This is a genomic window from Actinomadura sp. NPDC047616, from assembly GCF_040642915.1.
GTDB lineage: Bacteria > Actinomycetota > Actinomycetes > Streptosporangiales > Streptosporangiaceae > Spirillospora > Spirillospora miaoliensis.
Genome location: NZ_JBEYTB010000011.1, coordinates 170103 through 227514, shown reverse-complemented (window position 1 = coordinate 227514; position 57412 = coordinate 170103). Strand labels below are relative to the sequence as shown.

The 57412-nt window shown below is 72.7% G+C and carries 53 protein-coding genes (2 of these 53 only partly in view); 26 read left to right on the top strand and 27 right to left on the bottom strand.

Annotation, left to right across the window (positions count from 1 at the left end):
* On the bottom strand, positions 1 to 478 hold the 5' portion of the coding sequence (locus tag ABZ801_RS25980) for an SAM-dependent methyltransferase (protein WP_360702355.1). It extends 773 nt beyond the left edge of the window; the window shows 478 of its 1251 coding nt (coding positions 1-478); its start codon is at positions 476 to 478; the stop codon falls past the left edge of the window.
* 229 nt (positions 479 to 707) lie between these two features.
* On the opposite strand from ABZ801_RS25980, the gene groES reads away from it, so the two are divergent.
* The 4 genes from groES (at position 708) to ABZ801_RS25960 (ending at position 4672) form a co-directional block, all read left to right on the top strand.
* The gene (groES, locus tag ABZ801_RS25975; RefSeq protein WP_217998510.1) at positions 708 to 1019 is read left to right on the top strand and encodes a co-chaperone GroES; all 312 of its coding nucleotides are present in this window, start codon (positions 708 to 710) and stop codon (positions 1017 to 1019) included.
* A gap of 87 nt (positions 1020 to 1106) precedes the next feature.
* Positions 1107 to 2732 (top strand): chaperonin GroEL, encoded by a 1626-nt coding sequence (gene groL / locus ABZ801_RS25970; protein WP_360702352.1) that lies wholly within the window; start codon positions 1107 to 1109, stop codon positions 2730 to 2732.
* A 291-nt stretch (positions 2733 to 3023) separates the two neighbouring features.
* A complete protein-coding gene (locus ABZ801_RS25965) occupies positions 3024 to 3617 on the top strand; it encodes a sigma-70 family RNA polymerase sigma factor (protein WP_344948035.1) in 594 nt (197 codons plus the stop codon).
* Complete coding sequence (locus ABZ801_RS25960; protein WP_360702349.1) at positions 3614 to 4672, top strand: hypothetical protein; 1059 nt, start codon at positions 3614 to 3616, stop codon at positions 4670 to 4672. The genes ABZ801_RS25965 and ABZ801_RS25960 overlap by 4 nt, the downstream gene beginning before the upstream one ends.
* An 80-nt stretch (positions 4673 to 4752) precedes the next feature.
* On the opposite strand, the gene ABZ801_RS25955 is transcribed toward ABZ801_RS25960, so the two are convergent.
* Complete coding sequence (locus tag ABZ801_RS25955) at positions 4753 to 5142, bottom strand: DUF5319 domain-containing protein (protein WP_344947714.1); 390 nt, start codon at positions 5140 to 5142, stop codon at positions 4753 to 4755.
* Between the two features lie 372 nt (positions 5143 to 5514).
* On the opposite strand from ABZ801_RS25955, the gene guaB reads away from it, so the two are divergent.
* The 4 genes from guaB (at position 5515) to ABZ801_RS25935 (ending at position 11643) form a co-directional block, all read left to right on the top strand.
* Positions 5515 to 7032: an IMP dehydrogenase gene (guaB, locus tag ABZ801_RS25950; RefSeq protein WP_360702345.1), complete on the top strand. Its 1518-nt coding sequence runs from the start codon at positions 5515 to 5517 to the stop codon at positions 7030 to 7032.
* A 70-nt stretch (positions 7033 to 7102) separates the two neighbouring features.
* Positions 7103 to 8215 carry a GuaB3 family IMP dehydrogenase-related protein gene (locus tag ABZ801_RS25945; RefSeq protein WP_344948038.1) on the top strand — a complete coding sequence of 371 codons (1113 nt, stop codon included), beginning with the start codon at positions 7103 to 7105 and terminating at the stop codon, positions 8213 to 8215.
* Positions 8216 to 8308: 93 nt separating this feature from the next.
* Positions 8309 to 10048: a glycerol-3-phosphate dehydrogenase/oxidase gene (locus tag ABZ801_RS25940; protein WP_360702343.1), complete on the top strand. Its 1740-nt coding sequence runs from the start codon at positions 8309 to 8311 to the stop codon at positions 10046 to 10048.
* Between the two features lie 197 nt (positions 10049 to 10245).
* Positions 10246 to 11643 (top strand): phospholipase D-like domain-containing protein, encoded by a 1398-nt coding sequence (locus tag ABZ801_RS25935; RefSeq protein WP_360702340.1) that lies wholly within the window; start codon positions 10246 to 10248, stop codon positions 11641 to 11643.
* Positions 11644 to 11671: 28 nt separating this feature from the next.
* On the opposite strand, the gene ABZ801_RS25930 is transcribed toward ABZ801_RS25935, so the two are convergent.
* Positions 11672 to 12328, bottom strand: coding sequence for a TetR family transcriptional regulator (locus ABZ801_RS25930; protein ID WP_360702337.1), 657 nt, complete (start codon positions 12326 to 12328; stop codon positions 11672 to 11674).
* A gap of 290 nt (positions 12329 to 12618) precedes the next feature.
* Between ABZ801_RS25930 and ABZ801_RS25925 the strand changes: the two genes are divergently transcribed.
* Together ABZ801_RS25925 and ABZ801_RS25920 are read left to right on the top strand one after the other, a co-directional pair.
* Positions 12619 to 14202: a succinic semialdehyde dehydrogenase gene (locus ABZ801_RS25925; RefSeq protein ID WP_360702334.1), complete on the top strand. Its 1584-nt coding sequence runs from the start codon at positions 12619 to 12621 to the stop codon at positions 14200 to 14202.
* Positions 14203 to 14216: 14 nt separating this feature from the next.
* Entirely contained in the window at positions 14217 to 15974 is a 1758-nt protein-coding gene (locus ABZ801_RS25920; RefSeq protein WP_360702332.1) for a GMC family oxidoreductase, read from the top strand.
* Here ABZ801_RS25920 and ABZ801_RS25915 read toward each other — a convergent pair.
* The gene (locus ABZ801_RS25915; RefSeq protein WP_360702329.1) at positions 15967 to 16905 is read right to left on the bottom strand and encodes a zinc metalloprotease; all 939 of its coding nucleotides are present in this window, start codon (positions 16903 to 16905) and stop codon (positions 15967 to 15969) included. The genes ABZ801_RS25920 and ABZ801_RS25915 overlap by 8 nt on opposite strands.
* A 216-nt stretch (positions 16906 to 17121) precedes the next feature.
* Between ABZ801_RS25915 and guaA the strand changes: the two genes are divergently transcribed.
* A complete protein-coding gene (gene guaA / locus ABZ801_RS25910) occupies positions 17122 to 18693 on the top strand; it encodes a glutamine-hydrolyzing GMP synthase (RefSeq protein ID WP_360702327.1) in 1572 nt (523 codons plus the stop codon).
* An 85-nt stretch (positions 18694 to 18778) separates the two neighbouring features.
* On the opposite strand, the gene ABZ801_RS25905 is transcribed toward guaA, so the two are convergent.
* The 6 genes from ABZ801_RS25905 to ABZ801_RS25880 form a co-directional block, all read right to left on the bottom strand.
* Positions 18779 to 19321 carry a carboxymuconolactone decarboxylase family protein gene (locus tag ABZ801_RS25905; RefSeq protein ID WP_344947744.1) on the bottom strand — a complete coding sequence of 181 codons (543 nt, stop codon included), beginning with the start codon at positions 19319 to 19321 and terminating at the stop codon, positions 18779 to 18781.
* A 113-nt stretch (positions 19322 to 19434) separates the two neighbouring features.
* Positions 19435 to 19989, bottom strand: coding sequence for a peroxiredoxin (locus tag ABZ801_RS25900; RefSeq protein WP_360702324.1), 555 nt, complete (start codon positions 19987 to 19989; stop codon positions 19435 to 19437).
* 540 nt (positions 19990 to 20529) lie between these two features.
* A complete protein-coding gene (locus ABZ801_RS25895; protein WP_360702321.1) occupies positions 20530 to 21744 on the bottom strand; it encodes a methyltransferase domain-containing protein in 1215 nt (404 codons plus the stop codon).
* 12 nt (positions 21745 to 21756) lie between these two features.
* On the bottom strand, positions 21757 to 21885 hold the full coding sequence (locus ABZ801_RS25890; RefSeq protein WP_360702319.1) for a hypothetical protein: 129 nt from the start codon (positions 21883 to 21885) through the stop codon (positions 21757 to 21759).
* Positions 21886 to 22005: 120 nt separating this feature from the next.
* Positions 22006 to 22137 (bottom strand): hypothetical protein, encoded by a 132-nt coding sequence (locus ABZ801_RS25885; RefSeq protein WP_360702316.1) that lies wholly within the window; start codon positions 22135 to 22137, stop codon positions 22006 to 22008.
* A gap of 86 nt (positions 22138 to 22223) precedes the next feature.
* Entirely contained in the window at positions 22224 to 22472 is a 249-nt protein-coding gene (locus tag ABZ801_RS25880; RefSeq protein WP_360702314.1) for a hypothetical protein, read from the bottom strand.
* 107 nt (positions 22473 to 22579) lie between these two features.
* Between ABZ801_RS25880 and ABZ801_RS25875 the strand changes: the two genes are divergently transcribed.
* From ABZ801_RS25875 to ABZ801_RS25855, 5 genes are all read left to right on the top strand, one after another.
* Complete coding sequence (locus tag ABZ801_RS25875) at positions 22580 to 23380, top strand: helix-turn-helix transcriptional regulator (RefSeq protein ID WP_360702312.1); 801 nt, start codon at positions 22580 to 22582, stop codon at positions 23378 to 23380.
* Complete coding sequence (locus ABZ801_RS25870; protein WP_360702309.1) at positions 23377 to 23568, top strand: DUF397 domain-containing protein; 192 nt, start codon at positions 23377 to 23379, stop codon at positions 23566 to 23568. Before ABZ801_RS25875 ends, ABZ801_RS25870 begins: the two co-directional genes overlap by 4 nt.
* A 244-nt stretch (positions 23569 to 23812) precedes the next feature.
* A complete protein-coding gene (locus ABZ801_RS25865; RefSeq protein ID WP_360702306.1) occupies positions 23813 to 24004 on the top strand; it encodes a DUF397 domain-containing protein in 192 nt (63 codons plus the stop codon).
* A 174-nt stretch (positions 24005 to 24178) separates the two neighbouring features.
* A complete protein-coding gene (locus tag ABZ801_RS25860; protein WP_360702303.1) occupies positions 24179 to 25180 on the top strand; it encodes a LysR substrate-binding domain-containing protein in 1002 nt (333 codons plus the stop codon).
* 236 nt (positions 25181 to 25416) lie between these two features.
* Positions 25417 to 28905 (top strand): bifunctional glycosyltransferase family 2 protein/CDP-glycerol:glycerophosphate glycerophosphotransferase, encoded by a 3489-nt coding sequence (locus tag ABZ801_RS25855; protein WP_360702300.1) that lies wholly within the window; start codon positions 25417 to 25419, stop codon positions 28903 to 28905.
* A gap of 74 nt (positions 28906 to 28979) precedes the next feature.
* Here ABZ801_RS25855 and ABZ801_RS25850 read toward each other — a convergent pair whose 3' ends face one another.
* Positions 28980 to 29681 (bottom strand): class I SAM-dependent methyltransferase, encoded by a 702-nt coding sequence (locus ABZ801_RS25850; protein ID WP_344947774.1) that lies wholly within the window; start codon positions 29679 to 29681, stop codon positions 28980 to 28982.
* Between the two features lie 141 nt (positions 29682 to 29822).
* Between ABZ801_RS25850 and ABZ801_RS25845 the strand changes: the two genes are divergently transcribed.
* Entirely contained in the window at positions 29823 to 31238 is a 1416-nt protein-coding gene (locus ABZ801_RS25845) for a hypothetical protein (RefSeq protein ID WP_360702297.1), read from the top strand.
* Between the two features lie 10 nt (positions 31239 to 31248).
* On the opposite strand, the gene ABZ801_RS25840 is transcribed toward ABZ801_RS25845, so the two are convergent.
* The 8 genes from ABZ801_RS25840 to ABZ801_RS25805 all read right to left on the bottom strand — a co-directional run bounded on the left by ABZ801_RS25840 (position 31249) and on the right by ABZ801_RS25805 (position 39046).
* A complete protein-coding gene (locus ABZ801_RS25840) occupies positions 31249 to 32115 on the bottom strand; it encodes an SRPBCC family protein (RefSeq protein ID WP_360702294.1) in 867 nt (288 codons plus the stop codon).
* A gap of 120 nt (positions 32116 to 32235) precedes the next feature.
* Positions 32236 to 33096, bottom strand: coding sequence for a xanthine dehydrogenase family protein subunit M (locus ABZ801_RS25835; protein ID WP_344947784.1), 861 nt, complete (start codon positions 33094 to 33096; stop codon positions 32236 to 32238).
* The gene (locus ABZ801_RS25830; protein ID WP_360702291.1) at positions 33096 to 35501 is read right to left on the bottom strand and encodes a xanthine dehydrogenase family protein molybdopterin-binding subunit; all 2406 of its coding nucleotides are present in this window, start codon (positions 35499 to 35501) and stop codon (positions 33096 to 33098) included. Before ABZ801_RS25830 ends, ABZ801_RS25835 begins: the two co-directional genes overlap by 1 nt.
* On the bottom strand, positions 35498 to 35992 hold the full coding sequence (locus ABZ801_RS25825; protein ID WP_344947790.1) for a (2Fe-2S)-binding protein: 495 nt from the start codon (positions 35990 to 35992) through the stop codon (positions 35498 to 35500). Before ABZ801_RS25825 ends, ABZ801_RS25830 begins: the two co-directional genes overlap by 4 nt.
* Positions 35993 to 36235: 243 nt before the next feature.
* Positions 36236 to 36442 (bottom strand): hypothetical protein, encoded by a 207-nt coding sequence (locus ABZ801_RS25820; RefSeq protein WP_360702289.1) that lies wholly within the window; start codon positions 36440 to 36442, stop codon positions 36236 to 36238.
* Between the two features lie 110 nt (positions 36443 to 36552).
* Entirely contained in the window at positions 36553 to 37146 is a 594-nt protein-coding gene (locus ABZ801_RS25815) for a class F sortase (protein ID WP_360702286.1), read from the bottom strand.
* 14 nt (positions 37147 to 37160) lie between these two features.
* Positions 37161 to 37772, bottom strand: coding sequence for a DUF4142 domain-containing protein (locus ABZ801_RS25810; RefSeq protein ID WP_360702545.1), 612 nt, complete (start codon positions 37770 to 37772; stop codon positions 37161 to 37163).
* Positions 37773 to 38215: 443 nt separating this feature from the next.
* Entirely contained in the window at positions 38216 to 39046 is an 831-nt protein-coding gene (locus tag ABZ801_RS25805; RefSeq protein ID WP_360702283.1) for a hypothetical protein, read from the bottom strand.
* Between the two features lie 285 nt (positions 39047 to 39331).
* On the opposite strand from ABZ801_RS25805, the gene ABZ801_RS25800 reads away from it, so the two are divergent.
* Entirely contained in the window at positions 39332 to 40549 is a 1218-nt protein-coding gene (locus tag ABZ801_RS25800) for an MFS transporter (RefSeq protein WP_360702280.1), read from the top strand.
* Here the strand turns inward: ABZ801_RS25800 and ABZ801_RS25795 are convergent.
* Positions 40527 to 42080: an alkaline phosphatase D family protein gene (locus ABZ801_RS25795; RefSeq protein ID WP_360702277.1), complete on the bottom strand. Its 1554-nt coding sequence runs from the start codon at positions 42078 to 42080 to the stop codon at positions 40527 to 40529. The genes ABZ801_RS25800 and ABZ801_RS25795 overlap by 23 nt on opposite strands.
* A gap of 287 nt (positions 42081 to 42367) precedes the next feature.
* Between ABZ801_RS25795 and ABZ801_RS25790 the strand changes: the two genes are divergently transcribed.
* From ABZ801_RS25790 to ABZ801_RS25765, 6 genes are all read left to right on the top strand, one after another.
* Positions 42368 to 42814: a cysteine dioxygenase gene (locus ABZ801_RS25790; protein ID WP_360702274.1), complete on the top strand. Its 447-nt coding sequence runs from the start codon at positions 42368 to 42370 to the stop codon at positions 42812 to 42814.
* A 66-nt stretch (positions 42815 to 42880) separates the two neighbouring features.
* Positions 42881 to 43720 (top strand): SAM-dependent methyltransferase, encoded by an 840-nt coding sequence (locus ABZ801_RS25785; RefSeq protein ID WP_360702271.1) that lies wholly within the window; start codon positions 42881 to 42883, stop codon positions 43718 to 43720.
* 295 nt (positions 43721 to 44015) lie between these two features.
* On the top strand, positions 44016 to 46574 hold the full coding sequence (gene lanKC, locus ABZ801_RS25780; protein ID WP_360702268.1) for a class III lanthionine synthetase LanKC: 2559 nt from the start codon (positions 44016 to 44018) through the stop codon (positions 46572 to 46574).
* A gap of 4 nt (positions 46575 to 46578) precedes the next feature.
* The gene (locus ABZ801_RS25775; RefSeq protein WP_360702265.1) at positions 46579 to 46689 is read left to right on the top strand and encodes a SapB/AmfS family lanthipeptide; all 111 of its coding nucleotides are present in this window, start codon (positions 46579 to 46581) and stop codon (positions 46687 to 46689) included.
* Between the two features lie 85 nt (positions 46690 to 46774).
* A complete protein-coding gene (locus ABZ801_RS25770) occupies positions 46775 to 48475 on the top strand; it encodes an ABC transporter ATP-binding protein (protein WP_360702262.1) in 1701 nt (566 codons plus the stop codon).
* Between the two features lie 5 nt (positions 48476 to 48480).
* On the top strand, positions 48481 to 50313 hold the full coding sequence (locus tag ABZ801_RS25765; protein ID WP_360702259.1) for an ABC transporter ATP-binding protein: 1833 nt from the start codon (positions 48481 to 48483) through the stop codon (positions 50311 to 50313).
* On the opposite strand, the gene ABZ801_RS25760 is transcribed toward ABZ801_RS25765, so the two are convergent.
* The 5 genes from ABZ801_RS25760 to ABZ801_RS25740 form a co-directional block, all read right to left on the bottom strand.
* The gene (locus tag ABZ801_RS25760; protein ID WP_344947837.1) at positions 50236 to 50910 is read right to left on the bottom strand and encodes a response regulator transcription factor; all 675 of its coding nucleotides are present in this window, start codon (positions 50908 to 50910) and stop codon (positions 50236 to 50238) included. The two genes, ABZ801_RS25765 and ABZ801_RS25760, sit on opposite strands and share 78 nt — an antisense overlap.
* Before the next feature lie 334 nt (positions 50911 to 51244).
* Positions 51245 to 52564, bottom strand: a complete 1320-nt coding sequence (locus tag ABZ801_RS25755) for a dicarboxylate/amino acid:cation symporter (protein WP_360702256.1) — start codon at positions 52562 to 52564, stop codon at positions 51245 to 51247.
* A 195-nt stretch (positions 52565 to 52759) separates the two neighbouring features.
* Positions 52760 to 52846, bottom strand: a complete 87-nt coding sequence (locus ABZ801_RS25750) for a putative leader peptide (protein ID WP_360702542.1) — start codon at positions 52844 to 52846, stop codon at positions 52760 to 52762.
* Positions 52847 to 52904: 58 nt separating this feature from the next.
* A complete protein-coding gene (locus tag ABZ801_RS25745) occupies positions 52905 to 53126 on the bottom strand; it encodes a hypothetical protein (RefSeq protein WP_360702253.1) in 222 nt (73 codons plus the stop codon).
* Positions 53119 to 54411: a PspC domain-containing protein gene (locus ABZ801_RS25740; RefSeq protein ID WP_360702250.1), complete on the bottom strand. Its 1293-nt coding sequence runs from the start codon at positions 54409 to 54411 to the stop codon at positions 53119 to 53121. The genes ABZ801_RS25745 and ABZ801_RS25740 overlap by 8 nt, the downstream gene beginning before the upstream one ends.
* Before the next feature lie 133 nt (positions 54412 to 54544).
* On the opposite strand from ABZ801_RS25740, the gene ABZ801_RS25735 reads away from it, so the two are divergent.
* Positions 54545 to 55768: a PspC domain-containing protein gene (locus ABZ801_RS25735; RefSeq protein ID WP_360702247.1), complete on the top strand. Its 1224-nt coding sequence runs from the start codon at positions 54545 to 54547 to the stop codon at positions 55766 to 55768.
* On the top strand, positions 55765 to 56394 hold the full coding sequence (locus tag ABZ801_RS25730; RefSeq protein ID WP_344947850.1) for a response regulator transcription factor: 630 nt from the start codon (positions 55765 to 55767) through the stop codon (positions 56392 to 56394). The genes ABZ801_RS25735 and ABZ801_RS25730 overlap by 4 nt, the downstream gene beginning before the upstream one ends.
* A gap of 20 nt (positions 56395 to 56414) precedes the next feature.
* Here the strand turns inward: ABZ801_RS25730 and ABZ801_RS25725 are convergent, their stop codons facing one another.
* Positions 56415 to 57338 (bottom strand): TIGR03564 family F420-dependent LLM class oxidoreductase, encoded by a 924-nt coding sequence (locus tag ABZ801_RS25725; protein ID WP_360702243.1) that lies wholly within the window; start codon positions 57336 to 57338, stop codon positions 56415 to 56417.
* A gap of 52 nt (positions 57339 to 57390) precedes the next feature.
* On the bottom strand, positions 57391 to 57412 hold the final stretch of the coding sequence (locus ABZ801_RS25720) for an FAD-dependent monooxygenase (RefSeq protein WP_360702240.1). 1157 nt of this gene lie beyond the right edge of the window; only the last 22 of its 1179 coding nucleotides appear in the window; its start codon lies off the right edge, out of view; the stop codon is at positions 57391 to 57393.

The following is a 57412-nucleotide window of genomic DNA, read 5'->3' as shown; positions in this document are numbered from 1 at the left end:
CGTCGCCCTCGCGGACGGACGCGAGGTCCGCCAGCCCCAGCGCCTCGACGTTCGCCCGCGCCACCGCCGCCGTCAGCGCGTCCCGCTCCACGCCCTCACCGCGGCACCCCTGCCGCGCCCGGGCGATGAGGTCCGCCCCGATCCCGCACCCCATCTCCAGCACCACCCCGCCCCGGCGGCCGTCCAGGTACGCGGCGAAGCGGCGGGCGCGGTGGGCGGCCACCCGGGCGCGGGTGGCCTGCTCCAGGCCGTCGGGGGTGAAGTACATGCGGTCGGCGTCCGGACCGAACTTGGCTCGGGCGCGCACGCGCAGCCGGGCCTGGGTCAAGGCGGCGGCGACGAGGTCGGCGGGGTAGCGTTCACGTAGGCGCGCGGCCGTGCTGAGCAGGGCGTTCTCGCTCAGGTCCGCCTCGGCGGCCGCCGCGAGCACGGCGCGGCCCGCGGGGCCCGGAAGGGCCCGGAACGCCTCGATGTCCATACCCCGGACGGTAGCGGTGCCAGGGCCGGGGGGTGCGCACGTGTTCGTGTTGACGCCTTCCCGGCCACGGCATAGTCTCCATGACTGGCACTCTCAATGTGAGAGTGCCAATAAGCGACAAGGTCGGTCTGGCACCCGCGACGGCAGGCCGGTCCGGGGTCGCCTCTTCTGCCACATGTGCGGCCGGCCTTTCCAAGCCGGCCGAGGACACCACCGAAGGGGAGGTCAGATCGTGACGACCGCCACCAAGGTTGCTCTCAAGCCGCTTGAGGACCGCATCGTCGTCCAGCCGCTTGAGGCCGAGACCACCACCGCGTCGGGCCTGGTCATTCCCGACACCGCCAAGGAGAAGCCCCAGGAGGGCACCGTCCTGGCCGTGGGCCCGGGTCGCGTCGACGACAAGGGCGAGCGGGTGCCGCTCGACGTGAAGGTCGGCGACGTCGTGCTCTACAGCAAGTACGGCGGCACCGAGGTCAAGTACAACAACGAGGAGTACCTCGTGCTCTCGGCGCGTGACGTCCTCGCGATCGTCGAGAAGTAAGGCGTCCGAGCAGTGACGCACCGCCCCGGTCCGGCCCGTTAGCAGGGGCGGGCCGGGGCGGTTCGCGCGAAGGGAGATTGTTTTCGCATGGCGAAGATCCTGGAGTTCGAGGAGGACGCGCGCCGGGCTCTTGAGCGCGGCGTCGACCGCCTCGCCAACGCCGTCAAGGTGACCATCGGCCCGCGCGGCCGCAACGTGGTCATCGACAAGAAGTTCGGCGCGCCGACCATCACCAACGACGGTGTGACCATCGCCCGCGAGGTCGAGCTGGAGGACCCCTACGAGAACCTGGGGGCCCAGCTGGCCAAGGAGGTGGCCACCAAGACCAACGACATCGCCGGTGACGGCACCACCACCGCCACGGTGCTGGCCCAGGCGCTGGTCCGCGAGGGCCTGCGCAACGTGGCCGCGGGCGCCTCGCCGCTGAGCCTCAAGCGGGGCATCGACGCGGCCGCCCGGCACGTGTCCGACCAGCTGCTCAAGGTCGCCCGCGAGGTCGAGGAGAAGAGCGAGATCGCGCACGTCGCGACCATCTCCGCCCAGGACGCCGGCATCGGCGAGCTGATCGCCGAGGCGTTCGAGAAGGTCGGCAAGGACGGCGTGATCACCGTCGAGGAGGCCCACACCATGGGCCTGGAGCTGGAGTTCACCGAGGGGCTCCAGTTCGACAAGGGCTACCTGTCGCCGCACATGGTGACCGACCCCGAGCGCATGGAGGCCGTCCTGGAGGACGCCTACGTGCTGATCGTGGACGGCAAGATCTCCAACGTGACGGAGTTCCTGCCGCTGGCCGAGAAGGTCGCCCAGACCAAGAAGCCGCTGCTGGTGGTGGCCGAGGACGTCGAGGGCGAGGCGCTGGCCCTGCTGGTCGCCAACAAGATCCGCGGCACCTTCTCCTCGGTCGCGGTCAAGGCCCCCGGCTTCGGCGACCGCCGCAAGGCGATGCTCGCCGACATGGCCATCCTCACCGGCGGCCAGGTGGTCAGCGAGGCCCTCGGCCTCAAGCTGGAGAACCTGGGCGTGGAGGACCTCGGCCGGGCCCGCCGGATCACGGTCACCAAGGACGCCACCACGATCGTGGACGGCGCCGGCGACGCCGCCGACATCGAGGACCGCGTCCGCCAGATCAAGGTCGAGATCGAGCGCAGCGACTCCGACTGGGACCGCGAGAAGCTGCAGGAGCGCCTCGCCAAGCTGTCGGGCGGCGTGTGCGTGCTGCGCGTCGGCGCGGCCACCGAGGTGGAGCTCAAGGAGAAGAAGCACCGCCTCGAGGACGCCATCTCGGCGACCCGCGCCGCCATCGAGGAGGGCATCGTCTCCGGCGGCGGCTCGGCGCTGGTGCACGTGGCCAAGGAGGGCTTCGAGGCCCTCGGCCTGTCCGGCGACGAGGCCACCGGCGCCGAGGCGGTGCGCCGCGCGCTGGTCGAGCCGCTGCGCTGGATCGCCGAGAACGCCGGCAAGGAGGGCTACGTCGTCGTCTCCAAGGTGCAGGAGCTGCAGGCCGGCCACGGCTACAACGCCGCCACCGACGAGTACGGCGACCTGATCGCCCAGGGCGTCATCGACCCGGTCAAGGTGACCCGGTCGGCGGTCAGCAACGCCGCGTCCATCGCGGGCATGCTGCTGACCACCGAGGCGCTCGTGGTCGACAAGCCCGAGGAGGCCGAGGAGGCCGCCGGCGGTCACGGCCACGGTCACGGCCACGGCCACTGACCGCTCCGGTCGCGTCACAGAGCCCCCGCCGGACGACCGGCGGGGGCTCTTTTCGTCCGTCTCGTGGTCACTTTGCGCGTCGACGCGGACGCACAGTGTGGTGAAAGAGCGCCGCACGGCCGCACTGTGACCATTCCGTTGTCTTGCACAGTGGAGACAGGTCGGAGCGCGCTGGGCATCATGCTCTACGTGACCGAGGGATGCTTCGCCGGGACCACGACCGCGCGCGCTACCGAACCCTCGGGAGGCCCGGCCCCGCCGGTGCCCCCCGACACCGGCCGCCGACGGCAGTTGCGCGCGGTGTCGCCGGAAGGCGGACGGGCCGAGGAAGGGGACCTCAAAGAGCTGACGACCCTGGCCGTGCAGGGCGACCCGGGCGCGATCGAGGTGCTGATCGGCCAGGTGCGTCCCATGGTGGTCCGGTACTGCCGGGCCCGGCTGGGCCGCGTGTCCGGGCAGTACCACATCGCCGACGACGTGGCCCAGGAGGTCTGCATCGCGGTGCTGTCGGCGCTGCCGCGCTACCGCGACATGGGGCGGCCGTTCGCGTCGTTCGTCTTCGGCATCGCCGCGCACAAGATCGCCGACGCGATGCGCAGCGCGGTCCGGGCGGCCGTGCCGACCGAGGACCTGCCGGACGGTCCCGACGACCGGCCCGGCCCCGAGGAGACGGTGGTGCGCTACATCGAGGCCCAGCGCGCCCGCGACCTGCTCACCCGTCTCCCCGACCATCAGCGTGAGCTGGTGCTTCTGCGAGTGGTGGCAGGTCTGTCGGCGGAGGAGACCGGTAATGTACTGGGCATGTCCGCGGGGGCGGTACGGGTCGCGCAGCACCGGGCTCTGGCCCGGCTTCGGGCGATGGCCAGAGAGGAGTCGATCGCTTGACGGAGCGCAGCACGGGCGCCCCGGATCCGGTCGAACCTTCCAGCCGCGGCGATGCCCCCGCGTCCGAGGCCCCGACCGGCGATCTGGGTGCGGTGCGCCGCAGCGACGCCGTCTTCGAGGCGCTGGCACGGCACGCTGCGTCCTTTGCGCCCGCCACTGAGCCCGCCGCCTCCGCCGAGCCCCAGCCCGCCGACGGGCCCGAGCCCGCCGGTGCGCTACCGGACCCGGACGAGGCCGGGGGCCCCGGCGACGCCGAGGCCGAGCTGGACGAGCGGCTGCGGGCCGTGGGCGCGGAGTCCGATCCGGCGGTGCACCTGCTGCGGGCGCTGGTCGCCGACGTCGCAGAGCCCGGGCCCGACCGGCGCCCCGGCCCCGAGCCGCCGCCCGGCCCGCGCCGGCGCGGGCGCCGCACGATCGTGGCGCTCGGGGTGGCGGGCGCGGTGCTGGCGTCGGGCGGGGTGGCCGCCGCGGGCGGCGATCTGACCAGGCGGTCCGCGCACGACGCTCCCCCCGGCAAGCAGATCACGCGGCCGGCGGACGACCCGTCCGCCGACGCCCAGCGGCAGACGCTGCGCGCGGTGGCGCCGCCTCCCGCGACCGGGCCCGTCACGGACGCTGGACGGGCGCGGGGCGTGCCGCGCAAGCCCACGTCACCGGCGCCGTCCCGGAAACCCGCCGAGCGCGGTGAGCGCGAGGCCGGCCGGGACACCGGCCGGGACGAGCAGTCGCCGGCCCCGTCGAGATCGCCGTCGCCCTCGCCGTCGCCGGGCGCCCCGGACGGCACGCTCGTCCAGCCGGCCCGGCCGGGCGTCACGCCCCCCGCCGGGCTGCCGTGGCCGGCCCGCCCGGCCGAGGACGAGTTCCGGCGCCGCATCGACGAGTTCCGCCGCTGGATCCCCAGGCCCGTCGAGCGCTCCCGCTCCGGTTTCGAGCCGCGCGTCTTCACCGGCGAGCGGGATGAGAAGGGCAGGCCAGGCGAGAAGGGCAAGCCGGTCGGCGAGCACGAGAAGGGCGCCAGAGGCGACCGGGACGATCCGCGCCGCGAACGACCCTGACCCGCAGGACGCCAGAGCCGGACGGACACGCAGAGCCGGATGGACACGCCGGGCACGCCGCCCGCCCCTGCCGCCGGGTGCTAGTCGGTGTCGCGGCCTTCTTCGCTGTCGATGACGCCGTCGACGTAGCCGCGGGCGTACTCCCAGGAGACGTAGTCGACCGGGTCGGGCGCCAGGGCGGGCTCGTGCACCCGCGGGGTGCCCTCGTCGAGCAGGTGGCGCAGGTTGCCGTGCAGCAGGTCCCAGTCGATGTAGTGCAGCTTGCCGCAGTCGCCGCAGTCGACGGTCAGGCCGCGCACCCCCAGCGGCTCCAGGAGCGCCCGGAAGACCTCCAGGTCGGCGAGATCGGCCAGCACGTCCTCCCGCTCCGCCACACTGAGCGGAGCGGCGTCCTCCCCGGGGTCGCCGAGCGAGGCGGCCGGGTCCTCCGGGTCGCCGGCGAACGGGTCGAGCGGGGCATCGTCGTGCACCCCTCCACGCTACTGCGACGAGGCGGGCGAACGGGAGCCCCGATCTCGTCCGGGCGCGAAGAATGATCGAGCTTTCACGTTCCGTGATCGGGAATTGCGGGGACGCGACCGCCGTTCAATGTCACCAAGGCCACGTGACCTGCGGCGCGAAGCGCCGTCCCCGCTCCGGGTGCACGCCCTACGATGGAGCGTGAGCCCCGGCGACCCGGGCCGGAGGCCGCCCACGCCCGGCGGCGTCGCCCCCAGGCCCGCACGGGCCGATGGACACGCGCCCACACCATCCGGAAGGAGGGAAGCGGCGTTCCCCGTTCCGTCCGACGGCGCACCGTCCCCGACGGCATCGCGTCCGGCGGAGTCGGCGCCGCGACACCGATGAACCCCGAAGCCGAGGCCGCCGTACCGCAGCCCCAGGTCACCCAGCTCCTGCCCGAGGGGCTGACCTTCGACGACGTGCTCCTGCTGCCGGGATACTCGGACCTGCAGCCGGGCGAGGCCGACACCACCACCCGGCTGACCCGCAACGTGTCGCTGCGCATCCCGCTGGTGTCGGCGGCCATGGACACCGTCACCGAGGCGCGCACCGCCGTGGCCATGGCCCGCCAGGGCGGCATCGGCGTGCTGCACCGCAACATGTCCGTGGAGGACCAGGCCGCCGAGGCCGACCGGGTCAAGCGGTCCGAGGCCGGGATGATCACCAATCCGGTGACCTGCCTGCCGGACGCCACCCTGGCCGAGGTGGAGGAGCTGTGCGCCCGCTACCGGATCTCCGGGGTGCCGGTCACCGATGTGCGGGGCGTGCTCGTCGGCATCGTGACCAACCGGGACATGCGCTTCGAGACCGACCACTCCCGTCCGGTCCGCGAGGTGATGACCCCGATGCCGCTGGTCACCGCGCCGGTGGACGTCTCCCGGGAGGAGGCGTTCCGGCTGCTGGCCACCAACAAGATCGAGAAGCTGCCGCTGACCGACGCCGACGGGCGGCTGCGCGGGCTGATCACCGTCAAGGACTTCACCAAGAGCGAGCAGTACCCGCACGCCACCAAGGACGCCGACGGACGGCTGCTGGTGGCTGCCGCGGTCGGGGTCGGCGAGGACGCGGTGCGCCGGGCGCAGGCGCTGGTCGAGGCGGGCACCGACGTCATCATCGTGGACACCGCGCACGGCCACTCCAAGGGCGTCGCCGACACCATCGCCAAGATCAAGGCGAACGCCCGGGTGGAGGTGGTCGGCGGCAACGTGGCCACCTACGCGGGGGCGAAGGCGCTGGTGGAGGCGGGCGCGGACGCGGTCAAGGTCGGCGTGGGCCCGGGCTCCATCTGCACCACCCGCGTGGTCGCCGGGGTCGGCGTCCCGCAGATCACCGCGATCATGGAGGCGTCGCGGGCGGCCCGCGAGGCCGGGGTGCCGGTGATCGGCGACGGCGGGCTGCAGTACTCCGGCGACATCGCCAAGGCCCTGGTGGCCGGGGCCGACACGGTGATGCTGGGCAGCCTGCTGGCCGGGGTGGAGGAGTCGCCCGGTGAGCTGATCTTCGTCCACGGCAAGCAGTACAAGTCGTACCGCGGCATGGGCTCGCTGGGCGCCATGCGCAACCGCGAGCGCGGCGGCTCGTTCTCCAAGGACCGCTACGCGCAGGCCGACGTGAGCGCCGAGGAGAAGCTGATCCCCGAGGGCGTGGAGGGGCAGGTGCCCTACCGGGGGCCGCTGGCCAACGTCGCCCACCAGCTCGTCGGCGGGCTGCACCAGTCGATGTGGTACGCGGGCTGCCGGACGATCCCCGAGCTGCACGAGCGCGGGCGGCTGATCCGGATCACCTCGGCCGGGCTGCGCGAGAGCCACCCGCACGACATCCAGATGACCGTCGAGGCCCCGAACTACCAGGGTCGCTGACGCGGGTAGTCTCTGCGAGGCGTCATCGCGGGTTTCGCCTGGAGAAAGAGGATGAGCTGTGGCTGCTGAGGTGGAGATCGGCCGGGGCAAGAGCGGCCGGCGCGCGTATGCCTTCGACGAGATCGGCATCGTGCCGTCGCGGCGTACCCGCGACCCCGAGGAGGTCAGCGTCGCCTGGCAGATCGACGCCTACCGGTTCGAGATGCCGCTGGTCGTGGCGCCGATGGACAGCGTGGTCAGCCCGGCCACCGCGATCGCCATCGGCCGTCTGGGCGGGCTGGCCGTGCTCGACCTGGAAGGGCTGTGGACGCGGTACGACGACCCCGAGCCGCTGCTGGCCGAGATCGCCTCGCTGGACGACGCCCGCGCCACCCGGCGGCTGCAGGAGATCTACGGCGCGCCGATCAAGGAGGAGCTGATCGGCCGGCGGATCGAGGAGATCCGCGAGGCCGGGGTGACCGTGGCGGCGCGGCTGTCGCCGCAGCGCACCGCGCAGTTCCACAAGGCGGTGATCGACGCCGGGGTGGACCTGTTCGTCATCCGCGGCACCACCGTGTCGGCCGAGCACGTGTCCGGTCGGGCCGAGCCGCTCAACCTCAAGCAGTTCATCTACGACCTGGACGTGCCGGTGATCGTCGGCGGGTGCTCGACGTACACGGCGGCGCTGCACCTGATGCGCACGGGCGCGGCGGGCGTGCTGGTGGGCTTCGGCGGCGGGTCCGGGCACACCACCCGCACCGTGCTGGGCGTGGCGGTGCCGATGGCCACGGCCGTCGCCGACGTGGCCGCCGCCCGCCGCGACTACCTGGACGAGTCCGGCGGCCGCTACGTGCACGTGATCGCCGACGGCGGGATGACCAACAGCGGCGACATCGCCAAGGCGTTCGCGTGCGGCTCGGATGCGGTGATGGTGGGCTCGCCGTTCGCCCGTTCCGCCGAGGCGCCCGGCCGCGGCTACCACTGGGGCAGTGAGGCTCATCACGGTGACGTGCCGCGCGGCACCCGCCTGGAGGTCGGCACGATCGGCACCCTGGAGCAGATCCTGTACGGCCCCTCGCACGTCGCCGACGGGTCGATGAACCTGATCGGGGCGCTGCGGCGGGCGATGGCGACCTCCGGGTACACCGAGCTGAAGGAGTTCCAGCGGGTGCAGGTCGTGGTGGCGCCGACGGTGGCGCACTGAGGTTCGCCCGAATTCGCCGATCCCCAGCGTGTGGACGAGTCCCTACCGTTGGGTAGGTACTGACGGACACCCGACCGCACAGGGGGAATCGCGATGACGGGATCACCGGTGACCGGACTGGGCAGCTCGCGCCTCGGCCCGGCCGAACGGGCCGCGGCGCTGGAGCGCATGGCCCGCGAGGAGTTCGACGTCGTGGTCGTGGGCGCGGGCATCGTGGGCGCGGGCGCCGCCCTGGACGCCGCCACCCGGGGCCTGTCGGTGGCGGTGGTGGAGGCGCGCGACTTCGCCTCCGGCACGTCCTCGCGGTCCTCCAAGCTGATCCACGGCGGGTTGCGCTATCTGGAGCAGTACAACTTCGATCTGGTGCGCGAGGCGCTGACCGAGCGCGGCCTGCTGATGCAGCGGGTCGCGCCGCACCTGGTGCGGCCGGTGCCGTTCCTGCTGCCGACGACGCACCGGGTCTGGGAGCGCGGCTACTTCGGCGCCGGGGTGGCGTTGTACGACCTGATGTCGTTCCAGATGGGCAACACCCGGGGCGTCCCGCACCACCGGCACCTGACCCGGCGGGGGGCGTTGCGGCTGGCGCCGTCGCTGCGCAAGGACGCCTTCGTTGGAGCGATCCAGTACTGGGACGCGCAGGTGGACGACGCCCGGTACGTGATGATGGTGCTGCGCACGGCCGCCGAGTACGGCGCGCAGATCGCCTCGCGCACCCAGTGCGTCGGGTTCCTGCGCGAGGGCGAGCGGGTGACGGGGCTGCGCATCCGCGACCTGGAGTCGGGCACCAGCTCGGAGGTGCGGGCCAAGCAGGTCGTCAACGCCACCGGCGTGTGGACCGACGACATCCAGGAGCTCGTGGGCGGCCGAGGCCAGATCCACGTGCGCGCGTCCAAGGGCATCCACCTGGTGGTGCCCAAGGACCGCATCCACTCCTCCACCGGCATCATCCTGCGCACCGAGAAGTCGGTGCTGTTCGTGATCCCGTGGGGCCGGCACTGGATCATCGGCACCACCGACACCGCGTGGGACCTGGACAAGGTCCACCCCGCGGCGTCCCGCGCCGACATCGACTACGTGCTCGAACACGTCAACCAGGTGCTGTCCACGCCGCTCACGCACGACGACGTTGAGGGCGTGTACGCGGGGCTGCGTCCGCTGCTGGTGGGGGAGACCGACGAGACGTCCAAGCTGTCCCGTGAGCACGTCGTGGCGCACCCGGTGCCCGGCCTGGTGCTGGTCGCGGGCGGCAAGTACACCACGTACCGGGTCATGGCCAAGGACGCGATCGACGCCGTCGCGCACGGGCTGGACGGCAAGGTCGCCGAGTCCTGTACCGACCGGGTGGCCCTGGTCGGCGCGGACGGCTACCCGGCGATGTGGAACGCCCGCCACCGCCTGGCCGCCCGCTCGGGCCTGCACGTCGCCCGCGTCGAGCACCTGCTGCACCGCTACGGCACCCTCGTCGACGACCTGCTCTCCCTGATCGCCGAGCAGCCCGACCTCGGCAAGCCGCTGACCGGCGCGGACGACTACCTGCGCGCCGAGATCGTCTACGCGGCCAGCCACGAGGGCGCCCGCCACCTCAACGACGTCCTGTCCCGCCGCACCCGCATCTCCATCGAGACGTGGGACCGGGGCGTGGGCGTCGCCCGCGAGGCGGCCGAGCTGCTGGCGCCCGTCCTCGGCTGGTCGAAGAAGCAGACCGACCGCGAGGTCGAGTACTACAGCAAGCGCATCGAGGCCGAGCGGGACTCCCAGAACGAGCTGGGCGACCAGGAGGCCGACGCGCGCCGCCGGGGCGCCCCGGAGATCGTGCCCACCGCCGCCCCCTGACCTGCTTCGTCACCTGGAGAAACGCCGTGTCGCCCGATATGGGCGCCACGGCGTTTCCGTTTGCGCCTGTCCGGCGCCGCCATCGCGCCCGGGACGGAATGGCCGGTTGTGGTCTAGGGGACATACGTGAACATAGTCTGAATTGTTCCAAACGCTGATAATCTCCCGCTTCTTGGGCTTGTTACGGGGAGCGGAAAATGGGGCGTTTGGGGATTGTGTCCGGTGGGCTGCTGGCGGTGCTGGCCGTCGCGGCCGTGGACGTGGCGACGGCGGGGGGCGCGCTGGCGCAGCCGTCGTCGGCGGTGGTGACCGGGCAGGCGGCCGCCGCGGCGGCCAAGCCGAAGAAGAAGTACTACGTGCCGCAGGGGCCGCGGTTCAACCTGCCGACGGGGACGAAGACCCAGCAGGGCGCGCTCGACCTCTACATCAAGAAGCTGATCCGCAACGCCCCGAAGGGCTCGGAGATCAACGTCGCGCTGTTCCGGCTCAACACCGCCGGCATGGCCAAGGAACTGGTGCGGGCCAAGAAGCGCAAGGTCAAGGTGCGCATCGTCGTCGACTCCGACTCGCTCAACAAGCGCCGGAGCGTCTACGACTACCTGCGCAAGAACCTCGGGACGAGCACGCGCCGCTCGTCCTGGATCGTGCTCTGCCCCAAGGGGCGCGGCTGCATCGCCCCCAAGGTCAGCGGGCAGTGGAGCAAGAACCACAACAAGTTCTACGCGTTCTCGCGCACCTACAGCTCGCGCAACGTCGTCGTGCAGACGTCCGGTAACGCCACCGGCGGCATGTACGTCCAGTACAACGACGCGTACACGATGACGGACGCCAAGCTCTACAGGGCCTACCGTAAGTACTTCTACGACCTGGCCAAGCGGCGCGCGAACGGCAACTACTACCGGACGTACCGGTCCGGCTCCCGCGCGGTGACCTTCTTCCCCAAGGCGGCCGGCGACCCGATCGCGGACGCGCTGGACAAGGTCAGCTGCGTGGGCGGCACCCGGCTGCGGCTGTCCAGCGGGCTGTTCACCCGGTCGGGCGTGGCCAAGCGGCTGTCCAGGCTGGACGACGCCGGCTGCGACGTGCGGCTGGTCAGCGCCAGCTTCGGCGAGTCGACGCTGAAGGCGCTGCGGCAGCCGGGACGCAACGGCGGCCCGCAGACGCGGTTCTTCACCGAGAAGCAGACCCGGGAGGCGCACTCCAAGTACCTGCTGATCGACGGCTGGTACAACGGCCGCAGGCGCAAGGTCGTGATGACCGGCAGCCACAGCTACACCACGGCGGCGCTGCGGTACAACGACGAGGCGATGCTCACCATCGAGAGCAAGGCCACCTACGACGCCTACCTGCGCAACTTCAACCGCGTGTTCGGGGCCGCGGCCGGCCGCCTGTACGTGCTGTCGTCCGTGCCCGCGCCGAACGTCCCCACCGTGCCCGACAACACGCCGGAGAAGAACGACGGCGAGCCGGAGACCCCGGCCGAGCCGACGGCTCCGCAGGCGGCGACGCCGGACGCCGGCGAGCCCGCGCCCTCCGGCCCGGAGGTGGAGCTGCCGGCGACCGACGTCGCACCGCCCGCGACGACGACCCAGTGACGGCCACCGGCGGCCCGGTGGCCGCCGGTCAGGTCAGGGCGCGCCCGAGCAGCAGCCGCATGCCCGTCGCGTAGAGCTCGGCGGGCACCCGTTCGGGGTCCAGCAGGTGCTGCAGGGCGAGCCCGGCGTCCAGCGCCATGGCCAGCGCCGCGCGGTCGTCGGGGGTGATGCCCTCGGCCTCGTCCAGGTGCGCGGCCAGGCGCGCGCGGCGGGCGGCGTACCAGTCGGCGACGCGCCAGCCCGCCGCGTAGTCGCGCATGCCGTACAGCCAGAACTCCACCAGCAGCAGGGCCAGCAGGCGGGCGTGCTCGCCGGAGATCCGCCGCGCGTACGCCCGCCCGGCCCGCTCGAACCGCTCCTCGGCGGGGCGGCCGGCGTCGCACAGCTCCGCGCTCACCTCGACGCCGAACCCCTCGCCGGTGTAGCGCTCCAGCAGGGTCAGCAGCAGGTCGGACTTGCCGGCGAAGTTGGAGTACACCGCGCCCTTGGTGAGCCCGGCCGCCGCCGCCACCTCGTCCAGGGACGCGTTGTGGACGCCGCGTTCGGCCCACAGCCGCTGCGCGGCGGCGAGCAGCGCCGCCCGGGTCTGCTCGCGCGTGTACCGCCGGGACCCGCCGCCGGGGGGCGCCGTGCCGCCGCCGTCGGTCTCGTCCTCGCCGGGCGTGCCGAAGGCAGTGTCGATCATCGTTGGTCCCCTCCGTCGCGGCATGCCCCGGCGGGGCCGCCCGGCACGCGGCGGGGACGCCGTGCGCGCGGACGTGGGCGATGCCTGGCCACTCCTCCCGTTCATGGGGATACACCGGGGCGTCATGGTCAATCCGGAGATTGCCTGATGTGGCCGGTTCGCCGCTCTCCGTGGCCGGCCCGCCGCCGCCGAGTCTCTCCAGGTCGCCGCGGGGGCGGCCGAAGGGGGACAGGAGTTTGCCCTACTGACGGGTAGTCAAATATGGCCGGGGGGTCATACGCTGCTGTGCCATGGCACCCCGGACCGTCCCCGCCGAAGGCGCGGCGGAGCACACCCTCGCCCCCACCCTGATCGAGCGGCTGACGTCCCACGTCACCGCCGCGGACGACGCTCCCACGGCCACCGTCTCCACGCCCTTCACCGGCGCGACGCTGGCCACCGTCCCGCTGTCCGGCCCCGACGACGTGCGCGCCGCCTTCGAGCGGGCGCGCCGGGCGCAGCGCGCCTGGGCCCGGCTGCCGGTCGCCGACCGCGTCAGGCCGTTCCTGCGGCTGCCCGACGCCCTGGTCAGGCGCCGCGACGAGATCCTCGACATCATCCAGCTGGAGACCGGCAAGGCCCGGCGGCACGCGCTTGAGGAGTTCCTCGACGTGGCGATGTGCGCGCTGTACTACGCCCGCCGCGCGCCCCGGCTGCTGCGTCCGCAGCGCCGCAAGGGCATGCTGCCGGGGCTGACCCGCGTCCAAGAACTGCGCCACCCCAAGGGCGTGGTCGCGCTCATCGCGCCCTGGAACTACCCGTTCGCGCTCGGCGCCGGGGACATCGCGCCCGCGCTGATGGCGGGCAACGCCGTCATCCACAAGCCGGACACCCAGACCTGCCTGTCCAGCCTGTGGATCCGGGACCTGCTGGTGTCGCTCGGCCTGCCGCGCGAGCTGTGGCAGGTCGTCGTCGGCGACCCCGCCGAGATCGGCGACCCGCTGCTCGACGGCGCCGACTACGTGTCGTTCACCGGCTCCACCCGCGGCGGCCGGGCCATCGCCGAGAAGGTCGCGCCCCGCCTGGTCGGCTACTCCCTGGAGCTCGGCGGCAAGAACCCCATGATCGTGCTGGCCGACGCCGACGTGGAACGCACCGCCCGCGGCGCCGTCCGGGCCTGCTTCACCAACGCCGGGCAGCTGTGCATCTCGATCGAGCGCATGTACGTCCACCAGGACGTCTACGACCGGTTCGTGCCCCGCTTCGTCGAGCTGGTCAAGGGCATGCGGCTGGGCGCCGGCCTGGACTTCGCCGCCGACATGGGCTCGCTCACCTACCCGCGGCAACTGGAGGCGGTCACCCGGCACGTCGACCAGGCCGTCGGCAAGGGCGCCACCGTGCTCGCCGGGGGCCGCGCCCGGCCCGACCTCGGCCCGCTGTTCTACGAGCCGACCGTCCTCACCGACGTCACCGCCGACATGGACCTGTGCGCCGACGAGACGTTCGGCCCGGTCGTGGCGATCTACAAGGTCGCCGACGAGGACGAGGCCGTCGCCCGCGCCAACGACACCGCCTACGGCCTCAACGCCTCGGTGTGGACGCGGAACGTGGCGCACGGCCGCCGCGTCGCCGCGCGGATCGAGGCGGGCACCGTCAACGTCAACGACGGCTTCGGCGCCGCCTACGCCTCGCACGACGCGCCCATGGGCGGCTTCAAGCAGTCGGGTGTGGGCCGCCGCCACGGCGCCGAGGGCCTGCTCAAGTTCACCGAGGCGCAGACGATCGCCAGCCAGCACCTCATGGACCTCGAACCCCCCGGCGGCGTCGGCTACGAGCGCTTCGCCGACCTGATGTCGACCGGCGTCACGCTCATGAAGCGGCTGCGGATCAGGTGAGGGGGACGCCCGGCATGCACGACTACGACGTCCTGGTCATCGGCTCGGGATTCGGCGGCAGCGTCTCGGCGCTGCGGCTCACCGAGAAGGGCTACAGGGTCGGCGTGATCGAGGCGGGCCGCCGCTTCGACGTCGCCGCCGCCCCGGCGGCGGGGGACGCGGGGAACCGCCACCCCGGCCTGCCCCGGACCAACTGGCGGATCTCCCGCTACCTGTGGGCGCCGGCGTTCGGCCTGACCGGCCTCCAGCGTATCCACCTGATCCGCGGTGCCAAGGGCAGCCGCGTCATGGTGCTGGCCGGAGCGGGCGTCGGCGGCGGCTCCCTCAACTACGCCAACACCCTCTACGTCCCGCCCGCCCCGTTCTTCCGGGACCGCCAGTGGGCCCACATCACCGACTGGCAGGACGAGCTAGCCCCCTACTACGACCAGGCCAAACGGATGCTTGGCGTCGTCCAGAACCGCACCGTCACCGCCGCCGACAAGGTGATCAAGAAGGTGGCCGAGCGGATGGGCAAGGGCGACACCTTCGTGCACACGCCCGTCGGCGTCCACTTCGGCGCCGGACCGGGCGTGCCGAGCGACGACCCGTACTTCGGCGGTGCCGGCCCGCGCCGCCGCGGCTGCACCGAATGCGGCGAGTGCATGGTCGGCTGCCGCCACGGCGCCAAGAACATGCTCACCGAGAACTACCTCTACCTGGCCGAACGCGCCGGGGCCCGGATCATGCCGCTCAGCCGCGTGACCCGGGTCGAGCCGCTGCCGGGCGGCGGCTACGAGGTGGAGATCGTCCGCACCGGCTCGTTCGGCCGCAACCGCAAGACCCTCACCGCCGAGCACGTGGTGTTCGCCGCCGGGACCTACGGCACGCAGAAACTCCTGCACACGATGAAGGCCACCGGGCGGCTGCCGCGCCTGTCGGACCGGCTCGGCGCGCTCACCCGCACCAACTCCGAGGCCATCCTGGGCGCCGGACGCCGCAACGGCCGTCCCGGGCCCGACTTCTCCCGGGGCGTGGCGATCACCTCGTCGTTCCACCCGGCGCCCGACACCCACATCGAGCCCGTCCGCTACGGCAGGGGTTCCAACCTGCTGGCGCTGCTGCAGACGCTGCTGGTGGACGGCGACCGTCCCGGCGAACGGCACCGGCCGCGCTGGGCCAAGTTCCTGCGCCAGGCGACCCGCCGCCCGCGGGACCTGGTGCAGCTGTTCGACGTCCGGCACTGGTCGGAACGCACGGTCATCGCGCTGGTCATGCAGAACCGCGACAACTCCATCACCCTCGCCCCCAAGAAGGGGCCGTTCGGCTGGGACGTGCGGGCCCGCCGCGGCCACGGCGAACCCAACCCGACCTGGATCCCCGCCGGGCACGAGGCCACCCGCCTGATCGCCGAGGAGATCGGCGGCATGCCCGGCGGCGCCTGGGGCGACCTGTTCGACATCCCGCTGACGGCGCACTTCCTCGGCGGCTGCGTGATCGGCGACTCGCCCGAGACCGGCGTCATCGACCCCTACCACCGCGTCTACGGCCACCCGGGCCTGCACGTGGTGGACGGCTCGGCCGTCTCCGCCAACCTGGGTGTCAACCCGTCCCTCACCATCACCGCCCAGGCGGAACGCGCCATGGCGTTGTGGCCGAACAAGGGCACCCCCGACCCGCGCCCCGCCCTCGGCGCCCCCTACAGGCGCGTCGCCCCGGTGGCCCCGAAGAACCCGGCCGTCCCGGCCCACGCCCCGGCCGCGCTGCGCCTGCCCATAGCCGACATCACCTAGCGGGGTCGGCGCGGTAGGCGGGCCAGACCTGGCGGATACGGGCGCCCTGGCCGCGGGTGAACTCGCGCATGCAGGTGTCCCAGGTGTAGTTCATGAAGTTGTGGACGGGGTCGGGTCCGTCGCCGGGGCAGGTGTCCTTGCCGGTCGGGCACTCGTGGGAGGGCTCGCGTTGGGGCGGGGTGTCGGCGACGCGGTCGCCCTCGCCGCCGCAGCCGTCCTGGAAGGTGTGGTATAGGCCGAGCCAGTGACCGGTCTCGTGGACGGCGGTGAACCCCCGGTCGAAGTTCGCGATCGAGCCGCCCGGCATGCTCTCGGGGTTGACGACCACGCCGTCGCGGGCCGGCTCGGTCGGGTACTTCCAGGGGAAGGTGGACCAGCCGAGCATCTCCCTGCCGGTGTCGGCGCTGTAGAGGTTCAGGGTGCCCGCGCCGCCGCGCCGCAGCAGCGGCTTGTACTTCATCTCGTGCGTCTCGGGCCGGGAGTACCAGGCGGCGTTGTCGGTACGGGTCACCTGCACCAGTTCGAACCGCACGCCGGTGTCGGCGCCGCCGTGCCCGCCCCCGTAGGCGGTGTTCATCGCCGAGATCTGCCGCCGGATCCGCTTGGTCGGCACGTCACCGCGCGCGCCGTCGTGCAGGACGTGGAAGTAGACGGGGACCTTGATGCGCCCCGGCAGGGTGCGCCGCTCGCCGTCGGAGGCGCCGCGCAGCCGCGCGAGCCGGGCGGCGAGGTCGCGTTCCACCGCGCCGACCTCGGCGGGCGTCATCTCGTTGCGCTCCCGCACGCCGGGATCGGCGGTGCGGACGCGGGCCGCGGAGGCTCCGCAGTCGCTCACGGACGGGCGGGGGGCGGAAGGGGCGGGGGAGACGGAGGGGACGGGGGCGGGGGGCGCGACCGCGGCGGCCAGCGCGGCGACGGCGAGCAGCTTCACACCACTCCTCACGGTGGGGACACGAAGAGAAGTCGGATCATCACCTACAGGTACCAGTGATCGGGGTCGCGGGGGGCGTTGTCCGGAGAAACGGACGCCTGCCGTTATCGGCCGGTCGCGGTGCGTGGGGCCGGGGACGGACGGGTGCGCGTTGGCGCAGGCAGGGGCCTCTAAACTGAAAGGGCCCGCCCCACCTCATTGCGAAAGGCGCCGCTGGTGGCCGCAGACCAGTCCTTTGACACCGTTCTCGTCGTCGACTTCGGCGCGCAGTACGCCCAGCTGATCGCGCGGCGGGTGCGCGAGTGCCATGTCTTCAGCGAGATCGTCCCCTCGACCATGCCCGCGGCGGAGATGCTCGCCCGCAAGCCCAAGGCGATCATCCTGTCGGGCGGTCCCGCGTCGGTGTACGAGGCGGGCGCCCCGATCGCGCCCGACGGCCTGTTCGACATCGGAGTGCCGACCCTGGGCATCTGCTACGGCCACCAGGTGATGGCGCAGGCGCTCGGCGGCACCGTGGAGAACTCCGACGTCGCCGAGTACGGCGGCGCGACGGTGGCCGTCACGCACCCCGGCCTGCTGTTCGAGGGGCTGCCGCACGAGCAGGCGGTGTGGATGTCGCACCGCGACTTCGTCAGCCGCGCCCCCGACGGCTTCACCGTCACCGCCCGCACCGACGTCACGCCCGTGGCGGGCATGGAGAACCGCGAACGCGGCTTTTACGGGGTGCAGTTCCACCCCGAGGTGCTGCACACCGCGCACGGCATGGAGGTGCTGCGCCGCTTCCTGTACGAGGCGGCGGGCTGCCGTCCCAACTGGACGATGGCCAACATCGCCGACGAGGCCGTCGAGCAGATCCGCGCGCAGGTCGGCTCCAGGCGCGCGCTGTGCGCCCTGTCGGGCGGCGTGGACTCGGCCGTGGCCGCCGCGCTCGTCCAGCGTGCCATCGGCGACCAGCTCACCTGCGTGTTCGTCGACCACGGGCTGCTGCGCAAGGGCGAGGCCGAGCAGGTCGAGAAGGACTTCGTCGCCGCCACCGGGGTGAACCTGCACGTGGTGGACGCCCAGGAGCGGTTCCTGGCCGCGCTCGACGGGGTCGTCGACCCCGAGCAGAAGCGCAAGATCATCGGACGTGAGTTCATCCGGGTGTTCGAGGAGGCGGCCCGGGAGATCGTCGAGGGCCACGCCGACTCCGAGCCGGTCGAGTTCCTGGTGCAGGGCACGCTCTACCCGGACGTGGTGGAGTCGGGCGGCGGCACCGGCGCGGCCAACATCAAGTCGCACCACAACGTCGGCGGCCTGCCCGAGGACCTGCAGTTCACCCTGGTCGAGCCGCTGCGCACGCTGTTCAAGGACGAGGTGCGCGCGCTGGGCGAGCAGCTCGACCTGCCCGCCGAGATCGTCTGGCGGCACCCGTTCCCCGGCCCCGGCCTGGGCATCCGCGTGATCGGCGCGGTCACCCGGGAGCGCCTGGACATCCTGCGCGAGGCCGACGCGATCGCCCGCGAGGAGCTGTCCAGGGCGGGGCTCGACCGCGACATCTGGCAGTTCCCCGTGGTGCTGCTCGCCGACGTCCGCTCGGTGGGCGTGCAGGGCGACGGCCGCACGTACGGCCACCCCGTCGTCCTGCGCCCGGTCACCAGCGAGGACGCCATGACCGCCGACTGGGCGCGGCTGCCCTACGACGTCCTGCAGAAGATCTCCACCCGCATCACCAACGAGGTCCGCGAGATCAACCGCGTCACCCTCGACATCACCAGCAAGCCTCCGGGCACCATCGAGTGGGAGTGACCGCTCCCGCTCAGGCCCCGCGTCAGCGGGGATACGCGAAGGCCCGGGTGCTCGCACCCGGGCCTTCGCGTCGCCGGACGTCGTGTCAGACGGTGGCGGGGGAGAGGGCCGCCTCGGCGTCCAGGGTGGCGGCGGTGGCGTTCACCACGGCGGCGACGCGCAGCGCCTCCTGGATCAGCTCGCGGGAAAGGCCGCTCTCGCGCAGCACCTTCTCGTGCGACTCCAGGCAGCGGCCGCAGCCGTTGATCGCCGACACGGCCAGGCACCACAGCTCGAAGTCGACCTTGTCGACGCCCGGCTTGCCGATGATCGACATCCGCAGCTTGGCGGGCAGCGTGGCGTAGGTCTCGTCGCCGATCAGGTGGGTGGCGCGGTAGTAGACGTTGTTCATGGCCATGATCGAGGCGGCGCCCTTGGCCGCCTCGAACGCCTCGGCCGACAGGTAGTCGGCCGCCTCCTCGGCCACCTCGGCGATGACCCGGGGGCTGCGGGTGGCCAGGGCGCAGGCCAGCACGGTGCCCCACAGCTGCTGCTCGGTCAGCTGGGAGGTGGAGGTCACCGAGCCCAGGTTCAGCTTGGTGTCCTTGGCATAGCCCGGAAGGGCGTTCTTCAGCGCGTCGATGCTCACGAAGGGTGCCTTTCGATCATGCGGGCGGCCGGGTCGCGGTGCCGCGTCCCGGCCGCCCGGTGTGGCGTGTCCTCACGCGGGGGGACGCCGCCCCCCGGCCGACGGGGAGGCGCTCAGACGCCCGCCATCAGCTTCTTGGCGTCCAGGGTCTCCTCGCCCTTGTTCCAGTTGCAGGGGCACAGCTCGTCGGACTGCAGGGCGTCGAGGACCCGCAGGACCTCCTTGACGTTGCGGCCGACCGAGCCCGCGGTGACCATCGCGAACTGGATCTCGTTGTTGGGGTCGACGATGAAGGTGGCGCGCTGCGCCACGCCCTCGTCGGTGAGGATGCCGAGCGCGCTGGTCAGCTCGCGCTTGACGTCCGCCAGCATCGGGAAGGGCAGCTCGCGCAGGTCCGGGTGGTCCTTGCGCCAGGCGAAGTGGACGAACTCGTTGTCCACCGAGGCGCCGAGCACCTGGGCGTCGCGGTCGGCGAACTCCTCGTTCAGCCGGCCGAACTCGGCGATCTCGGTCGGACAGATGAAGGTGAAGTCCTTCGGCCAGAAGAACACCACGCGCCACTTGCCCTCGTACGACTTGTGGTTGATGGTCTCGAAGGCGTTGTCAGGGTCCAGCGAGACGCAGGCGGTCAGCTCGTACTCGGGGAACTGGTCACCGACGGTAAGCACGCATGCTCCTTTGGTTGCGAGTCCAGCGCCCCGTGCGTCGACGGGGCGGGTACTGGGGACGCGCCGCCGAGGCTGGTGTTCACTCGGGGTGCGCGTGTCACTTAGCGTGCCCCACGGCTCCCGGGAATGAGAAATCAGCGCGCCATGCTGCCGCGATAAGAGTTGCCTATCAATGGACGGAAGCCCTGATAGAAGGAGCTTTCAGTAGCGGGAAGTCGACGTCGCCCTGACGGAAGGATGACTGATATCACACCAGGTCGGCACCGTGTCACCACCGAACATTAACGCGAAGTTTAGTGGAGAACCTACCGGAAACAAGGCGACCATCCCGACACTCAACGTGAGGCAGGACAATAACGCATTCCCGTCCCGAAACGTCCCGGAAGTAATCATCTCGGAGAGATCAGTCTCATGTCACGGGACGGGAATGTGAGCGAGGCCATGCAGGCGAGGACCACGAGCCGACGACCACCTCAGGGCGCCCCTGGTGCTTGCCGAGCACCTGCCCGCGGCTGAACCGCAGGCATCGGTGGTCGACGTTCATCCGATCACATGCGAGGGCCTGTCGAGCCAGACGTGCAGCCCTTCCGGGGACACCGTCGCACCGAATCGCGTGCGATCAGGGCGGCCGACGGCGTTCCAGTACATCCATGCCGAGCTGACCTCTTCCCACAGGTCACGTTCACCGTAGGCGGTGACCTCGAACTCGTCGGCGCCGGGGACGAACTCCACGACCGCCCACGAGCCATGCTCGCGGGCGCCGGGGAAGGTCTCGTGCAGCCACAGTGTCGCCTCGCCGCTGGCGTCCTCCGCCTCGTGCAACTCGTACCGGATGCCGGGCGCCATCGCGGAGATCACGAGCCCACCGCCGTAGGTCCGCCAGTCGGGCGCGTTCTCGGGCCTGCCGACGCACTTGGGATTGATCTTCGTGGAGTACTGCCGGGCCTTGTCCTCGTCGTGCAGGAAGGACGAGGGAGAACCGGGCGCGTGCCGCTGGGCACGCAGCATCATGTAGCCGGCCGAGCCGCTGATCTTGCCCACTGCCTCGTCGCCGATGCGGTTGAGCGTGAGCTTGTGCCCGTGTCCCCAGACGGGGCACCACGGCATGACCGCCGTACCTCCAGGACGCAGAGCCTCCATCCACGACCAGGGGATGTCCGCGACGCCTGCGGTTACATGGAGCCGGTCGAACGGCTTGTCGGCGGTGTAGTCGAGCGCGTCCATCGCCAGCACTTCGACGTTGCGGAAACCCGCCGCCGCGACCCGCTCTGCCGCGGGCTCCGCCAGCGAGGGGTCCACCTCAATGGACACCACCCGCCCCTGCTCGCCGACAATGCCGGCGAGCAGGGACGCGGTCCAGCCGGAGCCCGTTCCGACCTCCAGTATCCGATCGCCCCGTACCGGCGCCAGCAGTTCACCGAACTGGGCGACGATGCCCGGGGCCGAGACCGAGGAGGTGAACCGGCCGTCACCGGTGGCGGGGTCGCCCGCGCCGTCGTCGACCTGGGTGACGATGGAGGTGTCGGAGTAGACGGCGCCGAACCACTGTTCAGGCCGTTCTCGCTTGTCGATCGAGAAGGCCGGAACGCCCTCCTGGTCGGGGACCGCCCACCCGCGCTTCGGGACGAACAACTCGCGGGGCACCTGCAGAAGGGCTTTCGCCCACACGGGCCAGGTGAGGTCCCCCTGGCCCGCCAAGATGCGGTTCAAGTCGGCCGGAGCCTTGCCTTGGGTCAGGCCAGGGGCCTCGTTCACTTCCCGATCTCCTTACCGCTTGCTGTCGCTGCTGTTGCCCTTGGTGGACTCGTTGCCGCGTCCGCCGCCCTGTGGGGTCTGGCTGTCGCTGCTCTTGTCGTCGGTGTCCTTGCCGCTTTCGTGCCGGCCCTCGCCCATCATTACCTCCTGCTCAGAGGGGTCTCTCCTTCTGACTTTGTGGTGCTTGACCCTGTGCCGCTGAGAATTCCGTCGTGCGACTGGAGCGGGGCTTTCTGGTTCTCTGGGGCAGACGACGACCATTCAGGCGCGGAGCCGGAACCGGGCGGCGTCGCTGTACCGCAGCACGAAGCCGCGGCCGAGCAGAAGATCAGCGATCATTCCCCAGTGGCTCCGGCAACGGCACTGCGGCCTGCCGAGGATGAGGATCTCCACAGCCCCGTCCAGGATGCAATGCCTCGCCCCACACCTGTGTCCGTCAGGACAAGCGTCCACTACCAGGACGGTGGCCTGTTCGGTATTCACGCGGCGTCCAGATTCCATCGGGCGACCTTGGGCTCCGGAGCCCTCTGCATGTCCTGGGCCAGGCTTTCCAGGTTCTTTCGAGCCTTTTCGACCACCGCCTCGGCCCGGCGGCGCTCGTACCCGTTGACCCACGACACACCCTCGGCGCACCACGGCTCGTACACCCGCAGAACCGCCCGGTTGTAAAGATCCCAGACGAACATTCGATCGGAAATCAGGATTTCACCCGATTGCACGCCCTCCATGTCACCTCCAGAGCGGCTCCTTGCCCTTCTTCGCCAAAGACTGGCTGAACTCTGCACAGTCCGCTACCGTGCCAGCACGCATGGAAACAATTCGTCGGAAGGTGATCATGCGCGAAGCGTTCGATCCAGACCGGTCGTTGTGGGACGCCATCGCGGTCGAGGTGCGGCGATTGCGCGAATGTCATGGTTTGTCTGTCAGTCAACTGGCTTCCCGGCTGAGGGTCGATCGTTCCACCGTTTCCAGGATCGAACACGGTCACAGGAGGCTCTCGCCTGAGCAGGCAGAGCAGCTCGACATCATGTGGGAGCTTCGAGGGCTCTTGAAGAGGCTCGTGCGCTTCGCCTCCGCGACGGACGACGGGGACTGGTTCACGGGCCTGATCGAGATCGAGAAGGACGCCTCGCTTCAGCGACTGTGGGAGACGCTCGTCGTACCGGGCCTCCTACAGACGCCCGATTACGCCAGGGCCTTGATCGCCGCAGGCAAACAAGAGCTGGAGCAGTCGCTAGAGCGACGACTGGCCCGACAGACGGCCGTCTTCGACCGAAAATCGGCTCCTAGGGTCTCTGTGATCCTCAACTGGGTCATCCTGGAACATCACGTCGGGTCCGTCGACGTGATGAAAGGGCAACTAGCTCACCTGCTGGAGTTGGGTGAGCGCCCCAACGTCCACATCCGCATCATGGAGAAGACGAGCGGTGCGCACATGGGTCTGGACGGCTCCTTCAGGCTCCTCACGGTCGGCGGCAGGGAGATAGCCTTCTCGTCCTCACCAGAGCGAGGCCGGTTGGTCCTGGAGCCGTCGGATGTGTGGGAATACGCGGTACGGTATGACCAAATCTCCAACCTGGCAGTCCCGACAGGTGCCTCAAGACGCCTGATTGAGCAAACGATGGAGGAACTGTGACCGCTACCTGGCGCAAGAGCAGCTACAGCGGAACCCAGGGGGACTGCGTGGAGCTGGCAACCCTGTACGAGGGCGCCGGGATTGGCGTTCGGGATTCCAAGAACCCCGCCGCCGGTCACCTGGAGCTGGCCCCCGCGGTTGCCAGGGAGCTGGTGCGTCGGATCAAGGCCGGTGACCTGGACCTGTAGAGCCCCTGTGATGACGAAGCCCCCGCCTCGGCGGGGGTTTCTGCGTTGTGAGTTGTTCTGTATTAGGGGTTGCCGCTGTTTACGAGCGCGGGCTTGGTGCTGCTGGCGGATTGGACAGTACAACCGGTCTTGCTCGATCTGTCTGTTGTCCAGGAGTGCGGCGTACGGTCTGCCCAGGTGGGGCATCGCCCCTGTCCATCGAGGGCTCCCGCGACCTCATCGCCAAGACCATGGAAGAGGTCACATGACTCCACATTGGCGCAAGTCCACCTACAGCGGAACCAGCGGGAACTGCGTGGAGCTGGCGGCCCTGCCCCAGGACGCCAAGATTGGACTCCGGGACTCCAAGAACCCCAACGCCGGTCGCCTGGAGCTGGTCCCCGCGGCTGTCAGGGAGCTGGTGCGTCGGATCAAGGCCGGTGACCTGGACCTGTAGAGCCCCTGTGATGACGGAGCCCCCGCCTCGGCGGGGGGTTCTGCGTAGTGGGCTGTTTGAGAAGCCTCATGGAGCAGGGCTGGTTGCCGGGCATGGTTGGGAGGTGTTTGGGGTGGGGCTGGTGTGAGCTTGGTCACGCAGGGTGATGGGTAAGCTCGTAGCGTTCCCTCCCCCGTGACCCGACAGGAGACCACCATCAGCAGGCCGACGGTCGCCCAGCTCAGGGCGTTTCTGGCGCTCGCCGAGCACCTGCACTTCCGGGACGCGGCGGCGGCTCTGCGGATGAGCCAGCCCGCCCTGTCCGGGGCCGTGGCGGCGCTGGAGGACACGCTCCGCACACGGCTTGTGGAACGCACCACACGCCGGGTGCTGCTGACCCCCGCCGGCGAGCGGGTGGCGCGCCGGGCCGAGCTGGTGCTGGCCGAGCTCGACCGGCTCGTGGAGGAGGTGCAGGCGGCCCGCGGCCCCCTGGTCGGGCCGCTGCGCGTCGGCGTGATCCCCACCGTCGCGCCCTACCTGCTGCCCGTGGTGCTGCCCCGGCTGGCCGAGGAGTTCCCCGAGCTGGAGCTGTCGGTGCGCGAGGAGCAGACCGACCACATCGTCGCCGAGCTGGTGGCCGGACGCCTGGACGTCGTGCTGCTCGCGCTGCCCACGCCCGTCCAGGGCCTGGTCGAGCTTCCGCTCTACGACGAGGACTTCGTGCTGGTCGCGCCCGCGTCCCAGCCGATGCCCGGCGAGGCCCCGCTGCCGACCGGCGCGCTCAAGGACCTCGACGTGATCCTGCTGAACGAGGGCCACTGCCTGCGCGACCAGGCGCTCGACGTGTGCCGCGAGGTCGGCGCGCGGGCCGCCGCCGCGACCTACGCGACGAGCCTGGCCACGCTCGTGCAGCTGGTGTCGGGCGGCCTGGGGGTGACGCTCGTCCCCGAGACGGCGCTGCCCGTGGAGACGCGCCGCGCGCCCGGCCTCACCCTGCGCCGGTTCGCCGAGCCCGCCCCGTACCGGCGGATCGGGCTGGCCTACCGCGCCACGTCCCCGCGCGGGGACGAGTTCGAGCTGCTCGCCCGCACCCTGCGCACCGCCGTCACCGAAGCGGGCACCGGCGTCCGCGTCCACCCCAGCGTTCCGGACGGCTCGTTCCCCGGCCAGGCGACGCCGAGCCCCGCCGCGAGCTGACGCCGCCCCCTGCGACGACGCGCCCACCTTCGTGGGAGTTGCGCCAGGGCGAGGTCAAGTCTGCGTCAGGCGACGGTCCGGTAATCGCGATACCGGTGTGATCGGCTACTCAGCGTGTTCATGCTGGATCTCATGGCGACGTGCGCGCCCTCGGCTCCGCCGTGACGGGTCCAGCCGGTCGCCGTCCGAGTCCTCGACACGCCCGGTCCTCCGCCGTACAGCACGGGAGAGCGCAATTGGCTCCGACGATCAGCCTCGTGGTGCCCATCTACAACGTCGCGCCGTACCTGGACGCCTGCCTGCGGTCGCTGGCCGCGCAGACGTGCCGCGACCTGGAGGTCGTCATGGTCGACGACGGGTCGACCGACGACAGCGGGCGCATCGCCGCCAAGTTCGCCGCCGTCGACTCCCGCTTCCGCCTGGTCACACAGGAGAACAAGGGGCTGGGGGCGGCGCGCAACGCCGGGCTGGCCGTCGCGCGGGGCGAGTTCCTGGGGTTCGTCGACGGCGACGACATGCTCCCCCCGTACGCGCTGGAGTACCTGCTGGCGAGCCTGAAGGAGACCGGGTCGGACTTCGCCACCGGCAACGTGCGCCGCTTCGACGCCGACGGCGTGCGCCAGTCGCCGATGCACCGCCGCACGTTCCAGCGCACCGTCCGGCGGGCGCACGTCACCCGGCACGAGGAACTGCTCGTCGACCGGCTGGTCACCAACAAGCTGTGGCGCCGCTCGTTCTGGGACGCCCAGGGCCTGGAGTTCCCCGAGGGCGTGCTGCACGAGGACATCCTCATCGCGATCACCGCGCACTACCTGGCCGGGGCCGTGGACGTGCTGGAGGGCCCCGTCTACCTGTGGCGGATCCGTCCCGAGGAGGACCGTTCCATCACCCAGAACCGCACCGAGGGCAGCGCCCTGGATCACCGCGTGCAGGCGGTGCGGGCGGTCGGCCGGTTCCTGCTCGACCGGGGCCTGCCGGAGCAGAAGCGCCGGTGGGACCGCGTCGCCCTGTCCGACGACCTGCGCATCTTCCTGCAGGTGCTGGACGAGGGCGGCGACGCCTACCGGCAGCGGTTCCTCGACCTGGCCGGCGCCTACCTGCGCGACTGCGACCCGGACATCGTCGGCGGGCTGCGTGCGTTCGAACGGCTCAAGTGGCATCTGGTGGAGCGCCGCATGCTGCCGGAGCTGCTGGAGGTGCTGACCTTCGAGAAGAGCCGCGAGATGGCCGAGGCCGGGGTGGTGCGGCGCGGCGTCCGCTTCTACGGCGACTACCCGTTCCTCAACGACTCCCGGGTGGGCGTGCCCGACCACGTCTACCGGCTGGACGAGGAGCTGCAGGTCCGGCAGAAGGTCGAGTCGGTGAGCTGGAACGGCGACCGGCTCGTCGTCGAGGGCCGGGCCAGGCTGCGGTGGCTGCCGCCCCGCAAGCGCTGGCAGCAGCAGCTGCTGGCCTGGCTGGTGTCGCAGGACACCGGGCAGCGCCTGCCGCTGCGGCTGACCACCATCGACCGGGCCGGGGACGACCACGGGTCGGACTGGAGCGGCTACCGCGTCACCGTCGACCCCGCCAAGGTGCTGGACAAGGGCGGGGCGTGGCACGTCGAGCTGTGGATGCACAACCGCGGGATCTTCCGGCGGCAGGAGCTCGGCACGCCGTCGGCGGCGGCCCGGCGGCTGGAGGCGCGCCGCGTGGGCGGGGTGTGGGTGCGGCCCGAGTGGGCCAAGGGCGGCAAGCTCGTCCTGCGCACCGGCGACGACGCCGTCATCGCCGGCGACATGCGGCTGGCCGACGGCGTCCTGGAGCTGACCTGCGAGGCGCCGACCGCCCTGCTGTGGGGCAGCCACCTGCTCGTCACCCGGTGGCCCGGCTGCGCCCCGCGCCGCTACCCGCTCACCCGCCACCGGGACGGGACGGGCTTCACCGCGCGGCTGCCGATGCGCGACTTCGAGGCGCCCGTGGCCTCGCCCGGGTTCCCGGCGGGCAGCCCCGAGGCGCTGGCGTTCGGCGACACCACGCAGTGGAGCGTCGAACTGGTCGGCTCCGACGGCACCCGCACCCCGGTGATCCTGCCGGAGGTGTCGCGGCTGCTGCGGCAGGACGCGGCGGGCGACCGGGAGATCGCGGCCGTCCGGTCCAAGACCGGCCACCTGGAGATCCACGAACGGGCCGTCCGCCCGGTCATGGACGTGCTGGAGTGGGAACCGGACGGGCCGCTGCGCGTCGCCGGGGAGCTGCCCGCCCGCGGCGAGCTGCCCACCGCCCTGGTCCTGCGCGCCGGGGGCCGCGTCGAGGAGCGGGTGTTCCCGCTGACCCACGACGCCGGCCGGTTCGAGGCCGAGCTCGACCCGTGGCGCGTGGAGTCCCTGGCCGGGACGCTGCCGCTGCCCAAGGGCCGCTACCAGCTGTACGTGCGGCTCGACCGCGACGGAGGCACGCGCGACGCCCCCGTCCAGGTCGGCAACGCGCTGCGCTCGCTGTTGCCGCTGACGCAGACGCGCGACGGCCGCACCCTGCACATGGACGCGAGCAGGGAGCTGACGCCGGTCCTGCGCGCCGACGGCGACCTGGCCCCCGAGGAGCGCAGCCGCAAGGGGCAGCGCCGGCTCACCGAACGCGTCTACCCGGAGCTGTGCGAGCGGCCGATCCGGCAGCAGGTGCTGTTCGAGAGCTACTTCGGACGCCAGTACTCCGACAGCCCCCGGGCGATCCTGGAGGAGCTGCGGCGCCGCGAGTCCGGGCTGGAGTTCCTCTGGAGCGTCCAGGACGGGCAGGTCGAGCTGCCCGAGGGCGTCACGCCGGTGCGCCGGGGCGGCCGCGACTACGTCGAGGCCATGGCGCGCTCGGCGTACGTCGTCACCAACAGCCACCTGCCGATGTGGTTCCGCCGCCGTCCCGGCCAGAGGGTCGTGCAGACCTGGCACGGCACCACGCTCAAGCGCATCGGGTTCGACATCGAGAAGGTGCGGTTCGCTGCCCGCGACTACCACGAACGGCTGGCCCTCGAAGTGGAGCAGTGGGACTACCTGGTCTCGCCGAGCCCGTGGTGCACGCCGATCCTGCGGCGCGCGTTCCGCTACGAGGGCGAGGTGCTGGAGACCGGCTACCCGCGCAACGACCTCTTCCACGCCGACGGCCGCGACGAGGTCGCCGCCGCCGTCCGGCGGCGGATCGGCGTGCCCGAGGGCCGCAAGGTCGTGCTGTACGCGCCGACGTGGCGGGACGACCGGTTCTACACGCGCGGCCGCTACCGGCTCGACCTCAAGCTCGACCTGCACCGCATGTACGAGGAGCTGGGGGACGAGCACGTCGTGCTCATCCGCCGCCACCCCAACATCGTCGACCGCGTGCCCGAGGTCGGCCGCGACTTCGTCTTCGACGTGTCGGTGTACCCGGAGATGCAGGAGCTGCTGCTGATCACCGACGTGCTCGTCACCGACTACTCGTCGGTCATGTTCGACTTCGCCAACACCGGGCGGCCCATGCTGTTCTTCGCCTACGACCTGGAGAACTACCGCGACGAGCTGCGCGGCTTCTACTTCGACTTCGAGGCCGACGCGCCCGGCCCGCTGCTGCGCACCGGCGACGAGGTGATCGCCGCGCTGCGCGACCTCGACCGCGTCGCCGCCGAGCACGCCGACGCCTACCGGTCGTTCGCCGACCGGCACTGCGCCCTCGACGACGGCAAGGCCACCGCCCGCGTCGTCGACCGCATCTTCGGCTGATCCGCCGGCCGCCGGGCCCGGGAGGAGGCGTCCTCCCGGGCCCGGCGCGTGTCGTCCTGCCGCCGGCCGGCAGACTAGCCGGGGCGGTAGGCGCGGGCGAACAGCGTGACGCCCGGCCACGACCGGACCGGAAGCCGCCGCTCCACGGCGCCGACCAGGCCCAGCAGCTCGTTCACCACGGGCGGGACGTCCGCCATGTCCTCGCAGTACCGGGCGCGGTGCCGCCGCCACCGCACCAGCGGGCGGAGCAGGACGTTGCAGTTCCACAGGCGTTCCACCCGCAGCCCGGCGCCCTCCAGCACCCCGGCCAGGTCCGCCCGGGCGTAGCGGCGCACGCGGCCCAGCGCCACGTCGTGCGCCGACCACAGCTCCATGTCGCAGGGCACGGCGACCAGCGCGGTGCCGCCGGGACGCAGCACCCGGGCGATCTCCCCGGCGGCGGCGCGGTCGTCGTCCACGTGTTCGAGCACGTTGAGCGCCAGCGCCAGGTCGTAGGTCGCCGACGGCAGGGGCAGGAACCGGGCGTCGCCGAGGTAGGCGACGATGCCCTGGGCCAGGCACAGGTCCACGGCGGCGGGGGCGGAGTCGATCGCCACCGCCTGCCAGCCGTGCTCCATCAGCACCCTGGTGTTGCCGCCGCCCGCGGCGCCGACGTCCACGGCCTGCCCGGGCACGCCGATCCGGCGCAACTCCCGGGCGATGATCCCGCGGCGCTCGCGGTACCACCAGTTGTCGTCCTCGATGTCGACGACCCGCTGAATCTCGATGGTGTCCACGGGCACCAGCGCACCGATCCCGGCCCGCCGCGGCCACCGCACGCGCCGCGGTTGACGGCCTTTTGGCGGACGAAGTGCGGGGCATGGGGATACCCGGCCGTGCCCCCGGGGAACAGACCCCTGACCGGAGGGGGGTCGCAGATGGGCGCGATCGGCCGGGCGGCGCGGCGGCACCTGCCCCACGGCACGACGCCCGCGGCGCGGCGGCACTGGCCCGTCGCCGCGGTGCTCGCGGCGGCCCTGGCCGTACGGGCGGTCGCGCTGGCGGGCTACCCCACGGGCCTGTGGTTCGGCGACTCGGTCGGCTATCTGCGCGTGGCCGTCACGCTGGCACCGTCGATCACGCGGGCGAGCGCGTACGGGGTGATGCTGCTGGTGCTGCGTCCGCTGCACAGCCTGTTCGCGGTGGTCGTCGCCCAGCACCTGATCGGGCTGCTGACCGCGGCGCTGCTGTACGCGCTGGTCTGGCGGCACGCGCGGGCGGCCTGGCCCGACCGGCTGCTGCGGCCGGGCCTGCTGGGCGCGGCGGCGACCCTGCCGGTGCTGTTCGACGGGTACCAGATCCAGCTCGAACACCTGCTGCTGTCGGAGACGCTGTTCACGTTCCTGCTGGTCGCCGCGGTCGTGGTGCTGCTGTGGAACGCGCGGATCGGCGTGTGGACGGCCGCCGCCGGCGGCCTGCTGCTCGGCTTGGCCGGGACGACCCGCTCCGTGGGCCTGCCCCTGCTGGCGATCGTCCTGGTATGGCTGCTGGCGCGGCGCCGGGGTGCGCCGTGGCGGCCCGCGGCGGTGCTGGTGACGGCGTTCGCGGCCCCGCTGCTGCTGTACGCCACGTGGTTCAAGGTGGCGCACGGCCGGTTCGCGCTGACCGGCACCGAGAATGTCTTCCTCTACAGCCGCACCGTCGACTTCGCCGACTGCTCGATCATCAGACCGCGTCCCGGCCTGCTCGACCTGTGCCCGCCCAAGCCGCCCACGGGCGTGTCACCCGCGTTCGCGGTGCTGTGGACCAAGCAGTCGCCGTTCTTCCACGCCCCCGGCGGCAAGATGGGCGCGAACGAGCGGGCCGGGGAGTTCGCGTGGGCCGCGATCCGCGCCCAGCCCGTCGACTACGCCCGCGTCGTCGCGCGCGACACCTTCCGCGCGTTCTGGTGGAAGCGGACCGTGTACCCGCAGCGGGCCACCTTCAGCAAGTACGACTTCCCGGTCAAGCCGCTGCGCCTCAGCAAACGCCAGGCCAAGGTCACCCGCGCGTACACCCACCGCGTCCAGCCGGTCCGCGTCGTGGAGCCCTACGCCGGATGGACGCGCGCCTACCAGCACCGCGTGTACCTGCCCGGGATCGGGCTGGGCGCCGTCCTGGCCGTCGCGGCGGGCGGGATGCTGGCGCGGCGCGGAGCCGTGCGCCCCGCCCTGCTGCCGTGGCTGGTGTCGGCGGGGCTCCTGGTCATCCCCGCCGCCACCGCCGACTTCGACTACCGGTACGTGCTGCCCGCCGTGCCGTTCGGCGCGCTGTCGGCCGCGCTGGCGTTCGTCCCGCGCCGCCGTCCGGGTTAGCGGCGGTGGGTCAGCGGCGGCCGCCGCGCCGGCGGCGACGCACCAGGAAACGGACGGCCAGCAGCAGGACGATCATGGCCGCGACCGCCGGGACGGCCCGCTTGGCCACCGACGGCCCCGCCACCTCCAGCAGGTCGATCGGCTCCTGCTCGCGGCGCGGGCGGGCGTCGACCGCCTTCAGCGGACGCTCCCGCCTGGCCTCCGACGGGGGCCGCTGCTGCGGCACGGGCCCGGCCTCGGCCTCGGCCTTCTGCGGCTCGGCGCTCTCGTCCGGGGCGAGCGCGGGCTCGGGCGCCTCGGCCTTCGCCTGCGGCTCGTCCTCCCGCTCACGTACCTTCTGCTCCTGCGCCTTCTGCTCCTGCGCCGCCGCGGCCTCCTCGGCGGCGCCCTGCTGGTCGACGACGTCCTCCGCCGCCGGCGCGCCGCCCTCCCCGGACGACTCCAGCTCCTCGGCCAGCGCCTCGGCGAACCGCCCGATCAGCTTGGCGCCCACCTCGGACAGGATGTTGCGGCCGAACTGGGCGGGGCGTCCGGTCACGTTCAGCTTGGTGTGCACGGTGACGCGCGTGGTGCCGCCCTCGTCATGCAGGCGCGCCTGGACGGTCGCCGACGCGGTGCCCGGGCCGCGGGCCTCCTTGCCGGACGCCTCGATCGTCACCGAACGCGCGGACTCGTCGGCCGCCACGATCCGCGCCGTGCCGCGGTAGGTGACGGTCATGGCGCCGACCTTCACCCGCAGCCGCCCGGCGTACTCCCCGTCCTCGGCCGAGTCCAGCGTCGCGCCCGGCACGCACTGGGCCACCCGCTCCACGTCGAGCAGCACCGACCAGGCGCGATCCACCGGTACGGGGACGGCGAATTCGTGGTCGAGCTCCATGATCCCGGTCCTTTTCGTTCGGGGGCGCGTTCAGGGGACCTTCCCGAGAATCTACCCATACCAACACCGGATACCGCCACATGATCGGCCGGCCGGGCTCGTGGGAGCCCGGCCAGGTGATCAGGACGACGCGGCGGCGGTGAGGGCGCGGGCGGTCAGGACGCGGGCCAGGTGCGCGCGGTACTCGGACGAGCCGTGCAGGTCGCCGGGCGGGGACGTGCCCTCGGCGGCCCGTTGACCGGCCTCCCTGAAGGAGTTCTCCGAGACCGTGCGGCCCGCGATGAAGCCTTCCACCTCGGTGGCGCGCACCGGCGTGGGCCCCATGTTGGTCAGCGCGACCCGGGCGCCCTCGATCGCGCCCCGCTCGCGCCGCACCGCGCACGCGACCCCGACGATCGCCCACGCCTGCGCGGTGCGGTGGAACTTCTCGTAGTGCACGCCCCAGCCCGCGCCCAGCTTGGGCACGCGGACGCCGACCAGGATCTCGTCGGGCTCCAGCGCCGAGGTCATCCAGTCGACGAAGAAGTCCGCCGCCGCGATCTCGCGTTCGCCGCGCTCGGACGAGACGGCCAGGAACGTCGCGTCCAGCGCCAGCGCCACGGCGGGCAGGTCCCCGGCCGGGTCGGCGTGCGCCAGCGACCCGCCGAACGTGCCGCGGTGCCGCACCGCCGGGTCCGCCACGGTCGCGGTGGCCTTGGCGATCAGCGGGGCGTGCTCGCGCACCAGCGGATCCCGCACGACCTGGTGGTGGGTGGCCATCGCGCCGATGAACAGCGCGCCGTCCTCGTCGCGGATCTCCTTGAGCGCGTCGACGCGGTCCAGGTCGATCAGCGCGTCCGGGTAGGCGAGCCGCAGCCGCAGCAGGGGCATCAGGCTCTGCCCGCCCGCCAGCACCTTGGCGTCCTCGCCCGCGTCGGCCAGCGCCGCGCACGCCTCCTCGACCGTGGCCGGCCGCGCGTAGTCGAACGTCGCCGGGATCATCAGGCGTCACCTCCCTGCACCGAGCCGAGCCCGCCGGCCGCGCCCGGACGCACGTCCCCCGCGGGCTCGCGCTCGCCCTGCGTCGCCCGCCACACCCGTTCGGGCGTGCACGGCATCGGCACGTCCCGCACGCCGTACGGGCGCAGCGCGTCGACGATCGCGTTGACCACCGCCGGGGTGGACGCGATCGTCCCGGCCTCGCCGACCCCCTTGACGCCGAGCGGGTTGGACGTCGCCGGGGTCTCGGTGCGGTCGGTGGTGAACTCGGGCAGGTCGGCCGCCGACGGCACCAGGTAGTCGGCCATCGTCGTGGTGGTCAGGTTGCCCTCCTCGTCGTACACCGCCTCCTCGTACAGGGCCTGCGCGATGCCCTGGGCGAGCCCGCCGTGCACCTGCCCCTCGACGATCAGCGGGTTGACGACCTTGCCGACGTCGTCCACGGCCACGTACGAACGCAGCCGCACCATGCCCGTCTCGGTGTCGACCTCGGCGGCGCACAGGTGCGTGCCGTGCGGGAAGGAGAAGTTCTCCGGGTCGAAGGTGAGGTCGGCGTCCAGCGACGGCTCCAGGCCCTCGGGCAGGTCGTGCGCGGCGAACGCGGCCGTCGCGACCTCCTGCAGCGTGCGGCCTCCCTCGGGCACGCCCCGCACCCGGAAGCGCCCGCCGGAGAACTCCAGGTCGTTCTCGTCGGCCTCCAGCAGGTGCGCGGCCACCTTCTTCGCCTTGTCGATCACCTTGTCGCAGGCGCCGTACAGCGCGACGCCGCCGACCGCCAGCGACCGCGACCCGTAGGTGTCCATGCCCTTGGGGGACACCGCCGTGTCACCGTGCAGCACCTTGACGTCCTCGAACGGCACCCCGAGCCGGTCGGCGGCGATCTGCGCCCACGCCGTCTCGTGGCCCTGGCCGTGCGCGGACGACCCGGTGACCACCTCGACCTTGCCGGACGGCAGCACCCGCACCGACGCGTGCTCCCAGCCGCCCGCGCCGTACGACAGCGACCCCAGCACCCGCGACGGCGCCAGCCCGCACATCTCCGTGTACGTCGACACGCCGATGCCGAGCTGCACCGGGTCGCGCCGCTCGCGCCGGTCCGCCTGCTCGGCGCGCAGCTTGTCGTACTCGAACAGCCGCAGCGCCTTGTCGGTGGCCGCCTCGTAGTCGCCGGAGTCGTAGGTGAGCCCGCAGATCGTCTCGTACGGGAACTCCTCGTGCCTGATCCAGTTGCGGCGCCGCACCTCGATCGGGTCCAGGTCCAGCTCGGCGGCCAGCTCGTCCATCAGCCGCTCGATCGCGAACGTGGCCTCCGGACGGCCCGCGCCCCGGTAGGCGTCCGTCGGCGTCTTCGTCGTGAACACGCCCGTGCAGGTGAACGAGTAGGCGTCCATCTTGTAGATGCCGTTGAACATGAACGCGCCCAGCAGCGGGACGCCCGGCGTGACCAGCATCAGGTACGCGCCCATGTCGGCCAGCAGGTCCACCTTCACCCCGCGGATGCGCCCGTCGCGCTCGGCGGCCAGCGTCACCCGCTGGATCTGGTCGCGGCCGTGGTGGACGGCCATGTTTCCCTCGCTGCGCGACTCGGTCCACTTGACCGGGCGCCCCAGCCGCCTGGCCAGCAGCAGGCAGAGCACCTCCTCCCCGTACACCTGCAGCTTGGAGCCGAACCCGCCGCCCACGTCGGGGGCGACGACCCGCAGCCGGTGCTCGGGAATCCCGGTGACCGTGGCCAGCATCAACCGCAGGATGTGCGGGATCTGCGTGGCCGAGTAGACCGTGAAGTCGTCGCCTTCGGGCACGCACAGCACGGCCCGGGGCTCCATCGCCGTCGGGATGAGCCGCTGCTGGACGTACCGGCGCTCGATGACCACGGGGGCGTCGCGCATCGCCGCGTCCAGGTCGCCGTTCTCGAACACCCACGTGTAGCACTTGTTGGTGCCCAGGTCCTCGTGGACGAGATCGGCGCCCTCCCTCAGCGCCTCCTCCATGTCGGTGACGGCGGCCAGCGGCTCGTAGTCGACGTCGATGTCCTCCAGCGCGTCGACCGCCGCGTACCGGTCACGCGCCACCACGCACGCCACCGGCTCCCCGGCGTACCGCACCTCGTCCACGGCCATCGGCGGGTGCGCGGGGTGCTTCATGTCCTCGGTGACGGGCCACGCGCACGGCAGGGAGCCCTGCTCGCCGGCGAAGTCGGCGCCCGTCAGCACGGCCACGACGTTGGGACGGGCCTTGGCCGCCGTCACGTCCACCGCGTTGATCCGCGCGTGCGCCATGGGGCTGCGCAGGAACGCCACGTACAGCGTCCCCATGGGCTGCATGTTGTCGGTCCAGCGGGTGCGGCCGGTGACCAGCCGCGCGTCCTCGCTCCTGCGACGCGGGGAGCCGATCTCCTGGACGGTCACGACGTCACCTCCCGCTCCTGCGCCGGGGTGCGCATCTCACCGGCCGCGCGGCGCACCGCCCGCACGATGTTCTGGTAGCCGGTGCAGCGGCACAGGTTCCCTTCGAGCCCCTCCCGGATCTCCTCCTCGGACGGGTCGGGGTTCTCCCGCAGCAGGTCCAGCGCCGCCATGATCATGCCGGGCGTGCAGAAGCCGCACTGCAGCGCGTGCTCCTCGTGGAAGGCCCGCTGCAGGGGGTGCAGCGTGCCGTCGATCCCCAGCGCCTCGACCGTGGTGACCTCGCGGCCGTCGGCCTGCACGGCCAGCACGGAGCAGCTCTTGACGCTCATCCCGTCCATCAGGACGGTGCAGGCGCCGCAGTTGGTGGTGTCACAGCCGATCGGGGTGCCGACCTTCCCCAACCGGTCACGCAGGTAGTGGACGAGCAGGAGGCGCGGTTCGACGTCGTCCTCGTACGTCGCACCGTCGACCTCGACGCGGACACGTGGCATTCCTTCTCCCAGGGACGTCTCGGTTGGGGCGGGAAGACGTCCCGTTGAGGAGGAGCACGCTGGACCGGCCACGGCATCGGGGCCCACCTCCGGCCGCTGGAAGAAGGCGACGCAACGAACGTAAGCCGACCCGTAACCCTCGTACCACCCCCCGCCCCCCTCAATTTGCTCTCGTTTGACACAACCGCGCTCACCCGGCCGGGGGGTGAGCCAGGGCAGCTCGTCCCGGCCGGTCTCAGCGGGTCAGAAGAGGGCGGGACGAGAGGGGTCGGGACCGGGGTCGTTCTTCTGCGCGACGACCAGCAGGGTCACCGAGCCGGAACTGAGGCGGTGCCCCGGCCGGGCGGGCAGTCCAGCACGGTGGCGATCCGGACGCCGCAGTTCGCCCCGGCGGTGATTGGCCAGCACCCTGCGCGCCACTCCGTACAGCCAGAGACGGGCCTCGTCCATCGTGACCACGATCGTCGTGGTGACCGTTCTCCGCGCGGCCGAGACACTGCTCGCCGCCGCACTTCAGTGACGGCCCCGGGTTTCTCCGCGGCGGCCCCTAGATCGGCAAGTCAGTCGGCCTTGGCGTAGACGACGAGATTGTGGGAATAGCTGGCCGCGCGGCGGTCGAACGCGCCGGTGCAGGTGATGAGAACCAATCGGGCGGGCGCGTCCGGAGCGAATACCGAAGCGGGAAGTCGCTGTTTCGGATAGGCGCGGCGGGCCACGATCCGGTAATTGCGCGTCCGGCCGTCGGTGCTTCGCACGTTGACCTGGCTGCCCATCCGGACGCCCCTGAGTTCGAACAATGCCCCCGGGCCCTCTTTGGCGGTGTCAACGTGACCGGCGACGACGACCGTGCCCGTGGCGGAGCCGGGGGCGGCTCCGCCCCGCCACCAGCCGAGGTCGCGTGCGGAGGGCGGAACCTCCAGCGTTCCGTCGGGCCGGACGTCGACAGGCCGCACCCGGGCCCGCACGCGGAGGGCGGGGATCTCCAGGTGGACCGGCGGTGAGCCGGCGCCGGCCGCGGGCGAGTGCGACGCCGGCCCGCCGGCCGCCGGGGGGACCGTGCCGGCGTCCAGGGCCTGCGGCGTCACCTTCGCGGCGGGGCGCATGACGAGGGCGGCGCCGCAGAAGGTGAGCGCCGTGCCGAGCACGGCGCCCACCACACCTGCGATCTTCAGCCTCTCCACGGCGCGGGACGCCTCCACAGCAGGGCGCCGCCCACGGTCACGAGCATCCCCGCGGCGAGCAGGCCGTACCCCAGGGCGACGGGCCGCTCGTTCGGCGCGGCCATCGCCCAGCCGCCGTTACCGGCCGGGACGTGCCGCGGCGGGTCGGCATGGCGCGCCCGCAGCAGCAGGTTCAGGTGCCTGCGGAACACGGGGGTGCTCACCGTGGCGAGGTGCTGGGCCTCGGCCGCCTTCCCCGCGCGCACCTCCTTGCGGGCGGCGGCCAGATCCGTCCGGTGCTCCTTGATCAGGGCGTCCAGCCAGGCCCGGTCGAACGCCTTTCCGCTCATGGCGTTCAGCCTGGCCGCCAGCGCCTTCTGTTTGGCCGACGGCTCCGACGGCAGCGAGACGCCCAGTCTCCGCGCCGTGGCCTGGACCCTCCTGTCCAGCCTGGAGTGGTCGGTCACCAGCACGGCCCCGATCGACCGCACGGCCTTCGCCTTGCCCTTCTTCTGCGCCATCGTGCCCACAACGGCCTCCGCCATATTTCCCTGGTGGGCCATCATGAGCCATTTTCTGTCCTGGGCTGATATCTCCTGTTGCGCCACTGCGGGCGCCATACTGCCGGCCGAAAAGGCGAGAACCGCCCCGGCGGCCAGCACGGCACGCAAGATCGACATCGAACCTCCACGGTTGCGCATGAATCGACTGAACTGCCGCGACCCGTTCCCCCCGGCGCGCCGATCCATGAGACGCGTCATAACGCCCTGAAGGCATCCTTGCCGTTTTCTGGTCTGTTCTGCCCTTGTCCGGCATATACCTGACCAGCCTCATGCCGATCCCTGAAACACCCCCACGCCCGGGCATCCGCCCCGGGAGCGGACGGCCCGGTCGAGGCCGTTCCGCTCGCGGCGGCCACCCGGCAGCGGCGCGATACGCGCTAGCGTGCGGTTGTGACAGGCTCCGCGCGGCCTCCGCTGCTGTTCCTCGACGTCGACGGACCGCTCATCCCGCTACGCCGTCCTCGACGCATGGTCGCGCGGCGTTCGGGCGCCCGATGGCCTCACATGTCCGCGGAGGCGGCGATTCCTCGGTTGATCTTGTTCGCCTCCTTCTTGAACCACTCGATGAACTCCTGCTGGTGGTTCATGTACGAGGAATGGACGTCGCCGTATCCGGGATACGGTTCCGTCGCCGGGGTCAACGGTTCGGGCGGCGTGTAGCCGGAGGTCACGAAGGACGTGTGGAGGCGGGCGTTCGCGGCCTCCGCGATCAGGCAGGTCATGATCAGGGCCCTCATCCACTGGGGACATCGGGGATCGAACTCCGTGACCCCGTTCTCGGGGTCCCTGATCCTCGCCCATACGCCGCCGTCCGGCGCCACGAAGCAGGTGACGTCGTCGTCCGGCCCGTAGCCGGCCTGTCTGGCCGCCTTGGTGAACGGAGCCCGCTGGACGAGCTCGATGACGACCTCGTGGTTCCGGTCGCGCAGGTGGAACCTGCCCCGCATGGTCATCCATCCGCGGCCGTCGACCGGTGGGTTGTGCGGCGTGAGCACCTGGTAGTGGTCGTTGGTGAAATACCCCAGGACGTTGCCCGCCGCGTCGACGGCCGTGCAGTTCGGCGGGCACGGATTGCCGATGAGCTTGTCGGGCCGGTCCACGAAGAAGAGCGTCGAATCCCGCGGATCCGCGACCCTGAATGTGACCCGCGGAATGTGATGGCGCTCCGTGGGGTGGAATCTCTGCACCCGGTTGGGCAGCTTGTTCAGGAACCGGCTGAACCAGTGCGCCTGCTCACCTTCGCCCACGGCGACCGGCGACACGTCGGCGAGGAGCGCGCCGGTGCTCGGATCCGTCAACTGGTAGTGCAGGTCGCCGGGTGCGTCGACCACTTTCAGTTGGGAGACCTCAAAGAGGTGCGCCACGATCATCCCCACGGCAGGCCGCTCGAACACGGACCTGCCTGACGCTACAAGCCCGCCCGCCGCCGACGCACTACCGGCGACGCCGCCCCAGGTGCACACAGACCGGCTCCACGGCTTTCGGAGAACACGGGGGAGTGTCTGCCAGGGCGGACAACCGGGGGTTGTGGACTGGCAGTGGATCGGTTGTTTGATCGAGGGCTGGGCCGCTCGCTTTCATGTCGCTGGTCGACGTGAGGTTGCGGGGGGCGGCAGGTGGGGGCTGGACGGTCGCTGGGGAGGAAGTTCGGGTGGCTGTGGGCGGCGTACGCGGTCAGCACGTTCGGTACGCGGCTGGCGTTCGACGCGTTCCCCCTCATCGCGATCTACGTGCTGCACGCGGGGCCGGCGGAGGTGTCGGTGCTGGCGGCCTCCGGGGCGGCCGTGGGGGCGGCGGTGGCCGTGCTGGCCGGGCCGTGGGTGGAGTTCCGGCGCAAGCGGCCCGTGATGGTGGCGATGGATCTCGTCCGGTTCGGGGTCCTGGTGAGCGTGCCCGTCGCGTTCGCGTTCGGGTGGCTGAGCTTCGTCCAGCTGCTGGTGGTGTCGGTCGTGGTGGCGGCGGCCGACATAGTGTTCAACGCGGCCGGCGGCGCGTTCCTGAAAGGGCTGCTGCCGCCGGGGGGCCTGCTCGTGGCGAACGGGCGGCTGGAGTCCACGACGTGGACCGCCACCGTGCTGGGGCCACCGCTCGGCGGGGCCGCGATCGGGATGTTCGGCCCGGTGCTGACGGTCGCGGCCGACGCGGTCAGTTACCTGCTGTCCGCTCTGGGGCTTCGCGCGATCGGCGGTGGGGAACCGCGGCCCGTGCGGACCGGCCCCCGTCTGCGAGCCGGGGACCTGTTCGAGGGGTGGCGGTTCGTCCTGACGCATCCGGCGCTGCGTCCGCTGCTGTTCAACACGGTCCTGGTGAACGGCCTGATCATGGCGACGTCACCGCTGCTGGCCGTGCTCATGCTCGGCGACCTCGGGTTCGCGCCCTGGCAGTACGGCCTGGCCTTCGCCGCGCCCTGTGTCGGCGGGCTGGTCGGGGCGCGGCTGGCGCGGCGGCTCGTCGTGCGGTTCGGACGGCACAGGGTCATGCTCACCGCCGGGACGCTGCGCGCCTGCTGGCTCGTGGGGTTGGTCTTCGTCGGACCCGGCGTCGACGGGCTGGTGCTCGTCATGGCGGTCGAGCTGGGGCTGATCACCTGTATGGGCGTGTTCAACCCGGTGTTCGCCACCTACCGGCTCGAACAGATCCCGGCGGACCGCGTCGCCCGCACGCTGGCCTCCTGGGCGGTCACCGGCAGGGCGGCCATCGCGGTCATGACCGCGCTGTGGGGACTGCTGGCCGCCGCCACCAGTCCCCGCACTGCGGTCGCGGTCGCCGGGGTGCTCGTCCTGGCGACGCCGCTGCTGCTGCCCAGGGACGCTAGCGGCGGGGGTTCAGGGTGACGGTGTAGAGCGACTTCCCGTCCAGGTCCCGCAGGTGGACGGTCAGGGCCGCCGACGCCCCGTCGATGTCGACCTGGCCGAAGAACTGGTAGCCCTCGGCCGGGGAGGTGTTGGCCCGGGGCGGGACCTTCTGGAACTTCAGCTGCGGGCCGAAGGTGTTCTCCAGGGCGTTCGGGCCGAAGGCGCCCGCGTTCAGGGGGCCCGAGACGAACTCCCAGAACGGGTCGAAGTCGGTGAAGGCCGCCTTGGACGGGTCGTAGTAGTGGGCGGCGGTGTAGTGGACGTCCGCCGTCAGCCACACCATGTTGCGGACGTTGTGGCGCCTGGCGTACGAGAGCAGGTCGGCGATCTCGCGTTCGCGGCCGAGCGGGGCGCCGTCGTCGCCCTGGGCGACGGCCTCGAAGGCGGTGCCGTCCGGGACGACCAGGCCGAGCGGCATGTCCGAGGCGATGACCTTCCAGACGGCGCGGGAGGCGCGCAGCTCGCGCTTGAGCCAGGCGGCCTGCTCGGCGCCCAGGATGCCGTCGCGCTGGGTGGGGGAGTCGTTGGCGCCGTTGCGGTCCCGGTAGGTGCGCATGTCGAGGACGAACACGTCCAGCAGCGGCCCGTACGAGAGCCTGCGGTAGACGCGGCCGCCCCTGATCGGCATGTACTCGAACGTGGCGCGGCGGGCGCGGGCGGCCAGCACGTCGACGCGCTTCTCGGTGTACTGCGGCAGGTCGAGGATCTCGCCGGGGTACCAGTTGTTGGTGACCTCGTGGTCGTCCCACTGGTAGATCATCGGGACGCGGGCGTTGAACGCGCGCAGCGCGGCGTCCTGGAGGTTGTAGCGGAACTGGCCGCGGTACTCGGCCAGGGTCTCGGCGACCTTGGTCTTCTCGGCGGTGACGATGTTGCGCCAGGTGCGGCCGTCCGGCAGCGTCACGGTCTCGGCCAGCGGGCCGTCGGCGTAGACGTAGTCGCCGCTGCACAGGAAGAAGTCGGGGTCGGTGGCGGCCATGGCGTTGAAGATGCGGTAGCCGCCGACGTCGGGGTTGATGCCCCAGCCCTGCCCCGCCAGGTCGCCGGACCACACGAACGAGATGTCCTCGCGGGTGCGCGGCGCCGTGCGGAGCCGTCCGGCGACGGGCTCGGACAGCAGCGCGTGCCGGTCCGGGTCGGCCAGCGTGACGCGGTAGTGCAGCTGTTCGCCGGCGGGCAGGCCGCGCAGGAGCGTCTTGCCGGTCAGGTCGGTGTCGGGGGTGAGCAGCGGGCCGCGGACGGTCCGGGCGTCCCGCAGGTCGGGACGGCGGCCGACCTCCACGAGCATGCGCGCGGGCCGGTCGGACCGGGCCCACACGACGGCCTCGTGGGCGGTCACGTCGCCGCTCTGCACGCCGTGGGTGAGCCGCGGGCGGGCCCGCAGCAGGGCCGGGGCCGCCGGCCCGGCCGGGGCCGCGGACGCCGTTCCGCCGCCGTACAGCAGGCCGAGCACCGCCCCGCCGCCGGTGAGCAGACCTCCGCGCAGCACAGTCCGCCGGTCGAGCACCATCCGTCGCTCCATTTCCATGGTTTTGTCCAACGGGCGGCATGTTCTCCCGTTTCTCGGTACGTCGCCAGGCCCGTGCGTGACGGTTCCGTGAACGCGCGCGATCTGGCGATCGACTTGACAATGCCCGGTGACGACGGTGTTCTAGACGGCATGACAGCGCGATCCTTCGCCGGCAGCCCCGTGGCCCTGCGCCGCGTGGCCAGCGCGCTGTGTCTGTGTCCTTCGTGTTGTCGCTGATCTCCATCCGACCCCGGCTGTCCTCTGCCGATCACGAAGGACTTCTTCCCGTGAACCTCGACATGGTTCCCGATCTGACGATGCGCGGGCAGGACGACCCGCACGGACGCGCGGTCACTCCGCGTCCCCCGACGGTCGGGCAGCTCGCCGCCCGCGTCGGCGCACTGGCCGCCCGTCCCGCCGACTGGTGGCATCTGGTGCGTTTCGAGCCCGGCCGTCCGGTGCGGGTGCCGCTGGACGGCGGCGACGGCGTCCGGCTCTGGCTGACGACCTGGCCCCCCGGCCACCGCACCGACGTGCACGATCACGACGGCGTGGAGGTGAGCACCGTGCTGGCCGGCGAGCTGGCCGAGGTGTCGATCTCCGCCGACGGGGTGACGGAGCGTCCGCTGCGCGCCAACCGGGTGCGGGTGCGCGGCGCCGCCCGCACGCACGAGCTGACCAACCCGGGCCCCGCGTACGCGATCAGCCTGCACGCCGGTCTGACGTCCCCCTGACCCCGGCGTCGGCCGCTTCCGGCCAGTTCCGACACCCCGGTAAGTGATCATGTAAACATCGGCGCCATGTCATTCGGCTCCCACGAACCGGCGGCGGCGCCCGGCCCTCCGCACGACGTCGACGTCTCCCGGCCCTCGGCCGCGCGCGTCTACGACCACATGCTGGGCGGGAAGGACAACTTCGAGGTCGACCGCGAGGCGGCCCGGAAGATCCTGGACGTGGCCCCCGAGATGGCCGACGTCGCGCTGGAGAACCGGCGCTGGCTCGTCCGGGTGGTCCAGTACATGATCAGGCAGGGGATCGCGCAGTTCATCGATCTCGGTTCGGGCCTGCCGACCCAGGACAACGTGCACGAGGTCGCCCAGCGCGAACGCCCCGACGCGCGCGTCGTCTACGTCGACCGCGACCCGATGGTGCTGTCGCACGCCCGCGCGTTGCTCGGCTCGCCCGACCTCACCGCGTACGTGCACGCCGACATCCGGGACGTCGCGGGCGTCTTCGAGTCGCCGGAGGTCGGCCGGCTGATCGATCCGAGCCGTCCCGTCGGGCTGCTGGCCGTGGCGGTGTTCCACTTCGTCGCCGACGAGGACGACCCTGCCGGGCTCGCGCGCCGGTATTTCGAGCGGCTGCCCGGCGGAAGCATGGTCGCGATCTCCGCGTGGCCGTCCGACGACCTGTCGGAGGATCTCCGGCAGCGGGTCCGCGAGAACTTCACCAACGTTCCGTCGCCGCTGCACCCCCGGCCGCGCGCGAAGATCGCCGAGCTGTTCGACGGGCTGAAGATCGTCGAGCCGGGCCTGGTCTCGGTGTCCGACTGGCCCACCCCCGGCCAGGCGCCCCCCTCCCCGGTCCGCACCTTCGGAGGCGTGGCCCGCGTGCCTGACACCGCGGCCGTCGATCGCTGAGCACCGAGGGAAGGGTGCACGCCCCCTGACCGCGGGGGACGCCCGCGCCCTCACACGACCCGCCGCTTCGTGCGGCGGGTCTTTTCGTGTGCGGCGCGGCGGACGGGCGGTCGGGTGACGAACGTCTACGCGGGTGTGAGTTCTTCACGGCACAGTCGTTATTTTCGCGACTGGCGCGACCGCCGCGCCATTTGGGAATCTCTTTCCGGCGGGGCGGCGAGAAGCGGTTCCACACGGGAAGCAATTGCCGCCATTCGCGCGCTACGGCGGAGCGCACGGAGGAGAGGCGTCGGACGTGGACAAGAGGTACGAGCTCTACTGCCTGACCGACACGCATTTCTACGACGCCCCGCCGGCCACCGCGGAGACCGATTTCGCCATCTGCCGCCGGCCGCTGCCGGACGGCTGGCGCCAGGTGCCCGGGGACGAATGGACGGTGTACGTTCCCCCGGTTCAGCGGGCCCCCTTCCAGGGCTGGAAGGTGCACGTCTCCGGGTGCGCGGAAAGCGCCGACAAGGTGCTGGACCACGTCTGGGACTACTGTGTCGCCAACGGCATCGAGTTCAAGCACCTGCGCGGCCCGGCCGCGTTGCGGATGCGCAACGCGAAATACGCGCCGCGCGGCGCCAGCGGAAAACTCGTCACCATTTATCCGGCCGGCGACGAGGAACTCGAACGCGTCCTGACCGACCTGGGCGAACGGGTCGCCGGGCTGCCCGGCCCGTACATTCTCAGCGACCTGCGCATCGGGGACGGGCCGCTGTACGTGCGGTACGGCGGGTTCGCCGAGCGGCGCTGCCTGGACGAGCGCGGACAGCTCGTCCCGGCGATGGAGACGCCCGCCGGGGAGCTGGTGCCCGACCGCCGCGAGCCGGTGTTCCGGGTGCCCGAGTGGGTGACGCCGCCGCGCTGCCTGGAACCGCACCTGGCCGCGCGCGCCGCCACGACGACCGCCGACCTGCCCTACCGGATCGACCGGGCGCTGCACTTCTCCAACGGCGGCGGCGTGTACGCGGCGACCGACACCCGCACCGGCGAGACGGTCGTCCTCAAGGAGGCCCGGCCCTACGCGGGGCTGGCCGCCGACGGCGCCGACGCGGTGGAGCGCCTGGCCCGCGAGCGCGAGACGCTGCGGCTGCTGGAGGGCATCGAGGGCGTGCCGCGCGCCCGCGACCACTTCACCCTCGGCGAGCACCACTTCCTCGTGCAGGACTTCGTGGAGGGACGCACCCTCAACACCTTCTTCGCCGAGCGCCACCCGATGCTCGACCCCGATCCCGACCCCGGGCGGGTCGCCGCGTACACCGCGTGGGCGCTGCGGGTGTACGAGGGTGTGGAACGGGTCGTGCACGCCATGCACGAGCGCGGCGTGGTGTTCAACGACCTGCACATGTTCAACGTCATGGTGCGTCCCGACGACTCGGTGGCGCTGATCGACTTCGAGGTGGCCGCGCCCGCCGCCGACAACGCCCGCCAGACGCTGGCCAACCCGGCGTTCCTGGCGCCGCCCGACCGGCGGGGCGCCGACGTCGACCGCTACAGCCTGGCGTGCCTGCGGCTGGCGCTGTTCGCGCCGATGACGACGCTGTTCGTGCTCGACCGCGGCAAGGCGCGGCAGCTGGCCGACCTGATCGCCGAGTACTTCCCCGTCCCGCGCGAGTTCCTGGACGAGGCGGTCGAGGAGATCACCCGCGGGACGACGCCCGTGCTCCCCTCGTTCAGCCCCGACCCGCCGGGGTGGCGGCGCGCCCGCGAGGAGCTGCGCCGCGCGATCGTCGCCAGTGCCACGCCCGGCCGCGCCGACCGGCTGTTCCCCGGTGACGTGGAACAGTTCGGCGGGGCAGCGCTCGGCATCGCGCACGGCGCGGCTGGCGTGCTGTACGCGCTGGAGCAGACCGGCGCCGGCCGCTTCCCCGAGTACGAGGAGTGGCTCGCCGCCCGCGCGTCCGACCCGCCGCGCGGCACGGGCCTGGGCCTGTTCGACGGCCTGCAGGGCGTGGCGTACGTGCTGGCCGGCCTCGGGCACGTCGACGCGGCGCTCGCCGCGGCCGCGCACTGCCTGGAGGAGAAGTGGGAGCGCCTGGGCACCGACCTGTACGGCGGGCTGCCCGGCTACGCGCTCGTCCTCGACCATCTGGCGGACGTCACCGGCGAGGACGCGCTGCGCGAACCCGCCGCCCGCGCCGCGGAGATCGTCGCTGGCCGGAGCGCCGCCACCGACCACAGCCCCCGGCCCGGCCTGCTGTACGGCGGCGCGGGCGAGGCGCTGATGTTCGTCCGCCGGTACGAGCGGACGGGCGACCCGGCCTGCCTGGACCACGCGGCGGCGGCGCTGCGCCGCGACCTGGACGCCTGCGCGACCGACCGCAACAGCGCGCTGCACGTCGACCAGGAGCACCGCGTGCTGCCCTACCTGGGGCGCGGCAGCGTCGGCATCGGCCTGGTCATCGACGAGTACCTGGCGGTGCGGCCGGACGACGAGCGGTTCACCGAGGCGCGTGCGGCGATCCGCGTCGCCGCGGCGTCCCGCTACTACGCCCAGCCGTCCCTGTTCAGCGGACGCGCGGGCATGCTGTTCTACCTCGCCCGGCACGACCGGCACGACCCGCTGGTGGCGCGGCACGTCCGCGACCTGGCCTGGCACGCCCTGCCGTACGGCGGCGGCCTGGCCATGCCCGGCGAGCACATGTACCGGCTGTCGATGGACCTGGCGACCGGCACGGCGGGCGTCCTGCTCGCCCTCGGCTCGGCCCTGCACGACCGCCCCGTGGGGCTGCCGTTCCTGGGCCCGGCCCATGTTCCCCCCGTGGAGGCCTCCACGGCGGCCACCTCTATCCAGCCCGAGAGGGGGTGAAGTCATGGCGCTTCTCGACCTGCAGGGGATGGTGAGCGAGAGCACCGGCGGCGGCGGCAACAGCAGCCTGAGCCTGCTCTGCCACAGCTCCCACAGCATCACGATCTGCCTGTAACGGCAGTCAGGGCGGCCATGGCCCCTCTCCGGGCCATGGCCGCCCCCATGCCGGCGCTTCGAAAACTTCATGTTTCGAGGACTTCATGACGACGGCCACGGTCTCAGCGGATCGGCTGCTGCGGCGCGCCGCCCGGCGCGGCGGCGGCTGGACGGCGCTGCTCGCGGTGGCCTCTCTGGCGGACGCGGTCGCGATCACCGTGCTGCCGCTGGTGCTGGCCCGGACGGTCGACGCCCTCCTCGGCGGAGGCGGCGCGGCGGCGTCCGCGCTGTGGCTGTGCGCGGTCCTGGTGGCGGCGGGCGCGGCGGCGGAGGCGTGCACCGAGCTGGCGGCCGGGTCCGGCACCGCCGGGGCCACGGCGTGGCTGCGGCACACGCTCGTGCGGCACGTGCTGGCGGCGGGCCCGGGGCTGCGGCTGCCGCCGGGCGAGGTGACCAGCCGCGTGGTCGGCGGAGCCGCCGAGGCCGGGGTGGCGCCCGCGGCGCTGACCCAGGCGGCGGCCGCGCTGGTGCCGCCGGTCGGCGCGCTGGCCGTCCTGGTCGTCACCGACTGGCGGATCGCGCTGGCCATCGTCGTGGCGCTTCCGCTGATCGCGTTGCTGCTGCGGCTGTTCGTCCGGGACATCACCGCGACCGCCCACCGCTACCTCGACGTGCAGGGCGCGATCGCGGCACGCCTGACCGAGGCGCTGAACGGGGCGCGCACGATCGCCGCCGCCGGGACGCCCGAACGCGAGGTGCGGCGCGTCCTGGAACCCCTCCCCGAGCTGGCCGACGAGGGCCGCCGCATGTGGCGCACCCAGGGCGACGTCGCCGCACGCGGCCTGCTGGCGCTGCTGCTGCTGCAGGTGGCGGTGGTCGCGGTGGCCGGGATGGAGCTGATGACCGCCCGGATCACCCCTGGGGAGTTCATCGCGGCGGTGCAGTACGCGGGGCTGGCGGCGGGGTTCGGCCCTGTGGTGACGCACCTGCTGCGCCTGGGGCGGGCACGGGCGGGAGCCGCGCGCGCCGCCGAGATCCTGGAACGCCCCACGCTGACCTACGGCACGTCCGGACTGCCGCCCGGCCCCGGCCGCCTGGAGCTTCGGGGCGTCGCGGCCGCGGGCGTGCTCGACGGCGTCGACCTGGTGGTGCCGGGCGGCGCCGCCGTGGCGGTGGTGGGCCGCTCGGGCACCGGCAAGTCGCTGCTGGCCGCGCTGGCCGGACGCCTCGCCGACCCCGACGCGGGCGAGATCCTGCTGGACGGCGTGCCGCTGCGCGACCTGAGCCGGCCCGCGCTGCGCGGCGCCGTCGGGTACGCGTTCGCCCGTCCCGCCCTGTTCGGCGAGACGCTGCGGGACGCGATCGGGTTCGGGCTCGCACGGCCGGCGGCGCCGCGCGTGCGGGAGGCCGCGCGCACCGCACGCGCCGACGCGTTCATCCGGCGCCTGCCCGCCGGGTACGCGACACCGCCCGGGGACGCGCCGCTGTCCGGCGGGGAACTGCAACGGCTCGGGCTGGCCCGGGCGTTCGCGCACGCCGGGCGCCTGCTGGTGCTCGACGACGCGACGTCCAGCCTGGACACCGCCACCGAGATGCAGATCACCGACGCGCTGCTCGGCGGCTCGGGGGGCGGCGCGGGCCTCGGCGACCGCACCCGCCTGATCATCGCGCACCGCGCCGGGACCGCCGCCCGCGCCGACCTGGTGGCCTGGCTGGACGGGGGCCGCGTCCGGGCGTACGGCGAGCACCACCTGCTGTGGCACGACCCCGCCTACCGTGCCGTCTTCGGAGCCGAAGCACCGTGAAGTCGTTGACCGGGGCGCCCGCGGAGGGGCCTCGCCCGGCCCGCCTGATCGCGACGCTGGCCGGGGCGGTGCGCGCCCGTCCGCGCGCGGCGGCGGCGCTGGCGTTCTGGTCGGTGTGGGAGGCGGCCCCGCAGGCGCTGTTCGGGCTCGCCGTCGCACGCGCGGTCGACGCGTTCTCCGCCGACCGTCCGGGGCGCGCGGCGGCGTGGCTGGGGGTGCTGGCGGCGGCGGCGCTCGTGGGCGCGTTCGGGACGCGGCGTCTCTACCGGCCGCTCGCCGGCATCGTCGAGCCGTTCCGCGACGATCTCGTCCACCGGGTGACGCGCGGCGCGGTGCACCGGTCGCTGCGCGGACGCGCGGAGACCGGCGCGGTCGCCCGGCTCACCCACCAGGTGGAGATCGTCCGCGACGCGTTCGGCGGGCTGCTCGTCGTGCTGCGCGGTTTCGCCGTGGCGGCGGCGGGCGCGTTCGCCGGGCTGCTGGCGCTGATGCCGTGGATGCTGGTGCTGGTCGTCCCGCCGCTGCTGCTGGGGCTGGCGCTGTTCGCCGCGCTGCTGGGCACCGCCGCGGCCCGCCAGCGCGAGCTGATCGTCGGCGAGGAGGGGATCGCCGAGCGGACCTCGGCCCTGGCCGAGGGGCTGCGGGACGTGACCGCGTGCGGTGGCGAGGAACGGGTGCTTGCCGCGCTGGGCCGGGAGGTGGACGCCCAGGCCGCGGCGGGCCGCGCGGTGGCGCGCATGGCGGCCGCCCGCGCCCTGGCGGTGGCGGTCGGCGGGTGGCTGCCGCTGCTGCTGATCCTGGCGGCCGCGCCGTGGCTGCTGCGGCACGGCGCCACCCCCGGCACGATCCTCGGCGGGCTCACCTACGTGCTGCACGGGCTGCAACCCGCGCTGCACACCCTCGTCCAGGGCATGGGCGCCGGGGGGCTGCGCCTGGCCGTCACGCTGGCCCGCATCATGGAGACCGGCGGCCCCGACGACCCGCCTGCCGCCCTGAGCGCGCCGTCAGGGGCCACGGACGCGAGCGTGGGCGCGGACGCTCCCGCCGTCGAACTGCGGTCGGTGACGTTCGCCTACGGCCCCGGAGCCGAACCGGTGATCCGTGACCTGACCCTGACGATCCCGCAGGGCGACCATCTGGCCGTGGTGGGGCCGAGCGGCATCGGCAAGTCGACGCTGGCGTCCCTCATCGCGGGCGTGGTGACGCCGGACGAAGGCCGGGTGCGGGTCGGCGGCGCGCCCCCGGGCGACCCCCGGCGGCGGGTCCTGATCCCCCAGGAGGCGTACGTCTTCACCGGGTCGCTGCGCGACAACATCGCCTACCTGTGCCCGGACGCCGCCGACGACGCGGTGGGACGCGCGGCCGACGCCGTCGGCCTGACGGCGCTCGCCCAGCGGCTCGGCGGCCTGGGCGGACGCGTCGACCCCGCGGCGCTCTCGGCGGGAGAACGCCAGCTCATCGCCCTGGCGCGGGCCCACCTGGCGCCGATGCCGCTGCTGGTCCTGGACGAGGCGGGCTGCCACCTGGACCCCACCGCCGAGGCCCGCGCGGAGGAGGCGCTGGCCCGGCGGCCCGGGACGCTCGTCGTCATCGCCCACCGCATCAGTTCGGCGTTGCGCGCCCGCCGGGTCCTGGTGCTGGACGGCACCCGGGCCCGGCTCGGCACGCACGCCGAGCTGCTGGCGGACAGCCCCCTCTACCGCGACCTGGTCGGCCACTGGACCACGGGGGCCCGTCCCGGCACCCGGCGGGCGGCGATGTCAGAGCCAGCCGGCCTCCTCGGCGATCCGGATGGCGTGCACCCGGTTACGGGCCCCGATCTTGCGGTTGATCCGTGACAGGTGGTTGCGGACCGTCCCGATCGTGAGCACCAGCTCCTCGGCGATCTGCGCGGCCGTCGCGCCCTGCGCGGCCAGCGCCAGCACCTCCCGCTCACGTTCGGTCAGCGGCCCCTCGCCCGCGTCCAGCTCGCCGAACGCCAGGTCGGGGTCCACCACCCGGCGTCCGGCCGCCACCTGCCGGATGGCGCCGACCAGCGCGTCGGGGGAGGTGTCCTTGGCCAGCAGGCCCGCGGCCCGCGCCTCGGCCGCGCGCCGCAGCGCGCCGGCGCGGCGGTGGGCCGTCAGCAGGATGACCGGGCAGTCGGGCACGGCCTCGCGCAGCCGCCGCGCCGCGGCGAACCCGTCGAGGTCCGGCAGGTCGACGTCGACCAGTGCGACGTCGGGACGGTAGAGACGGCCGAGCGGCGCCATCCGCAGGCCCGCCCCCAGTTCCGCCACCACCTTGAGCCCCGGCACCCCGTTGAGCAGGGCGACCAGCCCGCCGCGCAGCAGGGGGACGGACTCGGCCACCAGTATCCGGATCGTGTTCTCTCCTTCCGGGGGCGCCGCCCCGGGTCTCTCCGAACGTTCACGGGCACGGACGAGATCGTTCATCGCTCACCTTGACTGGGCTGGGTCAGTGGGCGCGAGTGAAGACGACGACAATCTCCGCGTCAACCGATCACACCGTAGAGTTCTACCGGTACTCAGCGGTATCAATTGCTGTCGGAACGCAATGTTTGGACGTGGTCTGCCCGCCGGGGACGACCCCGCAGGTGAACGCCCTCCGGCGGCCGGGCCGGGGCCGAAGGGAAACGCCTCGTCCAATACGGGCCAGGATCGGCCTCAAACGATTTCTACCGTGACAATTTCACCCCCGGCGGCAGGACCGTCACGGGGGCCCGCGGCGGGCGGTGCCGGGCGTGTGCCGGCACCGCCCGCGGACGGGTCAGACCGTGGCGGGAACGGCGTCGCGGGGGCGCTCCCCGGCGGCGGGCTCGGCCGGGGCGGCGGTCAGGTCGGCCGGGGGAGCGTTGAACACCTCGTCGTCCAGCAGGCCCTCGGAACGGGCCACCAGGACGGGCACGGTGAGCTGGCCGGTCACGTTCAGCGCCGTGCGGGCCATGTCGATGACCTTGTCGATGGCGATCAGGTAGCCGACCGCCTGCAGCGGCAGGCCGACGGTGGTCAGCGTCAGGGTCAGCGCGACCAGCGCCGGGCCGGGCGTGCCGCCGGTGCCGAGCTGCCCGATCACCGCGGCCAGCGCGATCAGCGCGTAGTCGGCCAGCCCCAGCGACACGCCGGTGTACTGGGCGACGAAGATCGCGGCGACGGCCGGGTAGATCGCGCCGCAGCCGTCGAACTTGATGGTCGCGCCGAGCGGCTGGGCGAAGCTGGCGTACTCGCTCCGCACCCCGTTCCGCTCGACCGACACCCGCTGCGCGATCGGCAGCGTGGCCAGCGACGAGGACGACACGAACGCGAACTGGATCGCGGGCCAGGAGTTGCGCAGGAACTTCACCGGCGAGACGCGGCCGAACGCGCGCAGCAGCACCGGGTAGCCGACCAGCAGCATGATCGCCACGGCCAGGTAGATGGCGCCGGTGAACTTGGCCAGCGGGGCGAGCGAGTCGGGGCCGTAGGTGGCCACCACCGAGGCGATCAGGAAGAACGACCCCACGGGGGTGAGCCGCACCACCCACCACACGATCTTCTGCATGACCGCGTACAGGTCGTCGGCCAGGGCGGCCAGCCGCTCGCCGCGTTCGCCGACCGCCACCAGCGCGGCGCCGAACAGCACCGCGAACGTCACCACGCCGAGCACGTTGCCCTCGGACATGGCGTTGACGATGTTGGACGGGAACAGGTTCTCCAGCACCTGGGTCCAGGTGACGGGGTCGGTCTCGGTGCTCTCGGACGCCAGCCGTCCGAGCCCCTCGCCGGGACGCACCAGCAGGCCGACGGTCAGGCCGACCGCGGTGGCGATGGCCGAGGTGACCACGAACCAGCCGAGGGTCTTGGCGGTGAGCCGGGCCACGCCGCCGACGCCGCGCAGCCGTCCCACGCTGACCACGATCGCGGCGAACACCAGCGGCACCACCACGACCTTCAGCAGGCTGACGTAGACGCCGCCGAACGGGTCGAGCCAGTCCTCGGCGATCGCCCCGCCGTCGCCGAAGGTGTTGATCAGGGCGCCGACGGCGGCGCCGAGGACGAGGGCCAGCACGATCTGCTGCCAGAACTGCCATTTCCAGACGCGTACGTTCATGGAAGGTTCTCCAGGGAGCTTTCGCGCATCCCGAGGCGAAGGCGTGCGACCGCGTGCGACCGCGCGCCGCCGGCACACGGCCAGGCGATCACGGCGCGTCAGCGCGGATCGGCGCGCGTCGACACGGCGGCGCCCGTGGGCGTCTCAGGGATGCGGCAGGGGGATGGGAAGGAGGAGGAGAAGGCGGAGGGCCGGTCAGCGGCAACAGAGCAGGCTGGCGAGGCGGCACAGGTCGACGTGCAGCCGGGCCACGAGCAGGACGCTCTTCGGGGGGATCCTCACGGCCACAGTCAACCGCGATGTCCGCTTCCCGTCTTCCCGGGAGGCGGAGTGATTTTGATCACTTCGGGCGGCGCGACCGCGTCAGCACCCGGACGATGCCGGCCACGCCCAGCCCCACCAGCAGCGCCGGGACCAGCAGTCCGAGATCGGCGACGGGACGCCCGCCGAACCCGTTCGCCATGAACACCGCGGCGACCACCAGGAAGAACACGCCGATCACGGGGCCGCTCGGGTCGAGGCGGCGGCGGGGGCCGGTCGGTGCGGGACGCCGGTCAGGCACGGGTCACCTCCACGTGCCCGAACCGCCCGCGTACCCGAAGGGCGATCACCGGGACATTGGCCCGGCCCGCCCCCTCGGGCTCCAGCACCTCGGTCGCCCGCGCGCCGGGGCCGGCGACGGTGCGGCCGTCCACCCGCAGGTCGCCCAGGGCGACCCGCGCGTCCAGCTCGACGCGGGCGGCGCGCGGCACCGTCACCTTCAGCTCGCCCAAGGTCACCTGGACGTTGACGTTCACCCGCTGCCCGGGGGTGAACCGGGTGTCGCTCAGGTCGAGCCTGGCCGAGCCGACGCCCACCTTGTACTCGTGCTCGACCCGGGTGCCGTCGAGGGGACGCCACTCGACGTCGCCGTAGCGCAGGTCGCGCGGCGCCTCGGCCGCGACCGAGGTCGTCAGCAGCGCGAACGTCAGCAGCGTCCCCACCGTGGCCAGGCCGCGGGCGCGGAACCAGCCGCCCAGGACCAGCCCGATGGCGACGACGCCCAATGCCGCGGACCCCACGATCAGCGTGGCGTCCGGGCCCGGGTAGGCGCGGGCCACCGGCACCATCGCGGCGCCCACCGCCAGGGCCGCCAGCAGCGTCACGGCGGTCACGGGCGAGGTCTGCCTGGCCGCGGCGGCCGCCGCCTTGCGCGGCGGCGCCTCGTCCACAGGAGGCTCCGGTGCCGCCGTCCGGTGCCGCGTCCCGACGACGGCGAGATCGACCATGCCTTCGGGCAGGCCCCCGCCCGGCGCGGCCGTGGTGTCCTTACGCAACGAGACCCCGTCCTTCTCCAGCGACACGCTCTCGCCCCGCGACGGCGCGGGCGCGTCCACCGGATGGCCCTGCAGCCGCTCCGGCAGGGCCCGCACGGCCGCCGTCAGGTCCACGCCGCGGGCGTGCGCGACCAGCAGCACCAGCCCGAACACCGTCAGCACCGCGATCATGTTGGTGGAGACCCAGCCGCCGATCAGCTGGAACCCCGTCGTCACGCACAGCAACGCGCCCAGGATCGACAGCGCCCCGGCGGCGTCGAAGCGGCGGCGCAGCAGCTTCTCGGCCGGGGCGGCGTCCTCGGGGGACCCCGGCATGACCAGCACGCCCGCCACGTACAGCCACACGCCCTGCCCGCCCGCCAGGGTGAGCACCGCGAACGCCACGCGCAGCACCACCGGGTCGATGCCCAGATGCCGGCCCAGGCCCGTGCACACGCCGGCCAGGACGCGGCGTTCCGGGCTGCGGAACAGCCGGACGTGGCCGTTCGCCGCGGCGGTGGGGCGCTCGGTCGCGATGCGCTCGTCGGTCATGGTCACCATCGTGGCCGCACCCGCTCCCCGCGCGGTATCCGGGACGCCCCTGAACCGACCCTGATGATGCCCTCCGGGGATAGGGGTGCCGCCCGGATGCGTCCGGGCTGACCGGCATGTGACGATCGACGTCGTGGAGGACGCGGAATCGACGACGAACGGGCGGACGTCTGGTGAGAAGCCGGGCGAACCGTCCGGGCGGCCGTCGGCGCGGCCATCCGGCCCGTCGCGGCTGGAGCGGCGCCCCGACGGCGCGCTGCTGGCCGGGGTGTGCCGGGGCCTGGCCGCGCACCTGGGGATCGACCCGGTCGTCGTCCGGTCCGCGTTCGTGCTGCTGACGGTCGCCAGCGGCCTCGGCGTCGCCGTCTACTGGGTGTTCTGGCTGATGGTGCCGCGCGCGGAGGACTCGACCCGCACGGCCCGCCACGACTGGGTGCAGCTGCTGGCCTACGGGGCGGTGGCGATCGGCCTGTCCGCGCTGACCTGGAGCACCGGGCTGGCCCGGGCGGCGCTGTGGCCGGTGATCGCCGGGGGCGTCGGCGTGGCGGTGCTGTGGCAGCAGGCCGACCGCGGCCAGCGGCAGCGCTGGGTGGTGCCGCTGCGGCAGAGGTGGCTGCGCAGCCTGTTCGGCCTGGTGCTGGTGGTCGGCGGCATCGGCGGGTTCGTCGCGCAGCGCGTCGACCCGGGCGAGGCCCGCGCCGTCCTGATCGCCACACTGATCATCCTGACCGGCGTGGCGGTCATCGCCACCCCGTGGGTGGTGCGGCTCTGGCAGGACCTGGACGCCGAACGGCACGAGCGCATCCGCTCCCAGGAACGCGCCGAGCTGGCCGCGCACATCCACGACTCGGTGCTGCACACCCTGACGCTCATCCAGCGCAACGCGCACGACGCGCGCGAGGTGCAGCGGCTGGCCCGTTCCCAGGAGCGCACCCTGCGCGCCTGGCTCTACCAGCCGCGCTCCGACCCCGACCGCACGTTCGCCGCCGCCATCCGCGAACTGGCCGGGGAGGTCGAGGACGACCACGGCGTCCCCATCGAGGTGGTCTGCGTGGGCGACACGGCGCTGGACGAACGGCTCGCCGCCGCGTTGCAGGCCGCCCGGGAGGCGATGGTGAACGCGGCCAAGTACGCCGAGGCGCCGTCGGTGTCGGTGTACGGGGAGGTCGAGGGCGACGACGTGGCCGTCTTCGTCCGCGACCGCGGCAAGGGGTTCGACCTGGACGCCATCCCCGAGGACCGGATGGGCGTGCGGCAGTCCATCATCGGACGTATGGAGCGCAACGGAGGCCGCGCCAGCGTCCGCACGGCGCCGGGCGAGGGCACCGAGGTACGACTGGAGATCAAGAAGTCATGAAGCGGGTAGTCCTGGTCGACGACCACCAGATGTTCCGCACCGGCGTGAAGGCCGAGCTGGGCGACGCCGTGGAGATCGTGGGGGAGGCCGGGGACGTCGACGAGGCGGTGACGGTCATCCGCGCGACCAGGCCGGACGTGGTGCTGCTGGACGTGCACCTGCCCGGGGGCGGCGGCATCGAGGTGCTGCGGCGGCTGCACGGGTCGGTGCCGTCCCGGTTCCTGGCGCTGTCGGTGTCGGACGCCGCCGAGGACGTCATCGGCGTGGTGCGGGGCGGCGCCCGCGGGTACGTCACCAAGACGATCTCCGGTCCGGAGCTGACCGACGCGATCGCCCGCGTGGCCGAGGGGGACGCGGTGTTCTCGCCCCGGCTGGCCGGTTTCGTGCTGGACGCGTTCGCCGCCACCGACGTGCCCGCCGTCGATCCCGAGCTGGACCAGCTCACCCAGCGCGAACGCGAGGTGCTGCGGCTGATCGCCCGCGGCTACGCCTACAAGGAGATCGCCAAGGAGCTGTTCATCTCGGTCAAGACGGTCGAGAGCCACGTGTCGAGCGTGCTGCGCAAGCTCCAGCTGTCCAACCGGCACGAGCTGTCCCGCTGGGCCGCCGCCCGCCGCCTCGTCTGAGCCGGTCAGCGCCGTACCGGTCAGCCGGCCAGCTCGCCGAGCAGCCGCCACGTGCGGGCCCGGGCGTCCTCCCCCACCAGGTCGGTCTGGGTGAACACCACCTCGGTGGCGCCCGCGTCGAAGTAGCGCCGGACCGCCGCCGTCACCGCCTTCTCGTCGCCGATCTCGACCAGCTCCGCCGCCTTGGCCGCGCCCTCCAGCGCGACGACCCGCTGGTAGGACGGGATCCGGTCGTAGAAGGACGTGGCCTGGGCGGCGGCCTCGCGCGCCGCGTCGACGTCGTCGGTCACCACTCCGGCCACCGCCGCGACGATCCGCGGCGCCGGGCGGCCCGCCCGCTCCGCCGCCGCCGTGATCGCCGGGACGATGTGCTCGCCGAGGGCGCGCGGGCCGGCCAGGAACGGCAGCGTCCCGTCGGCCAGTTCCCCGGTGACGCGCAACGCCTGCGGCGCCATGGCCGCGACCAGCACCGGCACGCGCGGCGTCGCCCCGGGCACGCTCGCCGGCAGCGGCGGGGCGGCGGTGACCGTCTCGCCCCGGAAGTCGGCGGCACCGGTCTCCAGCAGCGACCGCAACGCCGTCAGGAACTCGCGCAGCCGGGTCACCGGCCGGTCGTAGGGGACGCCGAACACCGGCTCCACGAACGACTGCGCCCCGAGCCCCAGCCCGAGGTGGAAGGACCCGTGCGCGGCGGCCTGCGCGGTCTGCGCCTGGCTGGAGACCAGGATCGGATGGCGGGCGAAGATCGGGACCACGGACGTCCCGACCGCCAGGCCGGGAACCTCCCGGCCGACCAACCCGGCGACGCCGATGGCGTCGTAGGCGAACTGCTGGGCGAACCAGGCCGACCGCAGGCCGGCGGCCTCGGCCTCCTTGGCCTTCGCCACCAGGTCGTCGACGAGGTTCCCGGACGCGGGCGGATACAGCACAACACCGATCGTCATGGCAGCCGCAACCTCCGCCCGCATCCCGGTATTCCCTAGCGGCAATTCGAGATCAGTAGTCCTTCGGCTTGAAG

Coding starts and splice junctions, on each gene's coding strand:
- ABZ801_RS25935 (WP_360702340.1), top strand. CDS start 10,246: ATGGGGCGTTTGGGGATTGTGTCCGGTGGGCTGCTGGCGGTGCTGGCC.
- guaB (WP_360702345.1), top strand. CDS start 5,515: ATGAACCCCGAAGCCGAGGCCGCCGTACCGCAGCCCCAGGTCACCCAG.
- ABZ801_RS25835 (WP_344947784.1), bottom strand. CDS start 33,096: ATGATCCCGGCGACGTTCGACTACGCGCGGCCGGCCACGGTCGAGGAG.
- ABZ801_RS25825 (WP_344947790.1), bottom strand. CDS start 35,992: ATGCCACGTGTCCGCGTCGAGGTCGACGGTGCGACGTACGAGGACGAC.
- ABZ801_RS25795 (WP_360702277.1), bottom strand. CDS start 42,080: ATGGTGCTCGACCGGCGGACTGTGCTGCGCGGAGGTCTGCTCACCGGC.
- ABZ801_RS25940 (WP_360702343.1), top strand. CDS start 8,309: ATGACGGGATCACCGGTGACCGGACTGGGCAGCTCGCGCCTCGGCCCG.
- ABZ801_RS25920 (WP_360702332.1), top strand. CDS start 14,217: ATGCACGACTACGACGTCCTGGTCATCGGCTCGGGATTCGGCGGCAGC.
- ABZ801_RS25865 (WP_360702306.1), top strand. CDS start 23,813: ATGACTCCACATTGGCGCAAGTCCACCTACAGCGGAACCAGCGGGAAC.
- groL (WP_360702352.1), top strand. CDS start 1,107: ATGGCGAAGATCCTGGAGTTCGAGGAGGACGCGCGCCGGGCTCTTGAG.
- ABZ801_RS25730 (WP_344947850.1), top strand. CDS start 55,765: ATGAAGCGGGTAGTCCTGGTCGACGACCACCAGATGTTCCGCACCGGC.
- ABZ801_RS25810 (WP_360702545.1), bottom strand. CDS start 37,772: ATGGCGCCCGCAGTGGCGCAACAGGAGATATCAGCCCAGGACAGAAAA.
- ABZ801_RS25875 (WP_360702312.1), top strand. CDS start 22,580: ATGCGCGAAGCGTTCGATCCAGACCGGTCGTTGTGGGACGCCATCGCG.
- ABZ801_RS25840 (WP_360702294.1), bottom strand. CDS start 32,115: ATGGAGCTCGACCACGAATTCGCCGTCCCCGTACCGGTGGATCGCGCC.
- ABZ801_RS25930 (WP_360702337.1), bottom strand. CDS start 12,328: ATGATCGACACTGCCTTCGGCACGCCCGGCGAGGACGAGACCGACGGC.
- ABZ801_RS25725 (WP_360702243.1), bottom strand. CDS start 57,338: ATGACGATCGGTGTTGTGCTGTATCCGCCCGCGTCCGGGAACCTCGTC.
- ABZ801_RS25820 (WP_360702289.1), bottom strand. CDS start 36,442: ATGGACGAGGCCCGTCTCTGGCTGTACGGAGTGGCGCGCAGGGTGCTG.
- ABZ801_RS25880 (WP_360702314.1), bottom strand. CDS start 22,472: ATGGAGGGCGTGCAATCGGGTGAAATCCTGATTTCCGATCGAATGTTC.
- ABZ801_RS25845 (WP_360702297.1), top strand. CDS start 29,823: ATGGGCGCGATCGGCCGGGCGGCGCGGCGGCACCTGCCCCACGGCACG.
- ABZ801_RS25890 (WP_360702319.1), bottom strand. CDS start 21,885: ATGATGGGCGAGGGCCGGCACGAAAGCGGCAAGGACACCGACGACAAG.
- ABZ801_RS25755 (WP_360702256.1), bottom strand. CDS start 52,564: ATGAACGTACGCGTCTGGAAATGGCAGTTCTGGCAGCAGATCGTGCTG.
- ABZ801_RS25770 (WP_360702262.1), top strand. CDS start 46,775: ATGACGACGGCCACGGTCTCAGCGGATCGGCTGCTGCGGCGCGCCGCC.
- ABZ801_RS25775 (WP_360702265.1), top strand. CDS start 46,579: ATGGCGCTTCTCGACCTGCAGGGGATGGTGAGCGAGAGCACCGGCGGC.
- ABZ801_RS25760 (WP_344947837.1), bottom strand. CDS start 50,910: ATGAACGATCTCGTCCGTGCCCGTGAACGTTCGGAGAGACCCGGGGCG.
- ABZ801_RS25925 (WP_360702334.1), top strand. CDS start 12,619: ATGGCACCCCGGACCGTCCCCGCCGAAGGCGCGGCGGAGCACACCCTC.
- ABZ801_RS25740 (WP_360702250.1), bottom strand. CDS start 54,411: ATGACCGACGAGCGCATCGCGACCGAGCGCCCCACCGCCGCGGCGAAC.
- ABZ801_RS25785 (WP_360702271.1), top strand. CDS start 42,881: ATGTCATTCGGCTCCCACGAACCGGCGGCGGCGCCCGGCCCTCCGCAC.